The following is a 57671-nucleotide window of genomic DNA, read 5'->3' on the forward strand; positions in this document are numbered from 1 at the left end:
CAAGACACTGTTTCAATCCCGTTGCCGGGATTCAGCTATAGGAAAGCACGAGTCAGTCTACAACGCGGCGTGCGAGCTCGCTGTTTCAATCCCGTTGCCGGGATTCAGCTATAGGAAAGTCTCCTTGCGCCAGTTTTTGCTTGACAGTGCTGCCGTTTCAATCCCGTTGCCGGGATTCAGCTATAGGAAAGGATAGTAAAAAGCCAGTGCCCTAACATCTCTTAGCTGTTTCAATCCCGTTGCCGGGATTCAGCTATAGGAAAGTTGTAACAGGGGCGCAAGGATAAACAGAACTTTGCGGGTTTCAATCCCGTTGCCGGGATTCAGCTATAGGAAAGTGCTAGTCGGGTAAACATGCCTAAACTGTTACGGGTTTCAATCCCGTTGCCGGGATTCAGCTATAGGAAAGCTGGACTCGCCGACTCCATCCGACGCAACATTTGCAAGTTTCAATCCCGTTGCCGGGATTCAGCTATAGGAAAGCCACAGCTTTTTTGTCTCCCCAGGGCATGTTCATGTTTCAATCCCGTTGCCGGGATTCAGCTATAGGAAAGCCTGTTCCCCGGGGAGCTAGAACCTCAGGAAGGGCTGGTTTCAATCCCGTTGCCGGGATTCAGCTATAGGAAAGAGAAGTTATTGTTTCCAGAATTTTGTGGGCTGGCTAGAGGTTTCAATCCCGTTGCCGGGATTCAGCTATAGGAAAGACCTACAGAAGCCCGTGGGAGGTGGCTCTCAAAGGTTTCAATCCCGTTGCCGGGATTCAGCTATAGGAAAGCCTTTGGTCAGGGCCATCTCAACATTTTCAATAATAGTTTCAATCCCGTTGCCGGGATTCAGCTATAGGAAAGTCTGCGTGATGCCGGCGTTCAGATACAGACTAGCTAGTTTCAATCCCGTTGCCGGGATTCAGCTATAGGAAAGGATTCAATGATGGTTCGCTAACTGCGCATATTTTCGTTTCAATCCCGTTGCCGGGATTCAGCTATAGGAAAGTTACCAGGAGCGCCCGAGAAAAAGCGACCGGTGGAGTGGTTTCAATCCCGTTGCCGGGATTCAGCTATAGGAAAGAGAACCCCTACCTCTTTCCCGGGCGGCACGCCAGCGTTTCAATCCCGTTGCCGGGATTCAGCTATAGGAAAGCGGATCTTCCTCTGCCGGTGCAGCACCGGGAGCGAAATGTTTCAATCCCGTTGCCGGGATTCAGCTATAGGAAATCCCCACCGGATCAAGCCAGTCGAAGTCTTAAATCCAGGTTTCAATCCCGTTGCCGGGATTCAGCTATAGGAAAGAAAAATCTGTCTTTGTTAGTTTTAGTAGATTTTTGCTGTTTCAATCCCGTTGCCGGGATTCAGCTATAGGAAAGTCGAGTGCGGGGGGTTCGTTCCTGATCTGTTCCTGGTTTCAATCCCGTTGCCGGGATTCAGCTATAGGAAAGCCAGAGTAATCCAGCGGCGGTTCGGGAGGGGGCTCGTTTCAATCCCGTTGCCGGGATTCAGCTATAGGAAAGCCCTTTCGGGGGCCTGCGGTCGCTATCGATTCATTGTTTCAATCCCGTTGCCGGGATTCAGCTATAGGAAAGCCAGAATGCTGACGATTGAGTTGCCAATTGATTGAAGTTTCAATCCCGTTGCCGGGATTCAGCTATAGGAAAGTCGGGGGCAGTTTGGTCGTTAGCTGGAATTTTTCCCGTTTCAATCCCGTTGCCGGGATTCAGCTATAGGAAAGATACAACAATTCTCGCTTCAGAGGTTCAAGGTTTGAGCGTTTCAATCCCGTTGCCGGGATTCAGCTATAGGAAAGTCGGGAGTCCTCACTCACACCCAAACAGCATGAATAGTTTCAATCCCGTTGCCGGGATTCAGCTATAGGAAAGAATTATCGTATTTTTGTTTGAGTCGCATACAGCCCAGTTTCAATCCCGTTGCCGGGATTCAGCTATAGGAAAGTTGCATCTAGCACGTAAGTTAGGGCTCCCGATGAATGTTTCAATCCCGTTGCCGGGATTCAGCTATAGGAAAGTCCGCTCGCACGACTTAAGGCCCCCGGAGCGAAACGGGGTTTCAATCCCGTTGCCGGGATTCAGCTATAGGAAAGCGTGCCATCTGTTTTCGTCTCCTTAAATGCGTGTGCGGTTTCAATCCCGTTGCCGGGATTCAGCTATAGGAAAGTCCTACCATCCCCCGATTACTGCTCGTTCGCGACGGTTTCAATCCCGTTGCCGGGATTCAGCTATAGGAAAGTTTAAGAGTCTTAAAAGATACGGTCTTAAAAGCCAGGTTTCAATCCCGTTGCCGGGATTCAGCTATAGGAAAGTTCCATTGCTGACCGCAGGGGGGAAAATCGACGCGAGTTTCAATCCCGTTGCCGGGATTCAGCTATAGGAAAGCGGAAATTCGCCCGCTGTGTCACACGCCCTGACTTGTTTCAATCCCGTTGCCGGGATTCAGCTATAGGAAAGCGCTTGAGGCGGCTGCCACGCCAAAAGAGGTGTGTTTCAATCCCGTTGCCGGGATTCAGCTATAGGAAAGTTCGGGTAGGTGTGCGTGCCCCCTTGCGGGGAAAGCCGGGTTTCAATCCCGTTGCCGGGATTCAGCTATAGGAAAGCGCGGAAGGGCTATCAAACCCCAATACCTACCGGTTTCAATCCCGTTGCCGGGATTCAGCTATAGGAAAGCTCGGTCTGCTGCCCACAACGAGGGCAGGCCATTGTGTTTCAATCCCGTTGCCGGGATTCAGCTATAGGAAAGCTTACCTGCACCCCTGAACAGGAAAGGAACGAGCAAGTTTCAATCCCGTTGCCGGGATTCAGCTATAGGAAAGTTCCTGAACGCTTCGCTTGCGTCTGCATGGCCGGTTTCAATCCCGTTGCCGGGATTCAGCTATAGGAAAGCTGCAGGAGGCATATCTGGGGAGTGTCAACTTTTGCCTGTTTCAATCCCGTTGCCGGGATTCAGCTATAGGAAAGCCCCTTTCAGAAGGCGGCCTGCCATCCTGCCACGTTTCAATCCCGTTGCCGGGATTCAGCTATAGGAAAGCTAGAGAGGTAAGGTCTTTGACTACAGTGGTTTTCAAGTTTCAATCCCGTTGCCGGGATTCAGCTATAGGAAAGCCTGGGGAAGAGAGCCGGTGGGACGTAACCTACTACAGGTTTCAATCCCGTTGCCGGGATTCAGCTATAGGAAAGGGTTCGGGCGTGGCTGACAAAAATGACATGGCAGCGGTTTCAATCCCGTTGCCGGGATTCAGCTATAGGAAAGTCCTGGCTCAGACGGGCGATAATCCACATATTTGTTTCAATCCCGTTGCCGGGATTCAGCTATAGGAAAGTATTAAAAAATGTCCTGAGAAACTACCACCCCTACTGGTTTCAATCCCGTTGCCGGGATTCAGCTATAGGAAAGCTTGGCTGCTTCCTCAAAAACCAAAACCGGGCGAGGTTTCAATCCCGTTGCCGGGATTCAGCTATAGGAAAGTACCCAGAACTCGCGGGGCTGCGTGTCGATTCCTTGTTTCAATCCCGTTGCCGGGATTCAGCTATAGGAAAGGGCTACGCCAAAGCTCACTGGGGGCCGTTTGGGGCTGTTTCAATCCCGTTGCCGGGATTCAGCTATAGGAAAGACCGGAAGGATGGGACCGGTTGACTCATCATGTGGCCTGGTTTCAATCCCGTTGCCGGGATTCAGCTATAGGAAAGCCTCATAGTCCATGCCTGAGCCAAACACCGGCAAGTTAGCCGTTTCAATCCCGTTGCCGGGATTCAGCTATAGGAAAGAGCAAGTCAACGCCGACCTGGCAACAGCACAGATGTTTCAATCCCGTTGCCGGGATTCAGCTATAGGAAAGTTCCGAACGCCGTCGGGGGTAATTCCTAGCAATTGGGGTTTCAATCCCGTTGCCGGGATTCAGCTATAGGAAAGCCAAATCAGAACCGCCGGATAGCCCAGTAAGTCGTTGGTTTCAATCCCGTTGCCGGGATTCAGCTATAGGAAAGCCGGAGTCGGGTTTTCTTCCCCCTGTCCTCCATGTTTTGTTTCAATCCCGTTGCCGGGATTCAGCTATAGGAAAGATCCCAGCCCGCACGCTCCCAGGGGAAGAAGCCTGGTTTCAATCCCGTTGCCGGGATTCAGCTATAGGAAAGGCAGGTCTCCAACCAGATTGTTGCGTTCTCCTTGAGTTTCAATCCCGTTGCCGGGATTCAGCTATAGGAAAGCCTTAGTCCAAATCAACGATCCAAAATACAGCGGGAAAGTGTTTCAATCCCGTTGCCGGGATTCAGCTATAGGAAAGGCAAGCTACTGTTGCCAACGATGGCACAGTCACAATGTTTCAATCCCGTTGCCGGGATTCAGCTATAGGAAAGATGAAGAGGCGCTCCCGGAGATGGGGAGCTCCAAACTGTTTCAATCCCGTTGCCGGGATTCAGCTATAGGAAAGACCAGAGGAATCGCCCCTACTGCCGCACGAGGCAGGTTTCAATCCCGTTGCCGGGATTCAGCTATAGGAAAGCACTATCTCCAAATCGTTGGGCGCTCTAAGGTTGGTTTCAATCCCGTTGCCGGGATTCAGCTATAGGAAAGTTTTAGGGCGGCTTCTCTCTCTGCTGCCGCTCTGCTTGTTTCAATCCCGTTGCCGGGATTCAGCTATAGGAAAGCCCGGGATCACAAAGGGGCGCTGGGGAAGAAAAGTACGGTTTCAATCCCGTTGCCGGGATTCAGCTATAGGAAAGAAAGTGGTAAGGGCGAATCGACACCCGCAATCCTGGTTTCAATCCCGTTGCCGGGATTCAGCTATAGGAAAGCCGCCAAGGCGCACGCGACGTGGTGGGCTAATTGCTCCGTTTCAATCCCGTTGCCGGGATTCAGCTATAGGAAAGGACTCGGAAGCCTGATTCTTCCGCAAACTCGACAGTTGTTTCAATCCCGTTGCCGGGATTCAGCTATAGGAAAGGTTACTTCCCCTGCCGGCACTTCCCGGGTCAGGAGCGATGTTTCAATCCCGTTGCCGGGATTCAGCTATAGGAAAGACTGTGACAGGCACGGGATAAAGCGGCCAAATCGCTGGTTTCAATCCCGTTGCCGGGATTCAGCTATAGGAAAGCCCCGAAGGCCGCCACTTCCGGCAGGATTTTTAGGTTTCAATCCCGTTGCCGGGATTCAGCTATAGGAAAGCGCCGTTGGGCCCATGCCTCGTAAAGAGTTCCGGTTTCAATCCCGTTGCCGGGATTCAGCTATAGGAAAGAAATATCTCGCCATAGAGAGATATCTATGCACTGGGGGTTTCAATCCCGTTGCCGGGATTCAGCTATAGGAAAGTTTTGCGCTCCTGTGGGGGGAGGTCAGCAAGGCTCAGTTTCAATCCCGTTGCCGGGATTCAGCTATAGGAAAGCCAGCAGCTCGGAGACAATCGGCAACTGAGTTCCGCGTTTCAATCCCGTTGCCGGGATTCAGCTATAGGAAAGGTCCCCTCCCACTACGAGCTGCAGCAAAAGTTGAGCGTTTCAATCCCGTTGCCGGGATTCAGCTATAGGAAAGCAGGACTTTGGCCAGCTGCTGGGCTTTTTTGGAGTTGTTTCAATCCCGTTGCCGGGATTCAGCTATAGGAAAGGGCAGGACGTTTAAACGGTTTAGCGCCAAGGCTGAAAGTTTCAATCCCGTTGCCGGGATTCAGCTATAGGAAAGTGCTGAGGGCGAGCGTTTTTATGCAATAGAGTCCAGCAGTTTCAATCCCGTTGCCGGGATTCAGCTATAGGAAAGTGGCCCCAGTGACTCGCGGAGTGCCGCCAGTGTCCGGTTTCAATCCCGTTGCCGGGATTCAGCTATAGGAAAGCCTTAAGAGCTTCGGACTCAAGGCAGGCGATGCGGGTTTCAATCCCGTTGCCGGGATTCAGCTATAGGAAAGCGGGATGGCGTTGACGCGCCGGTGTCCCCAGGGGCAGTGTTTCAATCCCGTTGCCGGGATTCAGCTATAGGAAAGCTCTTGGATTGTCTTGGTTCTGAATTAATTATACAAGGTTTCAATCCCGTTGCCGGGATTCAGCTATAGGAAAGACCTGGGAGTGGCAGCGAGCTAGGGCTGCCTTAGTGTTTCAATCCCGTTGCCGGGATTCAGCTATAGGAAAGGCTTCGTCAAAAACGGACAAAACGCCTGATGGCCCGTTTCAATCCCGTTGCCGGGATTCAGCTATAGGAAAGCAGCCCTGACCGCCGAACTGGGCGTCAAGACTGTGTTTCAATCCCGTTGCCGGGATTCAGCTATAGGAAAGGGACTAGGATTTTATTGCCTAGCCATTGATGCCCGGTTTCAATCCCGTTGCCGGGATTCAGCTATAGGAAAGACTTCAGATTTTGCTCTCTGCTCTCGGTAGTTTTGCCTGTTTCAATCCCGTTGCCGGGATTCAGCTATAGGAAAGCTCTATCCTCCCAAACCGGCTCAGGGCGCTGGATCGTTTCAATCCCGTTGCCGGGATTCAGCTATAGGAAAGGACAAGGGCTCCCTGCGGATAGCAATTTCTCGCCTGGTTTCAATCCCGTTGCCGGGATTCAGCTATAGGAAAGTCGCAGTCAAAAATAAAGCCGCGTCGTCCCGATGAGGTTTCAATCCCGTTGCCGGGATTCAGCTATAGGAAAGATTTCCGGCAGGCGTGCTTGAACAAGCCTGAGCGGGGTTTCAATCCCGTTGCCGGGATTCAGCTATAGGAAAGCAGGATTCCGTAACCAGAAGAAGGTCTGGACAGAAACGTTTCAATCCCGTTGCCGGGATTCAGCTATAGGAAAGGCCGGTATTTAGTTTTCATGGTTCCGAGGGTTGCTTGTTTCAATCCCGTTGCCGGGATTCAGCTATAGGAAAGAGTCAAGAAATGCCGGCAGTAAGTTGATGTCGTGCCGGGTTTCAATCCCGTTGCCGGGATTCAGCTATAGGAAAGATTGAGGAAAAGCTCAAAAAGGCAGTCCTGAAAGTTTCAATCCCGTTGCCGGGATTCAGCTATAGGAAAGGTACAAGTAACCGAGTAACGCAAATCATGCTGGGTGGTTTCAATCCCGTTGCCGGGATTCAGCTATAGGAAAGACCGCAAAACTCTTGGGTTCAGCTTCATCATGCCGGTTTCAATCCCGTTGCCGGGATTCAGCTATAGGAAAGTCCGGCGGCCAGTTCTGCTGAACAGCTAGCATGCCGGGTTTCAATCCCGTTGCCGGGATTCAGCTATAGGAAAGTCTCGCACCGCCAACCCCCAACTATTTCTAATTTAGGTTTCAATCCCGTTGCCGGGATTCAGCTATAGGAAAGCTCTAATCAAATTGATTAGACTAGAGCAAGAAAGATTGTTTCAATCCCGTTGCCGGGATTCAGCTATAGGAAAGCCGCTGGGAACCTTTGTCCGCATTCTTCCGCTTGCCAGTTTCAATCCCGTTGCCGGGATTCAGCTATAGGAAAGCCGGCAGCTTACCTGGCGCGTGCCAGTAGCTGGCGTGTTTCAATCCCGTTGCCGGGATTCAGCTATAGGAAAGCGGTTAACGTTATCCGTTGCACCAAGCCACTGCCAGTTTCAATCCCGTTGCCGGGATTCAGCTATAGGAAAGCGCAGAAATCCAACCTACGGACTTCTGCAACTCTTCGTTTCAATCCCGTTGCCGGGATTCAGCTATAGGAAAGAGCCAAAATCAGCAGCGACAGGGAAAATGGAAGCCTGGTTTCAATCCCGTTGCCGGGATTCAGCTATAGGAAAGTCTGTCCGTCACGACTGATGGACACTGCACCGGCAGGGTTTCAATCCCGTTGCCGGGATTCAGCTATAGGAAAGAAGCTTGCGGCCACAGTTCCGGCTGCTGAACAGCGGTTTCAATCCCGTTGCCGGGATTCAGCTATAGGAAAGAACCGGCACCGGCACAGCGGGAGCGGGAGGCTCTCCGACAAAGCCCTTGTTTCAATCCCGTTGCCGGGATTCAGCTATAGGAAAGCCCCTCGCACAAGGAACTGCGCGGCTTTTTTGATTGGATGTTTCAATCCCGTTGCCGGGATTCAGCTATAGGAAAGGGAAAGCTTTCCCGGATGCACCGGCTTGCTGCCGGGTTTCAATCCCGTTGCCGGGATTCAGCTATAGGAAAGGCTCCGTGGGCTTGGTGGGGAATTCCAACTCCTTTAGGGTTTCAATCCCGTTGCCGGGATTCAGCTATAGGAAAGGGTTGACAGCAAAAGCCCACGGACCCAAGGCGATAGTTTCAATCCCGTTGCCGGGATTCAGCTATAGGAAAGGGCTCCCTCAAATCCTTTTCCTCCGCCACCAGACTGTTTCAATCCCGTTGCCGGGATTCAGCTATAGGAAAGTCCCTCGCTGCCAGACGGCGCAGATGTCCTGTTTCTTGTTTCAATCCCGTTGCCGGGATTCAGCTATAGGAAAGTTCCGCCCCTGCCCGTTCCCCGCCCCTGCGGTCGCCGGGTTTCAATCCCGTTGCCGGGATTCAGCTATAGGAAAGCATATAATCCTGAGTGACTGCGGCAAGCATTTCGCCGGTTTCAATCCCGTTGCCGGGATTCAGCTATAGGAAAGTGGCTAGAGGCTCAGGGCTTTAAGGTGCCAGCTCGGCGTTTCAATCCCGTTGCCGGGATTCAGCTATAGGAAAGAAATCAGGACTGTCTCGCCTGCTGATTGCTGACGCGGTTTCAATCCCGTTGCCGGGATTCAGCTATAGGAAAGGTTCGAGCAGAGGTTGCCGGTAGGGTGACGTCAACAGTTTCAATCCCGTTGCCGGGATTCAGCTATAGGAAAGCATGAAAACATCTACGCCAACACTCAGGCCATTTAGGTTTCAATCCCGTTGCCGGGATTCAGCTATAGGAAAGTCTCATCCCCACAGGGTTGGATGCCGATAGTGTTGTGTTTCAATCCCGTTGCCGGGATTCAGCTATAGGAAAGAAAGCATTGGCACAATATCCGGCAGGGGCTGCTCATGTTTCAATCCCGTTGCCGGGATTCAGCTATAGGAAAGCCCGCCGATTGAAACCGCAGCGAGAAGGGACTTCGAGGCGAGGTTTTGACGAACCCCATCTCGTATCCCCGTTGCCAGGCTTGTATCCCCCCCGCTGCCGGCGTGGCCATAGGCCAAAACTATTCAATTTTCAAGGTTCCGGGCGTTTTGGCGAACCCCCCAGGGTTTTCGGCCCCGCTTCGGACTGCCAAATTCATCGCTTCCCCTCCATCATAATATAATCGTCTCCTCTTGTCTAGGCTTTTCCGACCCATAAGTCAAAGTTTTCCTGACCGCACCGGCATCCAGCACGTAAATCCGCAGGCTGTCCTCCACCGGCTCGATCAGTTTTTCGATTTGTTGCTGGAGCTTGACAAACTGCACAGCCGTGAGGTATAGCTCGAAAACACTGTACTGCCTCCACGTCCCATAGCCAGACAGCAGCTTGTGGAGCCGGGTGCGGCGCTTGTTCCCCGCCTGGGTGTCCGGCAAGTCGTAAATCACTAGGTAAAAAAGCTTACTCATCGCAACATCAAAGGCTTGTAAACAACCCCCTCCTGCAAGTGCCGGCTCAGCAAGCGAGCCTGCAATTCAATCGCTCGCCGGTAGGTGCAGCGATATTCAAAAGTCGGGTGCTTGAACTCATCGCTCATCTTCCGCTCAAACGCTTGCAAAAAGGTTTTCCGCCCCCCATCCGACAGCCGGTAAGCCCCCAGACTCTCCACAAAATCCTTAGGCTTAATTTCCTGGTTGTGCAGCACAGAAAGCACCAAATTATCCGCCACCAGCGGGCGAAATTCCTCCATCAAATCTAAAACCATCGCCGGCTGTCCGTGATGCACCTCATGCAGGTATCCAATATAAGGATCTAACCCCGCTACATGCACCGCCGCCGTCACCTGCACCCGCAACAGCCCATAAGCAAAACTCAGCAACGAATTGACCGGATCGGTCGGCGGGCGGCGATTGCGACCGGCAAAAAACCACTTATCCCCCAACATTTCTTGCCAGCAGGCGAAATACTCCCGCGCCGCCAAACCTTCAATCCCCCTCACCTCATCCAGCGTTCCCCGCTCGCTCACCTGTTTTTTCCGCAACTTCAGCGGATTGTCTGGCTGGCTGTGCCGGTACAGCACCCCATGCTGATTGTGAATCTTGCCGGTGACAATCGCCTTCACTAAATCCAGCCGGCGCTTTTCATCATTATAAACTGCATACTGAGCCAGCCGCAACTGACCGTTCCGGGAATAGCCTGGGAGAGCCGAACCTAAATATTTGCCAAAACTGGAAAGATAATGCACCGGCATCCCCAGTTCCAAAGCATAGCACAAAGCATCCCCCGTTACTTGCGGATTCCCCATCAAAACCACCTGCTCAACCGTCTGAGCCGGCACGCTCTGTTTTTTCCACGAGCCATCTTCCTGCTTCAGCGCCACCGTAAAAGCCTCATAACTTTTATTCAAAACCGCATCAGGCTGAGTCACATAGAGAACAGACATAATTAAACCTCACTGCGCAAATATTCTTGAACCGGCACCCGCCCTGGGGGGCGGGCTTTCCCACTCACCGGCAGAGCAGCTCAACTTCAAAAGGCAGGCAAATTCCCTGCAAACTGCAATCCCGGCACTTTTTCCGATTCGCCATCGGTGCCGGCATATCCCCAGCCGCCGCAGCGCGAGCCGCCCGGATAGCTTCTTCTGTAGCTTGGCGCAGCTGCGGCGAGAAAACAACCTTTTGCCGCCGCCGGCTGCCATAATAGAAAATCTCCCCACCGGCAACTTCCCGCCCAGTTCGCTCCTCCAAACACAGCCCCGCCGCACAGAGCTGAAAATGGTCATTCAGATGCTTTCCCATTTTACCCTTCTTGAACTCCAGAGGAATCAGCGCCCCACCTCTCTCCTCAACCGCATCGATAACCCCGTGGACTTGCAGCCGATCGCCCCACACCCACTGGTGCCGGTGCGTCAGCGTATCGCCCTGCCGGTTTTGCCCCTCCTCATCAATATTTTCATGGAGATAGCGCCCGGCAATAATGTGTTCATTATCCGCCATCTCTCCTAACTGGTACTCCAGGTAAAAGCGCCGGGGGCAATACTCCCAGGCATTTAAATAAGACAGAGGCAGATAGTCCTGTTCGCCCATAGTTCAACCCCCTGACGAAGATTCAGCCAATAACTTCACTTGGCCCATTCCCATCGCCGTCTTGCGCCCCACACCCGAAAAGAAAGCGAAATGAGCCAGAACCGCAGCAACTTTTGCTTGCTCAGCATCCGGGAACCGGTAGCGCACCCACCCCTGAGCGCCAATTTCCGCTCCCCCCTTCATCTTCAGCGCGTGGGTTTGCAGCTCAAAAGCCGAAACTAACCCATTCCACTCAACAGCAGGAAAGAGCAGCTCTTCTGGAGCGAAAGCATTCCAGCGCCGGCGCAACCCATCGAACACCAATTCCGTCAGAGGAAAAGGCTGCACCCCTTGCTTCTGCTTAAAACTCGTCGGCGACAGAAAAGAAAGCGTCACGTCATTACTGAGAGCCGGTGCGTTCGCCAGCGCGTAATAATCAGAAGAACCGGCCCAAGGGTGCGTCCCAGGCATTGCATAAACAGAGCGAATCGCAAAAGGAAACTTCCCCAAAGAAATAGGAGACGCGCCCCAGTGTTCCAAACCGCTCAGCAGCGGCGAAATCAGCCGCCCATCCAAAACCCCAATGCGGAAAAAAAACTCATCACCCGCTTGGGTTCCCTTCGGGCGGCGCTCCCCCACTAAACCTGATATACTTAAAGGAGACTCCTGGCTGTCGTGAACCGCCTCCGCCAGTTCCGGGTTGCCCCGCTGCAGCCAGTTGAGCACCAGAGCGTGCAGCGCCCGCCCCAAAGTAGACGGCGGCATTCCTTGATTAGCCGCCCCTAGCTCAACAACCAGTGACTGCAAACTATATCTAGGATACTGTAGGGACATAGCCGGCTCCATAATACAACCCTCGCGGCAAACAAATCCGGTTTGGCAATTGCCAGAAGTCGCCAATCAGTTGAGCTTGGCTGACCAGACTCACAGGCGGCATAACAATCCGATTATACAGTACCAACCGGCATGAACTCGGCAAGTCTAGCGGATTCAGGGGATGGGCGCAAGTATATTCCCCCGATTTCTCTTCAACCTGCAAAATCCGCGCCGCCTCAACATGAGTTTTTGCCGCCCATTTCCCCAACCGAATCCAGCGGGGAATTTTTACCCCCTCCCCAGCAACGATATAGGTTTCGTACTGACTGCCAACCGCCAGTTCTTTAGCCCGCCCAAAATTAATGGGGTAGTTGCGCAGCGCCCCTTTGTCTCCAAACTTCTTGGATTTGCCGTAATAGGGAACCTGAGCCGCTTTAAACGTATTCACTTGATAAGACCAGCAGAGGGGCACTGCTGGAAACACATAGATCCCAGCCTGATTCAGGTGCAGCAGATTTTGCTCGCAACCGGCATCTAAATATCCCGGTGTTTGCGCCGCTTGTCCCTGCAGCCGGTAGGGTTGCGGGATGTATTGAACATTGAACAGAGCATAACTGAGCGCCCAGTTGTGCAAGTATTTCTCAGTTTCATAGAGAACCCCCATCTCCCGCGTAGCGTAAAATACATTGTCGTGCAAGGTTAAAGTGCATTTGTAGACAGGCATAATTCATCTCCTGAAGTTATTATCCCTTCCTGGGAGGCAGAGCCTCCCCCTATGGATTCTGAACGAGGCAGAGCCTCTGGATCTGCATTCCCTGGCAGAGCCAGGGAACGAGAATTCCAGAATAGGAGTGGCTATGAGTTCGACTTCGGGTTACCGGTGGCTTTCTTACCCCCACGGGCATTCCCTTTGGCTTTCTTATCCCCACCGGCATTCGCCCCGAAATCGCCGGCATATTTCTGGGTTTGCTCGTAGAGAGCGCCAATCGTTTCCCGCAAACGCGCCTCATCCTGGTAAATCGCCCTCACCTCAGCCAGCAACTCCGCCAGCTGCAGCCCGAAGATCGCTTGGCTTTTGCGCACCGGCTCCTCACTGAGCAAACTTTCCGCCACCTGGCTCGCCAGAACCCGAATCTCACTCAGAGGCTTAGTCATATCCCCCTCCATCGCATCATAAACCGCCTGCGTAAACTTGAGATTGCTGAAAATTTCACCATCGCAAAAGACAATGCCCAGGATGTGGGTTTCCATCGTGCCGGTGCGGGTTTCTTGCGCCCCGTAGCGCCGCGCCCGCAGCAAGTTACCCGTCACATAGAGGAACCCCTCACAGGTTGGATCGCGCAGAGTTTCAACCGCCGGAAACGTCACTTCAGGCAAAACGTGGTCTTGCTCGTTAATCGAAGTGCGCATTTTGCCTGCTTCGCTCATCGTTCCCCCCTCAAACGGAGCGTTGAAAGTAAAGCTGCGGTGAGAGCTGTCATAGGCGCTAATCGAAAAGGCCGAATCCGAGTAAACCTTGGAACGCTCAGAGCCGCTGTCGCCAATAGCGAACCCGTAGATAATACAGTCCGGGCATTTTTTACAGGAACCCTCGCCGTTATACTCACAGCCCTTTTCTTTATCCTCTTTATCAGCACTGGTTAAACCCAAAGAGCGCAATAGCTCTCGCCCCGCCAAGCGTTCAGGCGTTGTCTGCTTGCGCTTGAACATGACGAGCCGGTTAATCCGCTTGCGATCCCGCACACCGGCTTGAGTAGGCACCGTGTTCAGCACCCCGTCTGTCTGGAATACCGGGAAGGACTGGCTGTGGCGCACCATGATAAAGTGAACATACTTGCCAGACGCCAAGCGGGGGAAGGCAGTATGAAATTCCGACTTCAAGCTTTCAAGAACGCTCATTTTGATTCTCCATCAGATTCTCAGTGTTTAACTCCTTTCTCAGGGGTGAGGAACCGGCTTTCTTCCAGAAACCCGGTTCCTGCGCTCTCACAGCCTTAAGGGACTTCCTCGCTCGCAGACTCATCCTGGGATGGCGGTGGGGAGGATTTGTCTTGCAAATCCAGCCGGCGGTAGGCAAATTCAGCGGCAGCTTTAATGCGGTTGCGGTTTTCTTGGAGGAAAGCGCGGTCGCCCTTATACAGCCCCAAGAATAAGTCCCTCACGCAGGTGGTGGTAAATGTCTCAATCGCCGCTAATTCCTGCGCTTTACGAGCGGGATAATCCAAACCGACAGATTTGTCCATCACAAGTGGCCGGTAGATGTACATATTGCGGCGCTCCACAGCTTTCTGAATGCTGCCGGCACCTTGCAAAATTAAATCCTCAGCCGATAGCTCATTCGGTTGCGGGCTGAGAATCGTCTCCAGAACAATTGAAAGCGGCAGCAAAATCGCGTGGCTCGACTCACTCCCCCGCACCCGGTAAAACCGGCGGTACTCATCAACCAGTTTCTCATACAAACTCATACAGGACTCTCCTTTTGCCAAATTGGCCAAAATTTCGGCATACTTCCAAAAATGCCGCACTTTTTCTGATTTGGGGCGCTCGCACTTGCTGCGGCGCAACCCCTCCTGAGCCAAAGTAAAAACATTCAGCACATCGGTGGCCACCTCCCTAACCGTCCCACTAAAAGCCTTCCAGCGAGCGTCATTATCCTTGCTGCGAGTGTCTAAATGCAAACAGTAAGTGACAAGCAAACGCTCTAAAGCAGCCGGCAACTCCTGCAACCTCAGGGATGCCGGCAAATCCAGCAGATTCCAGAAGCCGGCAGGTCCATCTAGAATCACTGACTCAAAGAATTCCTTATCGCTCGTGTAGAGCGTTTCAAAACTGCCGGTGGCAACTACTTTCACGCCCAGGAGCATTGGTAGCGCCAGTGCCAGGAATGCCGGTTCCACCCAAGCTTCAGCAGCAGTTTTCCCTTGAGTCGTGGTGTGGCATACAGCCATGAACGGCAAATCCTCACCCGAATACCTCTCTGGAAACCGCACCGCTTGCACTTCCCCATCCTCGCGCCAGGGTAAATTTTGCAGCCCGCCCCACTTCATGCCGGCATCTAGCCAGCAGTCCCGCACTTTCCAGAGGCTGACGTCTTTCAGCTCACTCACCAGCAACCTCAGAGCAGCCGCCGTCTGGGGCGAATACACATAGGCGGGGAAGATATAGAGAAAAACCGGCTGCTGATCCTCAAATTTGCCTGCCGGTGCCGCCCACAGCGCCTGCCGCAGCAGCATCTCCAGCGACCAAATTTTCGAGATTCCCCGCTTAATCGTACCGCCACCGAGCGCATTTTTATTGCTGTACTGCTGCTGTTTGAACAGGACCACAGCTTCCAGCTGTTCTTCTGCCGGAAATTCCCCAGAACTCAAAGAGCAAATCCACTGATTTCTGGCTTTCGCCGCCGTGTATGCGGCTAGCTCCCCGGAAAACGACGGCGCACGGTTTTCCCAACCGGCTACTTCCAGATATTGCTCCAGATAGCTGAAGAAAACCTCGCGAGTAAGGCTATCTCGCACCGGCAGCAACGCATTCTCCTCAGCCCAGCTAGCCAGCCGGTCGGCCAAATCAGCCAGTTGGGCTGACACATCCTCATCACTCCAGCTGGGATGACCGGCAATGTAACGCGCCGCCGCATGATACCAGCCGTAGTTGACACCGCCCGACTCAATTTGTGTGTCCTCAGGCGAGATTTGGCTGCTGATTCCCAAAGCTTCTAAAACCCAGGGCGCATACTTCTCGCACCCCTGAAAAAATTCCCTCTGTACGAGGATAAGAAATTCCGCAACGCGGTCAGCCCAAATGTACGCAACCCCGGCAAGTTTCTCTCTCTCCTCATCCCCGATCGTTAACTTTTCCAGCCGCTTCGGCGTCGCGGGATCTTTGACATTCCCCACACGCGACTTTATCACATCTGGGAGCTGGCGAATCAAATCAGCTGGGCTGAACAGTTCCTGAGTCAGAGGTGCCACCTTCAGCCCCTTGCCATCCCGTTTAAAACCAATATCCCCACCCAGCATTTTACTGCCGAGCAGACTGCTAATTTGCTCCCAAACAAACTCCTGCAATTCGGTTAAGTCCAGCGTATGGCATGTTTCCGTCGCGAGATAGACAGCACCTTGTGCAAAATAAAGGATAGGCTGCCAATCCAGCGGGCCGGCAAATCGCACCACAGCGTTGTGAATGCCATTTGTCAGCAAGCCGCGACAGTCGCGCAGCCGGTGATAGACGAGTTTTTTGCGAATGCCCAGAAATCGCAGGTGCTCTCGCAGCCGGTCGCCCGCTGTTTCCGTCCCCACATCCGCCGGATCGCGCAGGTGTACCGCCACATCCCCAAAAGCCAGCAGCCGGCGCAGGGGTATATCTAGCCGGCGGTGATCGGCAGTAAATTTAGGCCAGTTGGCGGGCGGGAGATTCGTACCCACCTTGAATTGAGTGTTTTGAGCTAAGTACCCAATCTCAGGCAGGTATTGCTGCCAAGCCGGCCAAAATGCGCCAAACTCCAGTTTTTCTCCTAACTCTTGGCACAGCTCAAGAATGGCTGGGATTTCCCAAGCGCGGGGCGCTCCCTCTCCCTGTCCGTGGGAATATTTATTGTAATCATGCAACGTAAACCCCAGACAGAGGAGATACTTTTCCACATCGGACAGCGGCTTAGTTAAATAAGAAGTCAAATTCCAAGCCGTCAGCAGCCCATTCAGGACGTGAGCCAGCAAACTTTGGTCGGCATTACGCGCCCACCGCTGCGCCTTCTCGGCGGCGTTGGGGTCGCCAAGCCGGGACAAAAGTTTGTAGTTTTCGGCTTCGGAACCCCCCAAAGCGTGAATGAAAGCAAACTCCCGCTCCATTGCCGGCAGGACGGTCTCGATATAAGCTCGCAAAATCGGGTCATCCCCTTTCAGGGTTTCAATGAGTAGAGTTTGTAAGAGAGTTTTCATGGCCCTTAAAAAATTAAGGATTTAGGTTGGCTCTGGCAGAACTTTTTCAGCTTCCACTTCATCGCCTCCAGCAGCAGCGCATCTTGGTTGAAAGCGCAGGCATAGGCTTTGCCCGCTCCGTCTGTCAGCCGGTACAGCCCAAACAGAGGGTTGAGATGGAGCGTGCGGCTCACATCCCAGTGGCGGTTGAGCCGGTCGCGACTCACCGGCACCAAAAATGCCAGCAGTTTCTTCTGTCGCAAGCAAGTTTTCACCTCAGCCTGCGGATGTCCTGCGATGCTGAGGCGGCTGATGAGAGACAGCTGGCAAGGCTCCAATTCATTACTATTGAGGTTGCAGTGCAGGCTGAGTTCAAACCGCCGGTCCACCCATTCCCGCAACTGCAAGTAGACGTGGGTGTGCCGCTCAGGAAAAGCTTCTTCCGCATGTCCAGCAGCAGTGGCTTCACTCAAAAACCTCTCGCGCTCGATAATTTCAACTCTGGCATAAGGCAGCAGTCGCAGCAAGTCATAAAGATAGAAGCGGTTTCCCTCCCAAACAGCCGCCTGCAGGCTGGAGTCGCCGCGAAACCTCAGGAGTTGATCGTGGATAGCATTTCTAGTGGCCACCGGCTCTCTGGTATCCTTGCCCAAAGCAAACCAGCGTTTCTGGGCTGACTCTAATTTTTTGCCGTAAACTTTTTGCAGGTCACTCGCCATGCGCTCGCGCACTGGCTGCATCACCGCCGCATTGCCCTCGCTCATCTGCCAGAACATTCCCTGCGCCTGCAAAGCGCCCCAGCAGTTAAAATATTCCTGAAAGTTTTGAGGGGGTTCAAAGGCATGAACAATCGCTTCTTGCAGCTGGTTGCGGTCGCAAACCTGCTCCGGCTCTAACTTTTCCCGCAACCGAGAGCCAATCCAAGGAGTGCGAGCCGGCAGCAGGATAAAAGCTCTGTAAGCAGAAAACCCAGGATGCCGGCCCAGCCGGCCCAAACGCTGCACGACGGTTGCTGAATCGCTCCCCTCAAAAATCAGCAAGTGAATCCGGAAATCCACCCCCACATCCACGGCTGAAGTACCGACAACTAACACCGGCTGCGGGGCATTTTTGAGCGCGGCTTGGGTGAGAGCGCGTTCCTGCCGGTCAATTCGCCCGCTGACTTCTCTAACCATTACCTCTGGCAGCAAAGTTTGCAGTTCGCGAACCGCCCGACCGGCTAGCGCCACAGAATTGAGAATGATTAACCCCCTGCCTTGAGTTTCGGCAAAAAGAATCTCTCGAATTTCATGCGCCTGGGACGTTAGCCAAGATAGAGAGTCTGTATCCTTTAACTCGACAAACTCCAATTCCACCGGCTGCAAGATGGGGCGAAAGCCAGGTGCCGGCGCACTCGCATAAACCCCTCTCACCTCTGCAACTTGGTAATCCGCCTGCCGCAATTGCTCGATAAAGTCTGGCTTGGGAGTGGCGGAAGTAAAGAGAAACCGCTTCGGCTGCTGTTGGGTGCGGCGGATCAGGGTCAAGCTGTTAAGAGCCGCCGCTTCCTGATGGGGGCCAAAGATATGAAATTCATCAAAAACCCACAAATCTGGCCAGCCGGCAAGCATAACTGGGAGCAAGTCACTGCCGTAAGCCGGATCTCGGTACTTAAAATGGCAAATGAGGTGAAAAATATCTGGATTCGTCAGGATAACCGGCTTAGTTTGGATAGCCAAGAGCAACTCCTGAAACTTATTGCTTTTGGCAGCGCTCACCCGCCGGCTCAGCTCAGCGCCAAACAGGCAGTCAACTCGCTCTTTTGCCTCTAAATTAAATAGTGAGTGGTAGCGATGCTGCTGTTGGGTCTGGTCTTCCACCAATTCAATTGTCGGATACAGCCCCATGATGCGGAAGTCAGGGTTGAGCAGCGCCGGCAAAGAACTGGCCAGAGATTTCCCGTCCCCCGTGGCGGAACTGTTAAATACGATATCCGCACTGCCGTGGCTAATCTGAGCGCAAGTCTCAGCCTGGTGCGAGGAGAGCGGACATCTGTGGGCTGGGTCCTGCTTGAGCTGAGGAGCCTTCTCGTCTGCGAGGCAGCTCACCGTTAGCGTAGCGGCTCCGTAGGAGCTGCAGCCCAGCGGACAGTGGCCAGGGCCAGGGTTGAGCTGCGAGTAGAGGGGGAGCAGGGAAATTTTCATGGGCGAGCCGGATGGATACTGAAATAGTGTCCGTAAACTGTTGCTACAGTCGATTGTGGCAGGCAAAATAGAAATTGACAACAAACTTGCACTATAAAGTGTCCGTACAAAAATGAGTCGCAAAGGCCAGTCAATCACCCTGTCGATTTCTGAGCGGGACAAAGCCCAGCTGGAAGCGATCGCTCTTGAGCTGGGCATGACGTGGGGCGAGCGCCCGAATATCTCCAAGCTGGTGGAAGCTATTGCTAGGGGGAAGCTGTCAGTCGCCCCCAACCACGACTGGTCGCAACCCCGCATTGAAGCCTTAAACCGGGCACTCAAAGCCTTAGTGGATACTGGTCAGGTGGACAGAGCCACAGAGATCGCTCAGCTTTTAATAGAGCGCAGCGAACTCTCGATACCTTTTAGAGCGGAAGTCGAGCGCTTCCTGGGCTCACCGCCGCCGGCTTGGGCGGTGGAAATCAACCGCCGGATTCGCCAGCAGCAGCCTTTTCGGCTCTCGTATCGCGATGCTGCCGACCGCGAGTGGAACTATACTGTGCTGCACGCCAAGATTGCTTTTAGAGAGAAGCGACACTACCTGGAGTGCCGGTGTGAAGAATCTCGCAGCAATCAGGAAGTGCCGGAGTTGGCTCACAACTGGAGCTTGCGACTGGACAGAATTACAGAAGCCGCTGTGGTTTCTGCAGACAAAGCTTGGCTTCCTGACCTAGACCGACTCGAAGTTGTCCTGCACCTGAAAGGCGGACTGGCTTTTAGTTACGAACGCAAGCCTGAGGATCTGGAGGTGAGCTGGCTGGACAGCGACCCTCCAGTAAAGCAAGTCAGGCGAATGGAATCGAATATATTCTGGTTGCTGCGAGAAGTGTTACCCTATGCAGAAAACTGTGAGATCGTCTCACCGGCAAGCGTGCGCGAGCGCTTCAAGCAACAAATCCAGGCACTTTACAGCCAGTATTTTTCGAGCTAAAATTAAACCAAGGGCGTTCAAAAATTTGCCGGGGTTAAATTCGGACAGCGGGATTGAAACGCCCCCATGAGGATGAGCGATATTCAAATGCCGGTGCTGGCAGACAAATTCCCTCCCAATACCCAAAAATACAGGAGAGCCAAAACCCTCTCAAACCAGTCCAGAGCGGAGCGCCACCACAGCCGCCTGAACCCGGTCGTCCACCGACAATTTATTCATAATGTTGCGGACGTGAGTTTTGACCGTGTTGGCACTCAGGTAAAGTCTGGCAGCAATTTCCGGATTGCTGTAGCCTTCTACCATCAGTTTCAGCACTTCTAACTCCCGCTGCGACAGGTGGGCGAAATTGCCGGCGGGTGCCGGCGGTTTGAGCCGGTCGATAACTTTGCGGGCGATTAGCGGATCGAGGTAGGCTGCTCCCTCAGCAACAGCCGCGATCGCCACCAGCAGCCGGTCTACATTGGCTCCCTTGATGCAGTACGCGTCCGCACCGCTAGAAAGCGCCGCAATAATTTCCGTGTCCGCCGTGTGGGATGTCAGCATCACCACCCGGACATTGGGAAGCGCCTTTTTGATTTCCGCTGTCGCCGCAATCCCATCCAGACGCGGCAAACCAATATCCATCACCACCACATCCGGCTTCAGATCCAGCGCCGCTCGCACTCCCAAGTAACCATCTTCAGCTTGTCCCACGATGGCTAGCTGGGGGTGAGCCGCTAGCGACTGCTCCAACCCCAGCTGCATCACCGGATCGTCTTCCACAATCAAAACTCGCAGGGGTGGAGAATTTGGGGGTAAATTTAGGGGGAATACAGTTTCGGGAGCCATAGGAAGAATCAACAATTAGGGGGTATTAAAGAAACTGGCTTTGGGAGCATCCCATTACTCCCCCTCACCCCCTACCCCTCTCCCACTTTGGGGTGAGGGGAGAATTATTGATTTTTCCCCCCCCTCTCCCATGAAGGGAGAGGGGGGTTAGGGGGGTGAGGGGGAAAATTATATCTCTTGTTGAAGCGCGATTTATCGCGTCTCTACAATTCCAGCGCTACCCAACATCATACCACGCCCTCCAGCCGGCGCTCCAGCCTGCTAGGATCGGAATTGCCAGCTGTCAGAGAAACCGTCCAGACAGTTTTTCTTCATACTTGACGTTGAGTTAGGAACCCTCACCTATGAGAGCTTTCATCAAAGACGAAATTCTCTTCATCCACCGGCAGGACGTGCCCCAGTACAAAAAAGGCGGTGGCACTGTCCGCAATAATTACTTTTGGGCGCTGCGCTCCATCGCGTGCAAATCTAGTTTAAATCAAGACTGGGAATACGATTATGAGGTCTGGATAGCGCTGTGCAGGATGCTTTTATTTTTCACATCCTCTGGCTATCTCCCCCTGAGCGAGACGCAACTTGAGTTTTCGCCGGATGCAGAAATCCCACAAGTCCTCCGACCCATCTCAACGTGGGGCGATTAAGCCGGCTGACTCACATCTTGGCCATAAACCTGGTTTCTTTAAGAAACCAGGTTCCTTGATATTCCGTTGATTTTTGTCCGCTTTCCCCTCGTTCCCAGGCTCTGCCTGGGAACGCCGCTTTGGAGGCTCTGCCTCCTTAGGTAGCAACTTTGGTTATTTAGAAAAAAGAAGCCGGTTCCTAAACAATTTCAAATTCCAAATCCAGCTGGGCACGAAAATTGTAGGTTTCGTGGTCAGTGATATTCGTGTCCGATAGCTCCAGGTTATAGAAATCAACAAAGTCGTGGTCGAAATAGGGACCGGCATGCCAAGTGCCAACTTCCAACTTGATAAAGCAATTGCCCGGAATCCGAAAAGCCGAGATTTCCTCCAGCACCGGCACCGGCGATTCGGACGGTGGGGCGACCGCAATAAACCACTCCTTCCCTTCCAGAGATCCCAAACACTGCGTACACTTGACGTGGCGAGTAATATGGCGAAATCTTCGGCCTCTGTCGGTGAGGCGCATAATGTAAAATCGGGGAATCCCGTTGCTGAGATCCAGCTGGGCGTCCTCGGAATCGTAGCGCTTGCCGTCTTGACTGGGATAGATGACCTGACCGTACCGCTGGAAGCCTTCTGGCGCTATCGGCTGGGCCAGCAGCTGTCTGACCGCTTGGGCTGAGGGCATAAAGTATCTCAAAGTACAGTTTTATGTGACAAAATTATTTTATAGCATTTCTCATATTAGTGAGCTACTGAGAAACCCGGTTTCTTTAAGAAACCGGGTTTCAAAGGGCTACTTCATCCAACTGAGAACCGCTATAGTAAATAAGAGGGCTTCCCCACTTGGGGACTGTTTCCAACCCCGGTGATGTTCTAGGAGTTCGCATGGCGGGAAAATACAGTCGGCGTCAATTTCTCTGGTACAGTTCAGCAGCCGTTGGCTCCAGCCTGCTGCTGAAAGCTTGCGGCAGCAGTCCCGCACCCACACAAACCACGTCCACCGGCACCCCCAATTTTAAAGCCGCAATCGTCATACCGGGAAGCATTACCGACCAAGCCTGGAACCAGACGGGATTCGAGGGCATAACCCAAGTCAAAAAACAGCTGGGCGCGGAAATTGCCTATGTAGAAAAGGTAGCGCAACCCGATCAAGTCGAGGCGCTCTCGGACTTCGCCCGCCGGGGGTACAGCCTGGTTTTCGCTCACGGGGGACAATTTGATGCGGCTGTCGGGCAGGTCGCCGCGCAGTTTCCCAACACTTTTTTTGTCGTCGTTAATGGTGCCGCCACCGGCAAGAATATTGCCTCCCTCCGCATCAATAACATGCACCTGAGCTACCTTTGCGGTATAATAGGCGCTTCCCTCACAAAATCCAACCACATGGCTTATCTCGGCGGCCAATCTTTTGAAGCGACTCAGCAAGAGTTGCGCGGCTTTGAATTGGGAGCCAATTCCGTCAAACCCGATATCAAAATCAGCTCCACCTATACGGGAGACTGGAATGATGTCGCCAAGGCAAAAGAAGCCGCAGTGGCTCTGATTTCCTCCGGTGCGGATGTGGTTTACCAGTGGCTGGATATTGCCTCGGCGGCGGTGCTGCAAACGGCGGCAGAAAAGGGAGCCTACGCCTTTGGCAACACCACAGACCAGCTGGATGCCGCTCCCAAGGCGGTTTTAACCAGTGCCGTCAAGCGGATTGACTTAGCCATCGCTTATCTGGCAGAATTGGCTTCAAAGGGTCAGCTAAAAGGGGAAAAATACATCATCGGTCTGGAAAAACCGGAGATCGTGAGTTTGGGACGCTTTGGCGCAATGGTGCCGGAAGCAGTACAGAAAAAGGCACTCGATGCGAAACAGGCGATCCTTTCCAACAAGATTGTCTTTGAACCGTGCAAAGATGCCGGCAAAGATACTTGGTGCGTTAAGAAGGTTTAAAACTTCCTCGTTTCCTCGTTCCCAGGTTTGTAGTTGGGCTTTAGCCCAACCGCCGTGGCGGGGCTCGGCACATAATTTTCATGAGTTTTCTCGTTTCCAGTAACTCGTAGGGTGCGTTCCCTAAGAGGGAACGCACCCTACCCCTACCCTATTTAAAAATCCAAAATCCAAAATCCAAAATCCAAAGATGTCATACCTGCGCCTAGAAGGAATTACCAAACGCTTTGGCCGCTTTGTCGCCAACGACAGCATCAACCTGAGTGTCGCCACCGGCTCGATTCACGCCCTCCTGGGAGAAAACGGAGCCGGCAAGACCACTTTAATGAACATCCTTTCTGGCCTTTACCAACCGGATGCCGGCCAAATTTACCTGAAAGACGTGCCGGTGCAGATCCCTTCCCCCAAAGCAGCCATTGAACTCGGTATCGGCATGATTCACCAGCACTTCATGCTGGTTCCGCAACTGACTGTTACCGAAAATATCATCCTGGGAACCGGCTCAAGCTGGCGTCTGAACCTGCCAGCGAAACAGCAGGAAATCGCTGCTCTCTCCCAATCTTATGGCTTAGAAGTTGACCCCAGCGCCAGGGTGGGGGATTTGCCGGTGGGAGCGCAGCAGCGAGTCGAAATTCTCAAGCTTCTTTACCGCAAAGCCAAGCTGCTGATTCTTGATGAGCCTACAGCAGTGCTGGCACCTAAGGAAGTCGATTCCTTCTTCCAGATACTGCGCCGGCTAGCAGCCAATCAACACACAATAATCTTCATCAGCCACAAGCTAGAAGAAGTGATGAGCCTCTGCGACACGGTGACAGTGCTGCGGCGGGGTCAGGTCGTCGCCACGACAGCAACTCAACACACAAATTCGCAAAAATTAGCGCAATTAATGGTAGGGCGTGAGGTATCCTTGCAGCTGAATAAACCTCCGCTAAAAGATGGGGCATTGGTGCTGGAAGTTCAGGAATTAACGGTCAGAGATGACCGGCATCTCGCAGCCGTTCGGGATGTGTCGTTTCAATTGCGTGCCGGTGAGATATTAGGAATTGCCGGTGTAGATGGCAGCGGTCAGCGAGAATTGGCGGATGCGATCGCCGGCTTGCGCCCAGTCACAGCCGGCAAAATTCACCTGTGCGGCGAGGATGTCACCCATTTTTCCCCCCAGCATTTGAAGCAGCTGAAAGTGGGTTACATTCCAGAAGACCGGCAAAAAATGGGTCTGGTGCTGGGCTTCAGTATCGCCAAAAACCTGATTCTCAAAGCTTTCAGGCGCTTGCCATTCTGCCGGCACTTTTTCTTGCAAGAGCGAGCCATTCTTGACCGCGCCACTCAGGCTATGCAACAATATGACATTCGGGCGTCTCACCCACAGGTGAGGGTGAGCCAGATGTCGGGCGGAAATCAGCAAAAAGTGGTGCTGGCGCGGGAACTCGACGGCGAGCCGGTGCTGGTTGTCGCAATGCAGCCAACGCGGGGTTTAGATGTCGGGGCGACTGAATCGGTGCAGCAGCGGTTGCTGGCGGAACGGGAGCGCGGGGCGGCTATTCTGTATATTTCTGTGGAGTTGGAGGAGGTGATGGCGGTGAGTGACCGCATTGCTGTAATGTATAAGGGGAAGTTTGTGGATATTTTGGAGGCGGAGGGTGCTACTGTGGGGGAAGTGGGGTTGTTGATGGGGGGTGGGAAGAGAAACCCGGTTTCTTAAAGACACCGGGTTTCTTGAGCCAAGACGCCATAGACGCGCTACCGGCTTCTTGAAGAGTAGAACGCCAAGGGAAGAGTGAAAAGAGACGGAAAAGCAGGAAGGTTTGTGCCATTTTTATCGCCGGTGGTTGCGGTTGCGGCTGCGCTGCTGGTTGGGGCGGGATTGATTGTGCTGGCTGGGGCGAATCCGGTGACGGCTTATGTCGCCCTGTTTCAAGAATCGCTGGCGACTTATTTCGGATTTGGCAATACGCTGACTAAGATGGCTCCGCTGCTTTTAGCTGCGCTGGGGGTGCTGGTTGCTCTGCGAGCGAACCAGCTCAATATCGGCGGCGAAGGGCAGATTTATATGGGCGGTTTGGGGAGTGCGCTGGTGGGACTTTACCTGCAGGGTTTGCCGGCATTTCTTCATGTGCCGCTAGCGCTGCTGGGCGGGTTTGTTCTGGGATCGATATGGGGGTTAATTCCAGGATATCTCAAAGCGGTGCGAGGTGTCAATGAGGTGATTTCTACTCTGCTGATGAATTACATCGCCATCAATTTTGTGGGGTATCTCGTGGATGGGCCACTCATGGAAAAAGGAGCGCCCAGCCCTTACACGCCGCTGATTTCTGACTCGGCAAAGCTGCCGGTGATTCTGCCGAACAGTCTCGCTCACGCCGGCATTTTAATTGCCCTAGTGGCGGCGGCGCTCGTGTGGGCGATACTGCAGCTCACACCTCTGGGCTATCAAATCGCAGCCGTGGGGCTCAATCCCGTTGCGGCGCGATATGCTGGCATTTCTGTGGGGCGCACTATTATGTTAGTGATGGCGCTGGCGGGCGGGTTGGCTGGGCTGGCGGGTGCCGGTGAGGTGATGGGTTTAAAATACAGGCTGTTCGACAAGTTCTCTGGCGGTTACGGCTTTGATGCGCTGGGGATTGCTTTTCTCAGTCGCGGCAATATTGCCGGTGCTGTCCTCACTTCCCTCTTCTTTGGTGCCCTGCGCAGCGGCGCGAATGTCATGCAGCGCAGTGCCGGCGTGCCGGTGACTGTCGTCTATGCCATTCAGGGGCTGACAGTCCTCTTCATTGCTATTAGTCTAGCACTCGAAGCTCGCAACAATAAAGGGCTTTAGCCCAAAGTTTCTCTCGTTCCCAGGCTCTGCCTGGGAATGCCTCCCAGGAGGCTCTGCCTCCTTTCTCTCGCTCTCTTGTGACTCGTATGAGGAATGAGGAACGAGAGGCAGAGCCTCTCCCGATGCGTTCCCAGGCTGGAGCCTGGGAACGAGATAATTTAGAAGCTAAGAGCTAAATTATAAAATGGATATCACCTTTTTCACCGATTATCTTGCAGCCAGCCTGCGCCTGTCAGTACCAATCGCTTTCGCCGCCTTAGGCGGGCTTTTCTCAGAACGAGCCGGCGTCCTCAATATTGGGCTGGAAGGAATGATTCTAGCCGGCGCTTTTGCCAGCGCCGCTGCAGCATTTTACACCGGCAGTGTCTGGGTGGGCATTCTTGCCGCCCTCACTGCGGGAGGAACAGTTGGATTGCTCCACGCCTATCTCTGCGTCACCCTGCGAGTTGACCAATTAGTCTCAGGATTGGCTCTCAATCTGGCATCCGCCGGCTTAACTTCCTTCTTAGCCAGACTCGTATTTAGCAGTGGCAGCACCCAGCAACTGCCTGCCATTCCGACAGCCGGCATTCCCGCACTCAAAGATATCCCTATTATCGGTGTCCTACTCTTCAATCAAGACCCCCTAGTTTACTTTCTCTTTCTGCTCGTTCCCCTCAGCACCTACATTCTATTTCGCACCGGCATCGGTTTGTCTCTCAGAGCCGTTGGCGAGTACCCCCGCGCAGCTGACACCGCTGGAGTGCCAGTCGCCGCTGTGCGCTATCTCAGCGTCACCCTCAGCGGCTGTCTTTCCGGTTTGGGAGGCGCATATTTAGCCTTAGCTCACGTTAGATTCTTCACAGAAGAGATGAGCGCCGGCAAAGGCTTCATCGCACTCGCCGCCCTAATTTTTGGCCGGTGGCACCCTGCCGGTGCCGCCCTTGCCAGCTTGCTATTCGGAGCCACAGAAGCCCTGCAGCTGCGCATTCAAGCCTTCAATCTCAACATCCCCTATCAATTATTAGTCATGCTGCCCTATTGCGTCGCGCTCCTCGCCCTCGTCGGATTAGCCGGCAAATCCACCCCCCCAGCCGCCCTTGGCATTGCTTATATTAAAGAAAGCCGCGACAATTGAGCGCGGAATATCGAGAGACAGCGCGTCTATGACGGTTCATTATTAAGGTCAATCTACTCTTTTTGCAACACCGGCACATCCAAAATCCGGGCATCCAAAATCCAAAATCGTATCACTCCTCCAGTTTAAACGCCGGCAATTGCCGGCCATCAATATCCACAAAACCATACTCTCGCGCTAGATCGCCCACCGCCAGCACCCTTCCCGACTTTTGCATCACATTCGTATCGGCGGCGAGAGCGGAGATCGCCCGCCCGACATACTCCGGAGACTCCGTAATGCTGAAGTCAAAATCTTGCCCCTCATACGCCGCCAGCACCCTTTCGGTGCGCATTAAACCGGGAGCGAGCGCTAGGGCGGCGATGCCGTGATCGCGGAGATCTCGCGCCATCCCATACGCCATGCGGCTGACTGCATTCTTCGCCAGATCGTAGAACAAATTGCCGAGATATTTGTCCCGATCCCACGCCGTTGTGCAGACGATTAGCCCCTGCCGGTGAGGCAGCATCAGCGGGACGGCGTAGCGGCTGGCCACCAGATGCGCCCGCACGCCGGCGGTGAACATCCCCTCCCAGCGCTGCATCGATTGCTCCCAAAACGGGTCGGCAAACGCTGTGCCATCCTCAAACCGATCTCCATCGTAGCGTTCGTACCCGCCCCAGGCATTGTTGACCAGAATGTCCAGGCGACCGCACTCCGCTTTCACGCGCTCAAACAGGGCTGCCACCTCTGCATCCACCGTGTGGTCACAGCGCACCGGGATGCCGGCACCCCCCCGCGCCGTGACGCCCTCCGCCGTCTCGTCGATAGTTTCTGGCCGGCCCTCTGTGGTTGGCCCACCCCTGACACTGCGTCCCGTGACGTAAACCGTTGCGCCCGCTTCACCCAGCACCAGGGCGATACCGCGCCCCCCGCCGCGACTCGCGCCGGTGACAACAGCGACTTTGCCTTTTAAACTTTGCATTAATTGCATTAAATTTTGCACCAAAATCCAAAATCCTTGCATCCAAAATCCGGGCATCCAAAATCCAAAATAGCTCTCACTTTGTCCCGTAGAGCCGGTCGCCGGCATCGCCAAGTCCGGGAATAATGTAACCGTGTTCATCCAGACGCTCGTCAATCGCCGCCGTGTACACCGGCACATCCGGGTGCTGCTCGTGAAAATGCTCAATTCCCTCTGGCGCAGCCAGCAAACAGACAAACTTAATTGAGCGGGGGTTTGTCTCCTTGATCCGCTGAACCGCCGCCACCGCAGAGTTGCCGGTGGCCATCATCGGATCGACCACCAACACATCCCGATCCTCGATATCCTGGGGCACCTTAAAATAATACTCAATCACCACCAAAGTGTTGGGGTCGCGGTACAGCCCAATATGCCCCACTCGCGCCGAAGGAATCAGCTCCAGCATCCCGTCCAAAATCCCCTGTCCCGCCCGCATAATTGAGATAATTACCAGCTTCTTTTCCGCCGCGATCGCGGGAGCACTCATCTCTGCCATTGGGGTTTGAATCGTCTCATACTTGACCGGCAAGTCTCGCGTCACCTCATAAGCCAGCAGCATGCCAATTTCTTTCAAAAGCGTGCGGAATTTCGCCGTGCTGGTGTCCGCTTTCCGCATCAGCGTCAGCTTGTGCAGGATTAAAGGATGGCTAATTACAGTTAGGAAGGCTGTCATTTACAAATTCCTTAATTAATTAACTAGATTTCTCGTTAAATCTGTGTCCCGTAGTCTCCCGGCGGTTGTAGCCGCCAAAGGCGGCTTCCCGCAGGGGAACCGCAGCTATACAGACGAAACCCGCCTGCGCGGGTTTTAAAAGTCCCGCTCTTATCTTAAGTCCGCGTAGGCGGACTTCGTTTGTATAGCCGCGAATTCCATTCGCCGGGGAGTTCGTTCCCAGACACAAACCCCTCTAAAATACCGTCCCATCGCTCTCAATCTGAATGGGGGGTGCGCCCCCAGCCCTTAACTCACCGGCAATTTTCCGACCGGCACTCCAAGTTCCCCCTTGCAATATCTTAACCAGGGGCAGTGCCTCTGGGCTCGCGCCCAGCTGTTTGCGAATTGCCTCAGCAAGCCGGTCTAGCAAACTCACCGTCAGCGCCCTCCACTCCACAATTATCTCAGATCCGGGCAAGTGACGCGCTTGCAAAACTGCCGGTTCTTTCACTTCCAGCAATCCTAAATCCAGGCAAAGCCCGCCGTTGCGATATTCCGGCAAACCCGTCAGCTCATCCAGCCCAGTGATTTCCAACCCCAGCTCCTCAAGGGGCTCCAAAAGCGAGTAAGTCAGCCACTGGGAAAGTTTGTGAAACGGGACATACTCAGCGCCGGGGCTCTCCCCTCGCAACGCGGGATGAGGCCACACATCACCCAGATTAACACCGGCAATGGCAAATCTTCCCGGCCATATTTCGCCCAGCCCCTCCAAAACAGCCTTTAACACAGCCTTAGCTTCCAGTTTGCCCTCACGCGCTTTCCCCAAAAGATAATTTACCAAATTGCCCGGGCGCGGGCTATCCTCTCCAAATATTTCCGGATGGGTTTGCAACGCTTGTCCCAGTCGCTGCAGCAATTCCAGCCTGCCGGCAGCACCCACCAAAGGATTTGACTGACTCACTTGAAATCCCTGCGCCAGGGCTGGCTCAGTTAACCCCTGAAGTCCGCCGGCATCCGCTCGCACCGGCATCTCACTATTGCTGGAAAAAGTGCCATTGCAAAACATCCGGAAACTCGCCACAGCCAGCCCTTCCGATCGCCGGTAAACTAGCCCTGTTTCCTGTTCGCAATACTGCCAGTCAGCGCCGGCACCGGCATCCAGAAGCACGCTAACCATTGCCAAATCAAACTTAACTTGCGCCCGCTCAACCGCACTCAGACCTGCTAGCGCCCCATCCAGCCCAGCTGTGCGCGGCACATCCCCAACCTCGAAATGCCGCCAGCGCGAATGGAAGGGAATATTCAAATCCGGATACTGCCCGTAAATCACTTGAATAACCCAACCCGCCACGTCTTCCAGCCGGCTCAAACGAGGGCGAAAATAGCGGAGTTTCCCCTCACATGCTAGAGTAAAGATTCGCTCGCAGCGCTCTCGAATAGCTGCCGGCGAGCGCAAATAAGCGATAGCCTCGTAATTTTCTCTCATTCAGTAATTGTGAGCCCCCTCCCTCTTTTCTTTCCTTGGCGCTCCTTCACGGCGGCGGTTTCTAACACCCCTCAATTCTAACCGCTATAGAAACCTGATTTTCTTTAACAAACCAGGTTTCTCCAGCACCTACTTATTCTAAACCGCGCCCCTGAATTTCGGCAAGCGCCACGCGGTCGGGCACCTCCCCTTCAGTGTAGTAACCAGCCGCCTTCTTGGCAGCGATTTCCACCTGAGCGTCAGGCGGAATCAACCCCTCTGGAATCGCGACTCGCTGAACCACCTCAATTCCCGACTGCACGATAGCGCTATACTTCATATCGCTCATCGAAACCAGCCGGTCAATCTTGGAAATCCCCAGCCAGTGCAGGACATCCGGCATCAGTTCTTGAAACCGCATATCCTGCACCCCTGCCACGCATTCCGTGCGGGTAAAATAGGACTCCGCCCGATCGCCGCCTTCCTGGCGCTTCCGCGCATTATACACCAAAAATTTCGTCACCTCACCCAGAGCGCGGCCTTCCTTGCGAAAATAGGCAATTACGCCCGCCCCGCCTTCCTGAGCCGTCCCCACGCAGACCTCAATCCCGTGCACCAAATAGGGCCGGCAGGTGCAAATATCGGAACCGAACACATCCGAACCGTTGCACTCGTCGTGCACCCGAACCGCCAGGGGTTTATTGGGGTCGGTAATGGCTGCAATATCCCCAATAATGTAAACTGTCAATCCCCCAATCGGAGGCAAAAATACATTCAGATCCGGGCGAGTCACCAGTTCGGGAAACATCCCCCCCGTCTGCTCAAACAGAGTGCGGCGCAGGTCGCTTTCTCCCACTCCGAAGCGCTTGGCGATTCCGGGCAAATACCAAACCGGATCAATGGCGGCTTTGGTGACAACTAAATCCCCACCCTCTTTGACAATCTTGCCGTCTACCTGCAAGCGCCCCTCTTGAATTGCCGTTTTAAGTTCCGGCATATTAATGTGAGCTTTTGTGATAGCAATTGTGGGGCGAATATCGTATCCCCCCTCGAAAAATTGCGCGTAAACTTCACCCACCAGAGCGCCAAAGGGATCGAGGGAGACAATCTTATCGGGGTCAGCCCAGCTGGGGTGGGGGCCAATTTGCTCAGCGGGAGAGGTATTGGTAAGATCGGGCCGGTGATTGGATTGCAGTTTGCCTCGGGCTACGGCGAGGGCGCGATAAACTGCATAGGAGCCGGCGTGAGTGCCAATCACATTTCGGTGAGCCGAATTCGTCACAGTAGCGATGACTGGGCCTCGGTTGAGCGGGTTTTTTTCCCCCCAGTGAATCGGAATTGGTTTCGGGCCGAATCGCGTTGGGTGCGACGTTAAAACAATATGCTTGGGCTTTGGAGTTTTAGTGTTGTCTTGCATATATAATTCCTGTAAATTAGTGGTTGATTGCGGTTTTTCAGCGTGCGGTCAGCCGGTTGGGAAGCACCCATTTTTTGCGTTCCCCCTCTCCCATGATGGGAGAGGGGGTTAGGGGGTGAGGGTGAAAATTTTTGCATGCAATGGCACGCTCCCGCCGGTTGAGTGGGAGCAAAGCAGTATTTTAGCAATAGGATTTGGATAGAGAAGTATCCCACGCTCCAGACTTGCTTGTACCTTACGAGACTGTTTCCAGCACCCCCCGAAACCATCAGGACACCCGCCCAGTGGGGCCAACCCGAGGCCGGTGGGGAAGATGGGGAGCATCCCGGTTGTGCAAAGAAGCCCATATCAATGCGACCATGATTTCAGCAGGGGGTAGGAGGAGAAGATTTTTGGCCAGCGAATCTTTGGAAACGGGATTGAAACACCCCGCTCTCTATCATCCTGCTGGCCTCCTGCGGCATCGCTTTTTCTTTTTCTTAATAAAGTGTAACAATAAATAAAACAGTCTCATCAACAAGGAGTTGCCATGAGCGAGAAAAACTATTCTTGGAAGGGCAGTCCGAATGCGGGACTGGTGCTGACCTAGCGGGTGCGAGTGCCCTACCCGTCCCGATCCTGGGCTTCGCCGGTTAGGGGTGAGAGGTCAGGGGTGAGGTGTTGGGGGTGAGGGGAAGGTGTGGGGGATCGGCCCCAACCTCCAAGCTGAAACCTCAAACCTCTCGCCCTCTCCCCATCTCCCCCTGTCGCCCTTTTCCCCCTCCCTCCGCCACCGGCGATCGGCATCACAGTGTCCAGAGCAAAAAATCACATCTGGCCAAAGCCTGCCATCACCAGGCGAGCCTCAGGAATGCCGCACAGTCAGAAGGTCGAGTTCAAGCCACCCCGATGCCAGCCAGCTTACCCTTAACAGTCGAACAAGTGATTTGCCAGATATTTACCCGCCGCCGCATCTCTCGCATGGACCAGCATCTGCTGATGACGGCCTTGCTATCCAAAGATTCAATTAGCCCCGAAGAAGAAACCCAAGTTCAAAAAGTGTTTGATTTTCTCCAAAGAGGATTCCTGAAAGTCGTCGATTAACGCTTGGCGTGTGCCCTCTATATTCAATCTATAAAAACCCTTTTTTCCAGAATTTAAGAAGATTACATAACCTGCTAGCCTGAGTTTGACAGGATTTTTCAAGAAATTAATAACGCGGGGCCATGAACCAGTATTGTTCTGTAGGAAAGCAGAATTTTATCGCTAAACCACCACAAGGAGCCCCGTTTCTTGTGACTTGAGTTTGTCTTTATAAATGAACTGTTAAATTGCGCCAAACTTTCTGCTAGCCAATGGGTTCGGTCTGCCTTACCTCACTGTAGGCGCTCTGCATGTCTCGCCGCGAGAGAGAACGCCGCCTCCGCTTCAGGTTTAGGTTTCACTCGCTGACAGGGATTTAAAAGCACGGGAACCCAGAGCCGGAATTTTTGGGTAAGGACTTGAAGAGCCTGTCATAATTATTCGGATCTTTCCAAGAATAATAAGCTCCTAACAAAATAGCTGCCCCCAGCATAATCCACCCCAAACTGTAAGATATCGCCCACAAACTTATTAAAGTTATATGGGGGAATGCGGAAAATTTATTCCGGAAATTTGCGCTCATAGATCCCCTGCTTTTAGACGATTTATGTGAACTTAATGATGCGTGCAATCCATGTTTATCATTACAGTATTTATGTTGAAATTGCATCTCTCAAAAGAGAGATATTTGATTCTTAAAATCAATTACATTAGGGAGGAAGATTGATGCCAAGAAAGCTCGACCGGCAAGCCTTAAACCCCGCTCCCCCCCTCTGCGACTGGAGCTTCGGTCAGGCCGGCGTCTCCAGTCAGCCGGCAGTCGGGGATTTCTTGCCGAAACCGGCGCTTGCGCCCAAAATACTGAAGCGCTCGATATTTCCCTGCTGTGCTGCCAGTACCGCAGTCATCCTCACGAGTGCCGCCTCGCTCATGGCTGGATAGCAAGGCAGGTAAACGAGGCGCTCAAAAATTTGGCGAGTCGTGGTGGCCGCCAGATAGGGGCCATCAGGGGCGTCGGCCACGCACATGCTGCTGCCAGAGGTGGCGTCAAAACCGGCAGCGGCGAGGGCGGCAATCAGGGTTTGCCGGCGCTCAGCCAGCACCGGCACGACCCAGTGGGAGCGGTAGGGAGCGGCAGATCCAGGCACAGTGACCCCGGGGCAGCGCTGGCGCAACAGGCGGACCAGAGTTTCGCCGCACTCAACCTGCGCCGCCATGCGGGCGGGAGTGTAGCGGCGCAGCCGGCGCGCCAGCAGGGCCAGCAGGGGAGTGCAGGGCTGCTGGCGCAGGCGGGGGAAGAGTTCGCCGCCGGCAAATTTCAATCCCGTTTCCGGGATTCAGCTGGTCAAAAATCTTCTCCTCCTACCCCCTGCTAAAATCATTATCGCATTAATATGAGCTTCTTTGCACAACCGGGATGCTCCCCATTCGCCCTGCCAGCGCCGGATCTCGCACGCGCAGCAAAGCCCCGCCCAGGGCAGTCGCCCGCTTAATGCTGCCAAAACTAAAACAGCTGACATCCGCTTCCGGGTGGCCGGTGAAGCCCGGCGCGTAAGCTTGGGCGCAGTCCTCCACCACTAGCGCACCGCAGCGGCGGGCTTTTTCCAGCACCGGCTCTATGGGAGCGCGAGTCCCAAACAGGTGCGCCACCACGACCTGCCGAGTAGAAGCAGTGATGGCTCGCTCCAGAAAAGCCGGCTCTGGTGCCAGAGTCGCCGGGTCCAGGTCCACCGGCACCGGCGTCAGCCCGTGATAGCGGACAGTGCGAACCATATCCGGGATAGTGAGAGCGCTGAGCGCCACCTCACTCCCCGCCGGCAGTTGCAGCGCTTGCAGCAGCAAGTCAAAGCCAGAACGCACCGACAGACACGCCAGAGCCACTCCCGGCGAGCTTCCCAGCCACCCGCGCTCCAGCTGTTCTTGGATAGCTTGACGCTCAGATTGCCGGCAGCTGAGGGCAGCGCCCAGGCCACAGGCCAAATCCAGCCCATCGATATCCAACCGTTTGCGTGCCCACATTGATTGAACGACTCAAAAGCCGATTGAAGATAATTTGTTAATTTTACCATAGAAGCGGCTTTCTGTCAAGTGCAGATTCTTTCTCGGTTCCGGGTGCCGGCCCCCATTTCTGGTGGGAGCGGGAAGCAGGAAGCCAGAATGAATTTGTTCATCCTTTCCCTGCCGCCGCCAACCGCCCGAGCTTCTGTTTTGTTATCTCCTGGCTCGCCCCCTCAATTAACATGAAACTTAACATAAAACTCTGCCTTTCGGTATAAGTGAGAAAACGGAGTAGCAGTTACTATAGAAGCAATTAACCTTCAAATATCTTTTGTTGGCGAGGCGCACTTATCCTCGCGGACTTGCTGTTGCAGCCAACTGGAATCAAGCACAAGTCAGCTAAAGCGATCGGGGAACCAGCGCCCTCACCATCAGGTAAAGCTGTTGGCAGTTAAAAGGGAGTGAAATATGAGCTTATTGTCCGCAGAAGAACTCAAAACACTGGTAGAACAGCCTCAGGGAGTGTGCGTCTCAATTTATATGCCGGCCTACCGAATAGGGGCAGAAGTTCAGCAGAACCCCATCCGGTACAAAAATTTGCTGCGAGAGGCGGAAGAGCGATTGGTCGAGACGGGGATGAGCCAGCGGGAGGCCCGAGAATTTTTGCAGCCGGCTGCTGAAAAACTCGATGACACATTTTTCTGGGAGCGCCAGAGCGACGGACTGGCAATATTCCTGGCTGACGGCGCATTCCATTCCTACCGGCTGCCGCTAAATTTTGAAGAATTCGTTGCGGTCAGCAACCATTTCCATCTCAAACCGCTGCTGCCCCTCCTCACCAGCGATGGCCGGTTTTATATTCTGGCTTTGAGCCAAAAGCAAGTCAGGCTGCTGGAATGCACGCGCTACAGCGTCAGGGAAGTAGAATTGGAAAATTTGCCACAGAGTATGGAGGAAGCCCTCCTGTATGACGATAGGAGCAAAGACCCGCAGTACCGAATGGGAACCTCCAAAGGGGGAACAGCCAATGCTTTTCAGCAGCCCGGCACGTTTCACGGACAGGGAAGCCCTGACAGCGACGATATCAAGCGGGATATCCTGCAATATTTTCACATCATTAATAAGGCAGTTTACGGCGAATGTCTGCGGCAAGAAAAAGCCCCTCTTGTGCTAGCCAGTGTCGAGTACCTGCTGCCGATTTACCGGGAGGCAAATACTTACCAGCATTTAGTCAGTGAGGGGATTGCGGGAAACGCTGAAATCCTGAAGCCAGAAGAATTGCACGCCCAAGCGTGGCCGATTGTGGGGCCCCTGTTTATGGAGGCGCAGCAAAAAGCCATTGAGCGCTACAAGGAACTTGCCGGCACGGGCCGAACTTCCACCAACGTTGAAGAGGCAATACCGGCAGCTCATTACGGGCGAATCGACGAACTGTTTGTTGGCGTTGGCGCTCACAAGTGGGGCGTCTTCAATCCCGAAGATAGCACCCTTCAGCTCCACCCCGATCCAGAAGCCGGTGACGAGGATTTATTGGATACCGCAGCGATTGAAACCATCTTGCACGGCGGCACAGTTTATGCGGTCGATCCAGACAAAGTGCCCGATGAAGCACCCCTAGCAGCGGTGTTCCGCTATTGATACTTTTGATGGCGAACTGCCCCACCGGCCCGCCACACCGCTACAATATCCCCTGGGTGGATGTTGCATGCTATACCAACCGGCGGAGAGTTCATTCTGAGGGAAGAAACCCGGTTTCTGGTTCCAGGCTTGACCTTGAGGTCAGCTTGCCGCACCGGCGGCTTGTTTCCCTGACTCCTCAACTAATTTTTTCAGGCGCATGTATGCCTGCTCTGAGGTCAGGGGTGGGCATTCATTTTCGTTGGGGATGTAGAATTGCCGGCTGTCGGAAAAGTACCGGACGACCAAACTGGGAATCAGCCCTAAATTTACAGCTTCTTTTCCTAGTTTTTCTGCGGTTTCCCCCAGGCTTGTCTGATCGTGAAACTTATACTCTGTCACGGATTTATATCCTTATAAAGCGAAATTTGTAACCGGGCGGTATTGAGCGAAGCTATAGCGGATCTCAGTTGAATGAGCTACGGTCCAGAAACCCGGTTTCTTTAAGAAACCGGGTTTTTCAGTACCTTTTTTGACAGCCCCCGTGAGGGAGCGCCAAGGAAAGAGAAGAAGAGGGTTTGTTAGGGTTGCCTGTGATTAAAGACTGGAAGGGAAGGTCTGCGGCACTCCGTCTGTCTGCGACTCACCGGCAGTCTCGACCGGCTCGACCGCCCGCGCAACGTCGAAGTAAACCACGGCATCAAATTGGTGCGATAGGGATGCGTAAAAGTAGTTGCTAACGAGTTCCATCTCTGGATCGTAGACGGCACCAATCGCCCGCTCCATCCGGCGCGGGCGCAAACCGGCGGCGATGGGATCGTCGTGTAAGGGCAGCAAAAAGCTGGGGATTCCCGTCTCGTGGAACAGCGCCTCGTAACTGTCTGGGAGTGCCGGCGGGACGCGCACGCGCCCGGCTGGCCCGCCCCAGCCGGCAGCTGCGGTGACGGTGCCGGTGTTGGCAGTCAAGCCAACGAGCACAGCGTCGCCCTTGTATCGCTGGCGCACCAGCTCTCCGACGTTGAACTCGTCCAAGTCTCCCATCTCTGTCGCTCGCGCGTCGCCGAGGTGGGAGTTGTGCGCCCAAACGGCGATTTTTGCGGCTCTCCCCTGCCGGTCGAGGTGGGCCACCAGGACGTCGAGGGTTTCCGCCATGTGGTGCTCCCGCAGGTTCCACGAAGAAGCGCGACCGCCAAACATGGATCGGTAGTATTGCTCAGCGTTCTTTACCAGCCGGGCGTTTTGTTCGGCGTAGAAGAACTCGTCCTCCGCCAGCCGGCTGTCCCGCTGCTTGTACTCGCCGGCACGGCGCTGCAGCTCAACCAGCTGTTTGACCAGTTCTTTCTGGCAGGATTCGGAGAAGTTGAAACCAAAGGCGTCTTTGCACAATGGGTTTTTCTCGGAGACGTGCCCCAAGCAGGAGTAGCGCTGTCGCGCCCGCTTAGCGGAGGTTGGGTCAACTCTGTCGAGATAGTTGAGGACTTCTTGAATTGAGGCCGACAGGCTGTAGAGATCCAAACCGTAAAAGCCGGCAGCCGGTGCGCCAGCCGGCAGTGCGTCATTATATTCCCGCAGCCAGCCAATAAAGTCCAGCACATCGACATTGCGCCACATCCACGCTCCTGAGCGCTCGAAGCCATCGAGGGCTTCTATGCTTGTTTCCCCGGCACCCCGCACAAAGCGGTTCACCCGATAGGCGTCGGGCCAGTCCGCCTCCACCGCCACTGCCGCGAAGCCTTTCTCTTGGATCAGCCGCTTGGTGATTTCGGCTCGGGCGTGATAGAATTCGTGCGTGCCGTGGGAGGCCGCGCCCAGCAGCACAAAGCGGGCGTCACCGATCAGTTCCATCAGTGAGTCCCAGTCAGACGCCGCACCCGTCAGTCGCAGGGCGGCAGACCTCACGGCATCAGTCAGGCCGGCACCAGTCGCGCTTAGCATATTTCTCCCTTTCTGTCAAGATAAAAGACAGAGGAAAAAGGAAAAAGAGAAATTTCTCTCTTTCGCCTTTTACCCCCTGTAGCCATTCCGACTAATTGCTTCTAATTCATGGCATCTCAATCGGTTGCGTAACGAGGCAGAGCCTCTAGAGGGGCGTTCCCAACCGCTTTACAAACTAGAGGGATTCAAGCGAAATTGATATGACCTGCCGGCGTTTTTCCCGCCCGAAATCAGGTAACGGCAGCGCCAGTTGTCGGCTTTGCCGGCTTAACCGTTCGCGCTCCCAAGCGGGCGTGGTAGAGTTCCGCCACCCGCTGTTCGCAGCGAGCCAGATCCAGTTCGATTTGGTTGAATAGCTCCACAGAGACTGGATCGGTTAACTGGTTGTGCAGGTTGTAAATGTCAACAACGCCGGTCCCGATATCGCCGAGCGTGCGGCGCAGCAAATCGATTTCGTCGCTTCCGTGCAGCGCGGTTTTCAACTTGGCTAAAGGCTCAGCCGTGTTCGCCGCTAGGGAGGGTTTTTCTCCGAGGGCATTTAGCCGCGCTTCCAGCATCTCGATGTGATGCTGTTTGCTCTCCAGCATCTCGTGAAGCAGCGCCAGGTATTCGCGATCGGATGTCTTCTCGGCGTACTGCTCGAACGCTTGGCGGGAATAGCGCTCGCCGGCAAGCGCCGTGTTGAGCGCCTTCACGATATCCCCTTTGGTGGAGCCGCCCCAAGCGTCAGCGAGTTTCCACCATTCCGCCGCCGGATCGTTCTCCGCCGGCAGCGCCGCTTCCTTCCCCCCGTAACCGAGCCGGTTGAGAATCGCCGTCGTGAAAATCGCCAGATCTCCTGGCTGTCGCGAGGTGATCAGGTTGCCGTCAACCACAAGCGCCTGGTTGATGTAGTGCGCGCCGGCGTTTTCTATATCCTTGCGGATAGAGATAAAGCCGGTGGCGTTTTTGCCCGCCAGCAAGTCGGCTTCAATCAAAAGCTGCGGTCCGTGGCAAACTGCAGCCACCAGCAGCCCCTCGCGGGCAGCCTGTTGGACGAACTTCACGGTATTGGGGTTTTTGCGCATCTTGTCGGGAGCCACGCCGCCGGGGACAATCACCGCATCGAAATCCAGCGCTCGCGCTTCCGTTGTTGTGGCGTCTGGTTTAATGGAAACTTTTCCCCGCTTGCCTCTGTAGGTTTCATTCATGCGAGAGCCGAGCACCCTCACCTCGAACCCCGCTTGCTGCATCGCCTTGTAGGGGATTTGAAATTCTGAATCCTCGAAACCGCTTTCTACGAGTATGGCGACTCGTTTAGCTTTTTCTCGATTGTTTGATCCCACGACTTTTCCTCCTATTCGTCGCATCCTTCACACACGCACGCCTGCCGGCACAACAAGGAAAAAGCAAAAAGGAGGGCTTAAGCTTTTGCCTTTTTCCTGTTTACTTTTTCCTTTTTGGGTCGAGTGACGCGCTGACCCCGCACTCACCGGTTACTGGCTCATCCGTTGCGAGAGCAGCTGTTTCGCCCGATCCGCACACTGGCGGCTCTGATCCATAGCGTCTTGGAAGAAATCGGCCAGTTCGCTATCCCCAGCCTGCTGCGCGTCTTCGACATACTTCTGGTACGTCTCAGCGCCCTCTAGCGCGTGATAGAGCACGCTCACCAAGTCGTATTGCTCATTGCTGGTTCCAGTGTTTTGTGTCGTCATCTTCTTCTTTTCCTCTCGTGTTACCACTTAACAGCACAAGTTGCTCAGCGCTGTCAAATCTTTTTTTAGCGTAGGACGTTTGCCGCTCATTTCTCTTCACCCTAAAGTCATAGATTTGTTTCCTTCTAAAGGGATATATCGGTTTCGCCGCTTTGTGACTAAACTAAAAGAGAGGCATAAAGTAGAAGTGTTATGGTAGAGTCAGCCCATAAAGAAACTAGAGATACAGGCAGTCCGCCCAAAAGCGAGGCACCGCCGCAGGAAAACACGCCGGCTGAAACAGGCATCCCAAAAGTGCCGGGGCGCAATGTCGGCAGTCGCCGGATGATCCAGGAGTTGGAAAAATACACATCGACTAGCCCCCGGCTCACCGGCGGAGATGTCGATGCGGCGTGGGAACAGGCGGATTCGGTGGGAGAGGAAGCGGTTGGCGGAACGGTTGCCACTCCCGATCAGAGCGTTGTCGATCAGCTGGGAGCTGCTGTCGGTTTGGAAATGGACGACAGCGAATTTCTGCACACCACAGAAATTCTGGAAACACGGGATGATAAGAGATGGGAGTTAGACCCCATGTCTTCTGAAGATTACCATAACCGCCGGGATTGAGAGAAAATTTTATATTTTTAAATTGCCCGCCTCGTGGGGATGGGAACGGCGCGAGGGAACAGCAAAGGGGCAGGCGGTTTGGGAGTTCACCAAAACGAGGGAGAAGGGTAAAAGTCATTTTACCTTTCTCACTTTTTATTTCCCCGCGCCAGCTCGCCGGTGGGAATTGTATCAAGCCTGTATTTTGTGTTTTGCATTTTGGATTGAAATACAGACAGCAAGTAGGCTCCCTCAAGCAACCTGAATATAGCAGTTTCAGTCAGATAAAGTATTGCCAAAAACCCGGGTTATTTAAGAAGCCGGGTTTCTCAATCTCTCAGAACTCACTCAGATTAAAGCCGCTATAATAGCTGTCTAAACTTGCTATTTTGCGTTTCTTGATTCGATGAAAAATCGCCGCAGATCAGCGGGTTATTAAGACGTAGGACAGGCGTCTCGCCTGTCCCTCCCCCTACTACGAATTGAGTATATTGCGCTTTAATTCCTGTCTATTATAGCAGCAGTCATATTGGTTCTAACAATAGAAGCTTCGGGAGCGGGAGGGCAAGGGAGGCCAGAATTTACGTTTCCTAAATGCTTACTGCTATATAATAGACGTAGGTACGGCGTCCGCCGAGCCTGAAGGTCTAATGTTCTAACCTAAATGCATACTGCTATAATATGAATTATCTAGGGTTGGTATAATTAAAAATATGGAGTAAAAATTGGTAAATTGAGTTAAGCAATACGCACTCGATCTAGTTTACCATTTTAGGAGAATAAGCCATGAAGAGTGAAACCTCCAGTCAATCTACCGCACAAAAAAAGAAACAGAACGATAGAGACACTCCAGCCAGCGGTAGATCCAGCAGAGGATCTTGTTTATGGGGGTGGCTACACCGGCAACCCAGAAGAGATTGTCCAAAACCCTGCTGTCTCACCCCGAATGTACAGCACCGAAAGAGAGCTGAGAGGGGATTTGAGAGACGAGGAGCGATAAGCTGTTAGGCTAATAATGCGGCTTGTTGGAAACAGGATGCAGAGCCTCCAGAGGGGCGTTCCCAGGCGGAGCCTGGGAACGAGGGATAAACCGCTATATAACCTGACCTAACAATTTTACAGCCGGTAGAGAGTGCGAGCGTTCTCTCGCAAAACAGCACCGGCAATTTCCTCGGCTTCTCCCACAGTCAAATCGGAATCCTCGATGGCTTCTCGCAAAACTTGCGCTAAGATTTCTCGCCCCCATTTGGCAGCCAAATAGTACAGTTCTGGAATAAAATGTGCGTCTGAGGAGTACATTAGCTTGGTTGCCGGTGCTAGTTCCAGCAGCATGCGCACCGCTTCCCGCATTCCAGAAACGCTTAGGAAGGGTACGGCTAAGCCAAAATCCAGATAAACTTGCGGACAGACAGATGCCAGATAGCTCGCTTCCCGACAGTATGGGTAGGAGGCGTGCAGCAAAACAATCGGTGCGTTTTGATATTTGGGATCCTCCAGCAGGGGGCGCAAATAAAGGGGATTTGCTTTAATTAAATCTAGGTCGCGATCTCCAAATCCTGTATGGAACTGCACCGGCATCCCGTGTTTGGCTGCAATCTCTAAGGCTTGCCCTAGGAGAAAGTCTATCAGGGGTTTGTCGGCTAGGCGCATCGGCTTTTCTTGTAGGGGCGCAAGATTTCGTCGCGTCTCTACCAGGGCATAAAAGCGGGAGGCAGCAACTTCCGGCGATACAAACTGTATATCTAAACCCGTGCGGTACGCTGCGATACTCTTGAAACCGGCAACACCGGCTGGCGGCGGATCAATCTCAGCGCGGAATCGCTCTAAGAATGTCTCAAAGGAGTCTGTCTGGCTCAGGAGGGTTTGCGCCAGCATTTCCAGCCGGAGGAGCCTGCGCACCGGCACGAACCTCTGGTGCCATTCTAGCGGTAAAATATCATCGGGAAGAAAGCCGTCATCCAGCAGAATCGTCTCGATTTTGCCGGCACTGAAGCACAGCTCGGTGAGTCGCTCTAGCCCCAAGCTGGCTCTTTGCGCCAGGATCGACTCTTCTGCCGGCTCGCAATCGAGCAGCGCCGCAATTTCCCGCAAGCTGCGCCGGTAGCAAAGCGTGTGCCGAGCGCCGGTGCTGGCATATTCGGCGTCATGCGCTTCCGTGAAGCAAGCGGGATAGGGGTAGCTCGCCGCCACTGCCGGTTTGAGCAGGTTGTGGGCGTGCTGGTCAATTACAGGAATCTGCCAAATATCCATCAGTAGCGCTCCAGCAGGAGTTTCACCTCCTCTTCGAGCTCCATATCCTTCATCGCTTCCCACTCCGCTTTGCGCACAGCCAGATAAGCTCGCGCCAGTTCTGAGCCCAGGGCGCTCAGCAGCGTTTCGTTGCGGCTGAGCTGCCCGATCGCGTCACCCAAAAAAGCCGGTAGCCGGTCGATTCTGCCAGTGCTGCGCTCCGCTTCTGACAGGTATCCGGGGTCAACCGCCACCGGCTCGCCGGGATCGAGATTGCGGCGCACGCCATCCAGCCCAGCTGCGATGACTGCGCCCAACGCCAAGTAAGGATTGGCGGAGGCGTCAGACGTCTTGAGCTCAAAGTGAGTCGGGCTGGGAGGGGCGGGGTTGCTGGGTATCCTGACAGCCGCCTCGCGGTTGTCGGGACCCCACGCGCGGAAAGCGCCGCTCCAGAAGTGCGGGCGGATGCGCCGGTAGGAGTTTGAGGTGGGTGTGGTGAGCGCCATCAGGGCGGGTAAGTGGTGGAGAATGCCGGCAATGAAAGCGCGAGCGGTTTGCGACAGCCCCCCAGCACCGGCAGCATCGGGGAGGATATTTTGCCGGTCCCGCCACAGGCTCAGGTGCAGGTGACAGCCGCTGCCGGCTTTATCTGCAAATATTTTAGGCAAAAAAGAGGCTCTCAATCCGTGTTTGATAGCGACAGCGCGAACGGTTTCCCGGAAGGCAATTTGCCGGTCGGCGGCTTGCAAAGCTTCTGAGTAGCGAATGGAAATTTCGTGCTGTCCGGGACCGGATTCGGGATAGTACCGCTCCACCGGCATTTTCTGAGCGATGAGGTCGTCGGCAATTTCGTCGATAACCGCTCGGTTGAGATCCATCCCCAGGGTGGAGGCAAACACTGTCTCGTCAGCCGGCACGATTCCCTCTGGAGTTCGGCGCAGCAGGTAGAACTCATTTTCAAAGGCAGCCATCACCTCAAGTCCCTCGTTTTTCGCCTCCGCAACCATCCGTTTCAGGAAGCCGCGCGGACAGAGCGACCAAGTTTCTCCATCTTTGATTATATCTCCTATTACGCGGACGTGACCGGGCGCGTAGGGCAAAACGCTGAGGCTAGACCAATCGGGCACCAGCCAGACTTCGCCCACCGGCCCAAGGCCAGTTTCGGGAACCACGGCGTCGTACATTACCGGAATTGCCTGCTGCGCCGCCGAAATGCCGATACCTGTCTCGATGTGCTCCGAGAGCACGCCAATGTAAAACGCCTTAGCCCGAATCACATTGGCGTTATCGCACCAGAGCACGCGGATGAACCGAACACTCGCACTTTTAAGAGATTCTAGTAAGTCGTTTTCCATGAAACCCTCCTGTAATTTTTCAATTTTAGGGGAAACCCCTTGCAATTGGCAGGATTTGTGTTAAAGTAATAATAATGGAGAAGGTGTCGGCATATAAGGTCAGCTTTTGTGGCCCACCGGCACTCGACTGCGCCAGCCGGCAGTCAAACGTCAGGGGTTTATCTTTTTGTGCCGGTGGGGAAGGAGATGCCGGTTTGTGTGCCGGGGCGGGTTTGTTGAGGATATCTGCCGGCGGTTATTACGCCCATTAATTCGCGAACATAATCTTGGAGACGGCTGTCTTTGTTGCTAAGATCCAGGCGATTGGAAATCGCCTGGAACCTAGGCAACCTAGCAAGCATGTCTAATCCCTTACGGAGAGCGCAAACAGCATCATCCAATTTCAAGCACCGGCAATCGGATTGCACGCGCCGGCAATCGCATTGTATGCACCGGTGGGGCTAAAGCCCAACTACAAACCTTGGGGCTAAAGCCCAACTACAAACCTTGGGGCTAAAGCCCAACTACAAACCTTGGGGCTAAAGCCCAACTACAAACCTTGGGGCTAAAGCCCAACTACAAACCTTGGGGCTAAAGCCCAACTACAAACAACGCACCGGCACCCTGTACGCCTCGCCTCATGCGGGGAGGGGGTTGGGGATGGGGTTCCCCTGAGTCATGCGACACCTATATAATAAGGAGTAGCCGGCATCACCGGCATCGGTTAAGTGCCGGTGAAAATAAACAGGGGACTCCCCTAGCGTCTGTGGGGCATTAGCCCAATAGGGAAGGACATTAGTCCTCTCGCGACTGAATGCGCCAGGGGGATGCCGGTTGGGGGGAGTGCCGGTGAGAGAGCACATTATATATATAGAGTAGTGGGGGCTGGGGCGAAGCGAATTGGGTGCCGGTGAACCGTAAGTGGGATAATTTCGGGGTGAGGGATGGAAGGACAGGGGAACCAAGACTATTATCAGCTAATATACGAACTGCTGGCTAGCCCCAAGGAGCGAGCGGGGGAGATATTGAGCACCCGCCCAGAATTGCTAGACGCCCAGTTTGTGAAGCTGATGCGACTCTCGGCTGTTATACTGGAGCGCAGGGGTGAGAGGGAAATGGCAAAGTGGTTAAAAAATCTGGCAACCATACTGGCTGCAATCATGCGCGGCGTGTCGCCGGTGGCGCAAACCAAAAAAGCGGAAGCCGACAAGTTGCTCCAGCAAGGGATTGACCAGTATTATGCTAGCAAGTATCGAGAGGCATGTCCGTCTTGGGGGCAAGCACTGACACTCTACCGGGAAATAGGCAACCGGCGTGGGGAAGCCGCATCCCTGGGGAATCTGGGAAATGCTTACCACTCCCTGGGGCGGTACACTGAGGTGATAGAGTATCAGCAGCAGTCGTTAGAGATTGCGCGGGAAATTGGCGACAGGCGTGGGGAAGCCACATCCCTGGGGAATCTGGGAAATGCTTACCGCAGATTGCAACAAATTCCCGAAGCGATTCAGAAGTATCAAGACGCCCTAGAAATTTTCACCCCCACCGGCTTTCCCGTAGAATGCGTCATAATTGGGCGAAATCTCGGCGACACCCACTTCCAGGCGCAAGAGTGGGAACAAGCCATCTCTGCTTACGAAAAAGCCCTGGAAGCAGTTGAGCAAAGGTGCGCGTGGGCGACTTCGCCCACCGGCAAGCAAAAACTGCGAGAAGAGGCTGTCGGTGTTTACCAGAACATGATACAAGCCTGCATCAACACCGGCAATCTCCGCAAAGCCCTAGAAACCGTTGAGCGCAGCAAATCCCGCAACTTAGTGGAACTCCTGGAAAATCAAGAACTCTACCCCAAAGGCGCATCCAAAAAAGACAAGCAGAAATTGAAACAGCTGCGCAACAGCATCTCCGCCAAACAGCAGCTGTTAGAAGCAACCGGCGGGGAGGGAGGGAACAGTCGGGGACAAGTTGCCGGTACATCTGGCAATCCCAACTTCGAGTATATCGAAAAACAGCGCCAGGAGTTGGAAAAGGACCGGCGCAAACTCGACGAACTCCTCAACCGGATTAAGGAATACGATCCCGAATTCACCCTCACCCAGCGAGTCGAACCCATCACCTTTGAGGACATCTGGCGGCTGGTTGACGCCGGCACTGCTATCTTAGACTGGCACATCGGCACTTCTAGCTTTCAGGCATTCACCCTCACCCGCGATCGTCGCGATCCTATCTATGTCGAGGAATTCACCCAGCAAGAGTTGCAAGACTTAGAAACCTGGAAGGATGAATATCTGGGCGACTACAACCCGCCTCAAGAGGAAGCGTCGAAGCAGCCAGAGCGATTAATGCTTGGTGCAGAGAGCAAAACCATGCCCCTCTTCGAGACGCCTTGGACATCGCAGCAACGCGCAAAGACGTAGAAGATATAAAGCCAACCGATCCCGAACAGGAAAGAACTATAAAAGAAAACGTCCTTCTCGTCAAAGACACCCTGAAAAACGCCATAAATCCTGCAACCCCTGCAAGTGGGCAACCGTAAAAGCGGGGGAAACCCCGCCCCCAGAGCAAAAACCGACATCAAGGAAAAAGAGTCAAATGGCTGAGGAAATATACGCCCCCAATATCCATCTATTCGCCTGTCACGCCCAAAAAGTATTTACCGCCTTTACCGCCGACGCCAAACCAATCGACCTAGCGAAAGATTTGCTCTGGGAGAAATACCGCGCCCTCGCGCAAAAATTGCAGATACAGCCGCAGGATATCCCCATCAAACCCGGCGACTTCCTCGCCACCCGCGCGGATTTGCTAGCCACAAAAGGTAAAGTTTTGCAACCCTTCGCGGGAAAAATTGACCCCAACACCAACCAACCCCTAGCCATTAAAGGATTCGCCTATCCCGTTTGGCTCTACGACAGCTATCTCCTGGCGCTCAACATCCGCCGCCCGCAAGAGAAAGGCAACGACGCGGTAGAAATTACCCGCCTCAAAGATTTTAACCCAGATGGGTGCTTCCTGCCAAGTTTCATCGGCAGCAATTTGGGACAGCACCTGCTGCTCACGGCATTTTTGAGCCAAGAACAGCAGGAGAAATATAGCAAAAACCTGCAACAGCTCGCCGACGAGTGCTATCGCAGTTTCACCGGCATCCCATCAGATCCCCTCCCCTTCAAGCAAACCGCACAGCTATTTGGCAGTCCTATCTTTGAGTATAGCATCCCCGGAGAGCCAGGGGAGTGCGAGGTGACAGTCTGGTTCTTCCTCACCGAGATCGCCAGTGAAAAATTCGTCGATAACTATCGGGAGTTTGCCGACCTGTTCTTCTACCGGCGTAAAGTGCTATACTCTTATTATAGCGGCAAAGCCGACTATGAAACCGCCCGGAAGAAGTGCCAAGACATAGAGCGAGAAATTGCCAACCTGCAACAAATTCCCGCTCAGCCGGCATTGGGCTCAGCCGAGCTCACCGATCTGAAACAGAAGCTGAAAACCTTGCTGCAAATCGCCTTAGAGTATTCCCAACTCTTGCGCAACCTGGAATATGCCCGCACGACGGTTGAGATTAACGGCGACAATTATGAAGAAAAGTTAAAGATCCTTGCCGGTGAGCTGAGAAAGCAGTATGATATAGGTGGGGGAGAATTGGAATATTTAGAACGGTTCAGCCAGCTGGACTGCCGGAAATTCCAGGAGCAACTGCAAGCGTACTTAAACTATTTGGGACACGGTTCAGATTTGCTAGACAAAGCGATTTCTACCATTCGAGGACTCGTAGAGATTGACGAAGCGGAGCGCGATCGCCAGTTAGAAAAAACGATCCAATCCCTAGGGGTTGGCATCGGTGCCGGTGTGGGGGTTGCGGGAATTATAGCCAGCAGCTATCAATTAATAGAGCAGAAACCCTGGCAATGGCCACCCTCTTTTTCCCTGCCGGTTCATCCCTTTGTCGCTGCCGTCGGATGGAGTGTCGTTGCTGGGGCTGCTGTTAGTGTTTTAGGTTGGTTAATCACTAAGTATATCCTCAACAGTAAAACAGGCAAAAAATAATCCTTACAGCACTGATTAAGTAGGGTGCGTTCCGCAAAGCGGAACGCTACTGCTACCGCATTTTTCAATCCAAAATCCAAAATCCAAAATCCAAAATCCGTATTGCCGCAATGATAGTATTAAGTGAAGCGGGATGAGTTGAGCCAGCTCTCGCCGGCGGAAGAAAAGGACATCTTAAGTTTAGCACTTCTCGCCTCCGAGCGCCTGGGCGTGCCCTATGCAGCCATCGATATCGGGCAATTAGACAGTGGGGAGTGGGTGGTGATAGAAGTAGGAGATGCCCAATTTGCGGGCGTCAGCCAAATTCCCGTCCTGGAATTGTGGAATCAGCTAATACAAATAAAATAACCCAAAGAAAGCGGAACGCTACGGCTGCCGCTTTCCGCCCGCCGGCTTTCCCCGGCAGCGGCAATTTGCCTTTTTACCGGCTCAATTCCGGCGAGGTGCCGGTGAATAGCGCTCACTTTCGCTAAGATCGATTAGATTTCCAGCACAAAAGCGCTCCATCAATGGCCAAAAAGCAGAGTCTAAACTCACTAGCAGGCATGGCAAGACGGGTTGGACAGTTCAACGTCGTCCGCAAGGGAACTTGGCGGTTCCACTGGCACGACTTGTACCATTCGCTGCTCACCATGTCCTGGCCAGCGTTCCTGGGCCTAATGTGGGTGCTGTACGCAGTTTCCAACGCTCTGTTTGCCCTCGCCTACCTGGCGGGAGGGAATTGCATCCAAAACGCCCGCCCGGGTTCGTTTCAAGACGCCTTCTTCTTCAGCGTCCAGACGATGGCTACCATCGGGTACGGGGGGATGTCTCCCGCCACGGATTATGCAAATTGGGTGGTAACGGTGGAAGCGATGGTGGGTTTGCTGGGGGTGGCGATGGTTACAGGGCTGGCCTTCGCCCGGTTTTCCCGCCCCACAGCGAGAGTGCTTTTCAGCCGCGTGGCGGCGATCAGACCGTATCATGGCGTGCCTACCTTGATGTTCCGCGCAGCTAACTTGCGCTATAACCAGATTCTGGAAGCGCAGATGTCGGTGACGCTGGTGCGCAACGAAATCAGCCCTGAGGGGGAATTCATGCGCCGGTTCTACGATCTCAACCTGGTGCGCAGCCGGACGCCAATTTTTGCCCTCAGCTGGACAGTGATGCACGCCATTGACGAGACGAGCCCCCTCCACGGAGCCACGCCCGAGTTGCTGGCTGAGCAAGAAATCGAAATCGTAGTGACGATGACCGGCCTCGACGAAAGCGTTTCGCAGACTGTCCACGCCCGTCACTCCTTTATCGCCTCCGAAATCCTGTGGAATATGCGGTTTGTCGATGTCTTGTCGAGGAGAGGTGACGGGCCAATGAGCATCGACTACTCCCGCTTCCACGACGTTGTGCCGGTGCAGCCGGTGCGTTAAACCCTCACAAACCCAAGAAACCCGGTTTCTTGTGAGCTTCTCTCTCATTTATAGCGGCTCTCAATTGGATGAAATATAGCCCAGAAACCCGGTTTCTTTAAGAAACCGGGTTTTTCAGTACCTCACTAATATGAGAGCAGCTAGATCCCTCATCCAAATAGCGAAACCCAGCAGGCACGCTGGAATGCAGCGATTTTATAGGGGAGCTGTATTGCCGGTAACAGACAATCTTAACATGAGTTTGTGTCTCTGGGAGGATAAGCCGGCTTCGCAGTAGCAGTAAGTTAAAAGAGTGACTGTGAAGTACGCGCCAAACTTTCAGGAGAGCAGGAATGGCTAAAGTGAATCCAGTGCGGGTGCAGAAAGACTTGAAAGGAGTTGACTATCCAGCCAGCAAGCAAGACTTGCTTGAACACGCCAAGCAGCACGGTGCCGACGAGAACGTTCGCTCCACCCTAGAGCAGCTGCCAGACCAAGAGTATCAAACCCCAGCTGAGGTGAGCAAAGCCATCGGCGAGATCGAATAGTCAGTCAGCCTCTGGCTCGCCCTTGCCACTCCAAATATCATCCTTTCGAGGGATGACTCAGAATTTTTATAGCAGTAGCCAGTTAGGGCACGGACGTAGGACAGGCGTCTCGCCTGTCCCTGTCCCTACTAGAAAGTGAGATGCCCTGTAGCTCTGAAAATCGCTAAATAAAAGAAGGAGAATCCGCTGTAATGGCTAGGTAGAGGGAGACAGCGCACCGGCTGAAGTAAAGCAACAGGGGCGAGAGAACTCGCGCCGAAATAGAGATATAGCGTTTCTCATATTAGTGAGGTACTGAGAAACCCGGTTTCTTAAAGAAACCGGGTTTCTGGGCCGCAGTTCATCCAACTGAGAACCGCTATAGGTGCGGGAGAGCCGGTGGCAGCAATCTGAAAAAGCCCCTGTCAGTTATATTGTGAGTTTCTGCTTTTTGTCAACCCAAACGAAAGTTATGCACTTAGTAAGTCCTGCTTTTTTCATAGGGGGCACCATTCCTTATCAATACACCTGCGATGGCGACGAGATTTCCCCACCACTCAGCTGGGAAGAGCCACCGGAAGGGACGGCTACCTTCGCCTTAATTGTCGAAGACTCCGACGCGCCACAAGGGTCGTTTACCCACTGGCTCGTCTACGATATGCCGCCCAATCTCCGCCACCTGCCAGAGGGAGTGCCTAACCTGCCAAAGTTGCCACATGGAGGAGTGCAGGGGAAAAATGATTACGGTCATTTCGGTTATGGCAGTGCTTGTCCGCCGGACGGCACCCACCGGTACTTCTTCAAACTCTACGCCTTGGATCAAATCTTGGGTTTGGAAGCCGGTGCCAGCAAAGCGCAGGTTGAGGTGGCAATGGAAGGGCATATTTTAGATGCCGCACAGCTGATGGGGCGCTACGCGAAGCAGGGCTAGCCTTTTTCCATTCACTTGGGTTGCCCTCTCATCTGAAGGAAAAATCGCGTGCGCGCCGGCATTGGGTGACGGGTTTGCGAATGGCGCAACAGCTGCAGAACGCTCCCACATCCAAAGCTGTTCGCTCTCTCCCACCGGCAGCTCTCATCGGGAGCTCTCACCGGCAATCTGCAACCCGTTGAGCGGAGTGGCAAATTTTTAAAAGGAGGGCACAAACAATGCCTGTAGCGACTGAGACTGAGCTAACCGGTGCGCTGCGCCAAGTGGCGAGCCCACTGACAGGTGCCGCCTCTGACTGGGAGCCACCGCTATGGGTGATGCCGGTGAGTTGAAGCTGGGCCAGCTGGTGCGCGAAAGGTACGGTCGCGATGCCGTTTCGATCGGCTTTACCGGCTGCACCGGCACTGTCACCGCCGCCTCAGACTGGGGCGGTCCCGCCGGGCGCAAGCCGGTCCGCCCACCACTCCCCGGCAGTTACGAAGCCCTGTTTCACGACACCGGCCTGTCGCGCTTCCCGCTCACCCTGCGCCACACCGGCAGCCAAGACAGCGACCTGCGAGCTCGGGTCATAGAAGGGTTGCGCGAACCCCCCCTGGAGCGGGCGATCGGCGTTATCTATTTCCCCCGCAGCGAGCGAATCAGCCACTATTTCTCTGCGCGGCTGCCCGACCAGTTCGACGCCATCATCCACTTTGATGAAACGCGAGCGGTAGAGCCACTGGACCGCACAGAACACTGGGAAAAAGGCGAAGTGCCCGAAACTTTTCCCTTCAGTTTATAGGGGCGCAATTGACTATTTTAACACACTAATTAGAGGTTAAACCATGCACACGGAGCGAGACAAAAGCCGCGAAAGCAGTTTAGACGAAGACAGCACCTTGGGACGACCGGCAGAAAAGAATCCCGACGATTTTCCCGAAGCGGGAGAAAAAGGGATTGAGGCTGTGTCAGCGGGCACCGGCACCCTGCCGGCGAAAGAGATGAACCCCGACGACTTCCCCGAAGCAGAGCAGGAGAATTAGTAAAAAAATTTTCGGCTTTCTCAACGGTGGCGAGAGCGAGAATTATGATATTTAAAGACCGGACCAAAGCGGCCTGGAGCTGCGAAACTGCGCACCTTGCTTACTGCTATATAGACGTAGGGGGGCGTCCGCCGAGCCTGAAGGTCTAATGTTCTAACCTAAGTGCATACTGCTATATCTGTCCGCCGCAGCCCGTTCCCACGCACGGCAACTTATCTAATATCCGGTTGAAAGCATATATACAAAACCGGTCTCAAGGCGCGTTTTGCAAATCTCATTTAATCGGAAACCCTCTCATTTACGGCAATTTGCTGCCGAAAAGCGGCCACCGGCACCCGAAAGTGGGCCACGAACAGCCGATTGGCCCCACAGAAGGGGGTGCCGGCGGGTCAAATTATCTAATCTCCGGTTGAAAGCATATATACAAAACCTGTCTGAAGGCGTGTTTTACAAATCTCATTTAATCGGATATAGCAGCAGTCATATTGGTGAGAACAATAGAAGCTTGGGAAGCTCTGGAGCAAGGGAGGCCGGAATGTAGGTTTCCTAAATGCTTACTGCTATATAGACGTAGGGGGGCGTCCCGCCGAGCCTGAAGGTCTAATGTTATAACCTAAGTGCATACTGCTACAGTATTGGGGCTGCTCAGGGGCGGCGTTCCCGTCGCCTTTGAAGTCGCCCGCACGCTCAATGCTCCCTCAGAGGTTTTTCTGGTGCGCTTTTTTGGGCGTGCCCGATCATGAGGAGCTGGCAATGGGAGCGATCGCCTCTGGCGGCGTGCGGGTGCTCAATGAAGACGTGGTGCGCTCGTTTCAGATTTCCCTAGCCGCCATTGAGCGAGTGGCGGAAAAAGAACAGCAGGAACTAGAGCGGCGGGAGCGCCTAAGAACGCCACAGCCGCCCCGCGCCCGACTTGCGCGGACGCACCGTGATTTTGGTGGGTGACGGTTTAGCCACCGGCGCGACGATGCGTGCGGCGGTTATGGCGTTGCGCCAGCAGCAACCCCCCCGTATCGTGATGGGTGTGCCCATCTCGGCACCCGACACCTGCCGCGAATTCCAAACCGAGGCAGACGAAATTGTCTGCGCTGAAACGCCGCGCCCCTTTATTCGTGTTGGTTTGTGGCGCTACAATTTCGAGCAAACGACGGATGAAGAGGTTCGCAACTTGCTCAAACAGGCTGCAAACAGGTATCAGCCATCAGCCACCGCCACTTAGCAGGGGGCCATGTCCCACACCTGGGCGCTTCCTGGGCGCTTGTCAGGTTTCAGTCCCGCTGTTTGGGCGAGCCGGTATCAAAGGGGTTGTGGCGCGATATCAAGTCTGGTATCGTTATTGCAGAGTTGAAAATGGAACTTGCCCACTGGCGATAGAGCGCCAATGGATCGGTTCCGGCGCTACCGGACATGATATGAGGTGTACTTGCGGTGATTTCCTTCTTGCTAAAAGACTTTCTCTCCCTGTTTGCCGTCATCGATCCGATAGGCTTGGCCCCCCTATTCATAACTATAGCTGGGCACCATTCTTTAGAAGAACAAACCCGTATTGCTGGCCGTTCAGTTTTGGTTGCGGCCAGTATTATGCTAGGATTTATTTTGGGAGGTAACTTCCTGCTGCGCTACTTAAATATTAGCATAGAAGCTTTCCAAGTGGCGGGGGGAGTGTTGCTATTCAAGCTGGCGCTAGATATGGTATTCAATGAACCGGGGCAGCCAACAGAAGCAGAAGAAAAAGAAGCTGAAAATCAGGAGGATGTGAGTGTATTTCCGCTGGCGATTCCTCTGATTGCAGGGCCAGGTACGCTAGCTAGCATTATCATATTGGAAAATGAGGCGTCGGACTATTCTTTCGGTATAGTGATGATTCTAGCAGGCGCGATCGTTGTGCTGTTGATTGCCTACGCGCTAATGTGTCTGTCTGGACGCTTAGCTCAACTTTTAGGCCAGACGGGAATCAATGTGGTGACGCGGATACTGGGGGTGCTACTTTCAGCTATGGCCGTGCAATATATTGCCAATGGAGCCGTAGTTCTACTAAAGAACACCCCTAGTGGGCTGTAGGGAGCGCTATTAATGTTCTGGAAAAGAGTTATTTGGGCGGCGCTGGCGCACTCCGCGCTGCGCTGCTCAATTACATCTTTAAATCCAGGCAGTTCTAAAGATATTTCCTCAGAAAAAATCAAACTTCAAAATTAATTACGTTAATAGCCTGACATAAAAAGGAACTGAACCCCTGTGGGATAAAGCCAACCTACTTCGCAGTTGCTCCGCAGACAAAACAAACACTGCCGGCAGGCCGTTATATTTAAAGCGGGGCGCTGGTAGATTGCAGCCTTTCTCAGGCAAACACGCCCCTACTTTCCAAATCCCCAAATCCCCAAATCCCGGCCCCTTTCCGAAAAATTTACTGTGGGATTTTTTTGAAAAATTATACCGCAATTCAGGAAACAAGTGCTTCTTTCTACAGGCTGAAAAGAACACAGGCGCAAATCTGTCTAATTTCAGCCCAGCGATAGGTGAAAAGAAACTCTCCGGGCAGCACAGTTGAGAAAAACCCCTGTGCCAAATCCTCACCGGCGGGAGAATTCCCCCTGCCTTGAAAGCGGCGATCTGCAAGCGGAGCCGCACACCAGGCTGAACAATATTGCTTGTCCCAGCTAGCATTAACGAACACAAAAGGACACATCAATATGACACGGCACCATTTACCAAACGAGAATGTTACAGCCCGGGCGCAGCGCGCAGCCTCCCAGGCGGCGGCTCACCCGTGTGCCGAACGACTGGCGCGATTTGGCTATGCGGCAAAGGGGGCAGTTTACGCCATAGTTGGCTTGCTGGCGGCGCAGGCGGCATTTGGCGCAGGCGGGAGGACAACGGACGCGCGGGGTGCCCTGGAAACTATCGTGACGCAGCCATTTGGGAAGTTTTTGCTCAGTTTGGTTGCGATTGGCTTGATTGGATTCGCACTCTGGCGTTTCGTTCAGGCATTTATGGGGTCAAGTTTGCCTATCACGCATCCCACGAACAGAGCCTACGATCAGTGGCGCACCAATATCTTCGGGAGTGATGTGCTGGCGGAACTCTCAACTCCCGAGCAGTTCGACTCGGCGGCGGAGTTTGTCAAGCCGGAGGATCTGGACGGTTTGTGCGGATCTCTGCAGATCCCCACCGGCACATCGAGTGGCTGCACAAGGATATAGAGCTCGGATTCAGTGAGATTATTTTGCACAGTGTCAACCGAGAGCAGCAGCATTTCATCGACGTTTTCGGTGAGAAAGTCCTACCGTTACTGGCAGAAAAATGAGCGAACCCCCACAAATAGACCGGCAGCGAGAGCATCAAGCGAACGAGCGCACCTTTCTGGCTTGGCTGCGCACCTCCATTGCCCTGATTGGGTTTGGATTTGCTATCGCTCGTTTCGGTCTCTTCCTGCGCCAGTTGCAATCCGCTCTCACCGGCGAAAACGTCAGGAGCCAACCTTTCGTCAACTCCCAAACCCTAGGCGTGGGTTTGGTCATTCTTGGCGTTCTCCTGATTGGCTTATCTGCGTGGCGCTACAACCGGGTTTTCTGGCAAATTGAGCGGGGAAGCTACCGGCCCAATCGCTTGACAGTCTGGATAACCGCTGCGTCGGTCGCCATCTTGGGCCTCCTCAGCATTCCCTTTGTCCTCTGGCAGCGACCGCCGGCTCCCAGCACGCCCCCTCCTCCCAGAAGCGGCAGACACTCTCGGCTGCAAAATCGCAATTTGTTTTTCAGTGGTGTCAGATTAGGAAATGCCAAGTCTGGCCCGATATTCCCGACGGAGGTAATATTTCACGCCCTCACGGATCGACTTAATTCGAGCCGGCTCAATCAAACAGCAAAGGGCCAATATTTTATTTCCGATTTTCTATCAGAAAAGCGATTTAAACTTTCTAAACAGGCCAGGAGAAGGCGAGGTAAAGTAGAAAGAGGGCAGTAACGTCTTCTCACAGATGTGTGCCGGCGGCGCAATCAACTCCTCACCGCGCTTAAGATGACTATTTTCGCGGAATTCGCCGGTCTGTAAACTTTTGGAAATTTTGGAAATCTGATGAATCTTTTCAAAAAACTCAAATTGACCTTCCGTTACATCAAGCTGGAGCGCTTTATCGGTTCGCTGGTCTATTCGCTCCAGAGAGACCGGCTGGAGCGCCAGTTTCCCAACCTTGAAACTGCTAAGCCTTTTAAAACGCCCGGAAAACTGCTGCAGGTGGAGCGAACGGCTAGAGGCGGGCACTTCTACTTCCAGGAAGCGGAACTGGAAGTCAGCTTTTTGCAACGATATACCGACTTGACCGGTCGCCCGCCGCTGCCTCCCCGCTGGGCGTTTGGCTATCACCAGTCTCGCTGGGGTTACGAAACCGAAGACGCAGTGAGGAAAACGGCTGAGGGATTCCAGACGCACGACCTGCCCTTGAGCGCGATTCACCTGGACATCGACTGCAAAGATCAATTCCGCTCCTTCACCATCGACCCGGATCTCTTTCCCAAGCTAGCCGAGTTCAACCAGGAACTGGCAGCTAAAGGAGTGCGGCTGATTGCCATTGTCAACCCGGGAGTGAGAGCCGATCGCAAAAACACACTGTTTCAAGAGGGCAAAGCGCAAGAAGTGTTTTGCAAACTCCCGAATGGAGAAATTGCCCTCGCCCCTGTATGGCCCGGTATGTGCGCCTTTGCTGATTTTACCCACCCGCTAGCCCGCCACTGGTGGAGCCGGCAGTACGAATATCTCCTCGATTTGGGTGTGGCGGGATTCTGGCACGACATGAACGAACCAGGAGTGTTTACCCTGTGGGGAGACGCCACGCTACCCCGACCCACCCGGCATTTTCTCGAAGGCAGGGGCGGCAATCACGTGGAGGCGCACAATGTTTACGGGTTGCTTCAGGCTCAAGCGGGCTACGAAGCGCTGCGCGAGTGCCAGCCAGACCGGCGGCCTTTTATTGTCTCGCGTGCCGGTTGGGCGGGGCTGCAGCGCTACGCCTGGACTTGGACGGGAGATGTGGAAACCAGCTGGGAAGCGCTGCGCCAGACGGTGCCGACTGTGCTGGGGATGGGCCTTTCCGGGATTCCTCACACCGGCCCGGATATCGGGGGTTTCAAAGGAAATCCTTCGGAGGAGCTGTACCTGCGCTGGTTCCAGATGGCGTGCTTTCTCACCTTCTGCCGCACCCACTCCGCCAACAATGTCAAGCCGCGCACGCCCTGGAGTTACGGCGAGCCGGCCCTCAGTATTGTGCGGGAATTCTTGCGGCTGCGCTACCGGCTGATTCCCTATTTTTACACGCTGGCTTGGGAAGCGGCGCAGACGGGGCACTCCCCAATTCGCCCGCTTTTCTGGCACGACAGCGGTGACGAGCGACTTTGGGGGGTAGAGGATGCCTTTTTCCTGGGCTCGGCGCTGCTCGTCTGCCCGGTGATGCGCGAATTTGCCCGCTCGCGCCCGGTTATTTTGCCGAAAGGGCGC

49 protein-coding genes and 1 CRISPR repeat array (1 of these 50 cut by a window edge) are annotated in these 57671 nt (G+C 53.9%); of the genes, 26 read left to right on the forward strand and 23 right to left on the reverse strand.

Annotated elements, in window-relative coordinates:
- Positions 1–9 precede the first annotated feature (9 nt).
- A CRISPR array of direct repeats spans positions 10–8984; the repeat unit is 37 nt; unit sequence GTTTCAATCCCGTTGCCGGGATTCAGCTATAGGAAAG.
- 210 nt (positions 8985–9194) lie between these two features.
- From cas2 to cas3, 8 genes are all read right to left on the reverse strand, one after another.
- Positions 9195–9488, reverse strand: coding sequence for a CRISPR-associated endonuclease Cas2 (cas2, locus tag OSC10802_RS0129900; RefSeq protein WP_017720458.1), 294 nt, complete (start codon positions 9486–9488; stop codon positions 9195–9197).
- Positions 9485–10462, reverse strand: a complete 978-nt coding sequence (cas1d, locus tag OSC10802_RS0129905; RefSeq protein ID WP_017720459.1) for a type I-D CRISPR-associated endonuclease Cas1d — start codon at positions 10460–10462, stop codon at positions 9485–9487. Before cas1d ends, cas2 begins: the two co-directional genes overlap by 4 nt.
- Positions 10463–10526: 64 nt before the next feature.
- Positions 10527–11105, reverse strand: a complete 579-nt coding sequence (gene cas4, locus OSC10802_RS0129910; protein WP_017720460.1) for a CRISPR-associated protein Cas4 — start codon at positions 11103–11105, stop codon at positions 10527–10529.
- A 3-nt stretch (positions 11106–11108) separates the two neighbouring features.
- Positions 11109–11930: a CRISPR system precrRNA processing endoribonuclease RAMP protein Cas6 gene (cas6, locus tag OSC10802_RS0129915; RefSeq protein ID WP_026098936.1), complete on the reverse strand. Its 822-nt coding sequence runs from the start codon at positions 11928–11930 to the stop codon at positions 11109–11111.
- The gene (cas5d, locus tag OSC10802_RS0129920) at positions 11899–12624 is read right to left on the reverse strand and encodes a type I-D CRISPR-associated protein Cas5/Csc1 (protein ID WP_017720462.1); all 726 of its coding nucleotides are present in this window, start codon (positions 12622–12624) and stop codon (positions 11899–11901) included. The genes cas6 and cas5d overlap by 32 nt, the downstream gene beginning before the upstream one ends.
- A gap of 131 nt (positions 12625–12755) precedes the next feature.
- On the reverse strand, positions 12756–13799 hold the full coding sequence (gene cas7d, locus OSC10802_RS0129925) for a type I-D CRISPR-associated protein Cas7/Csc2 (protein WP_017720463.1): 1044 nt from the start codon (positions 13797–13799) through the stop codon (positions 12756–12758).
- Positions 13800–13894: 95 nt separating this feature from the next.
- Entirely contained in the window at positions 13895–16834 is a 2940-nt protein-coding gene (gene cas10d / locus OSC10802_RS0129930; RefSeq protein WP_017720464.1) for a type I-D CRISPR-associated protein Cas10d/Csc3, read from the reverse strand.
- A gap of 5 nt (positions 16835–16839) precedes the next feature.
- Positions 16840–18996, reverse strand: coding sequence for a type I-D CRISPR-associated helicase Cas3' (gene cas3, locus OSC10802_RS0129935; RefSeq protein ID WP_017720465.1), 2157 nt, complete (start codon positions 18994–18996; stop codon positions 16840–16842).
- Between the two features lie 112 nt (positions 18997–19108).
- Between cas3 and OSC10802_RS0129940 the strand changes: the two genes are divergently transcribed.
- Positions 19109–19966 (forward strand): WYL domain-containing protein, encoded by an 858-nt coding sequence (locus OSC10802_RS0129940; RefSeq protein WP_017720466.1) that lies wholly within the window; start codon positions 19109–19111, stop codon positions 19964–19966.
- A 150-nt stretch (positions 19967–20116) separates the two neighbouring features.
- Here OSC10802_RS0129940 and OSC10802_RS0129945 read toward each other — a convergent pair whose 3' ends face one another.
- Positions 20117–20743: a response regulator transcription factor gene (locus OSC10802_RS0129945; RefSeq protein ID WP_198525311.1), complete on the reverse strand. Its 627-nt coding sequence runs from the start codon at positions 20741–20743 to the stop codon at positions 20117–20119.
- 395 nt (positions 20744–21138) lie between these two features.
- Here OSC10802_RS0129945 and OSC10802_RS0129950 point away from each other — a divergent pair, with 395 nt between their 5' ends.
- Entirely contained in the window at positions 21139–21435 is a 297-nt protein-coding gene (locus OSC10802_RS0129950) for a hypothetical protein (protein WP_017720468.1), read from the forward strand.
- A gap of 178 nt (positions 21436–21613) precedes the next feature.
- Here OSC10802_RS0129950 and OSC10802_RS0129955 read toward each other — a convergent pair whose 3' ends face one another.
- Positions 21614–22105: an ureidoglycolate lyase gene (locus OSC10802_RS0129955; RefSeq protein ID WP_017720469.1), complete on the reverse strand. Its 492-nt coding sequence runs from the start codon at positions 22103–22105 to the stop codon at positions 21614–21616.
- 200 nt (positions 22106–22305) lie between these two features.
- Here OSC10802_RS0129955 and OSC10802_RS0129960 point away from each other — a divergent pair, with 200 nt between their 5' ends.
- From OSC10802_RS0129960 to OSC10802_RS0129975, 4 genes are all read left to right on the forward strand, one after another.
- Positions 22306–23355, forward strand: coding sequence for a BMP family protein (locus OSC10802_RS0129960; RefSeq protein WP_017720470.1), 1050 nt, complete (start codon positions 22306–22308; stop codon positions 23353–23355).
- Between the two features lie 187 nt (positions 23356–23542).
- Positions 23543–25054: an ABC transporter ATP-binding protein gene (locus OSC10802_RS0129965; RefSeq protein WP_017720471.1), complete on the forward strand. Its 1512-nt coding sequence runs from the start codon at positions 23543–23545 to the stop codon at positions 25052–25054.
- A gap of 75 nt (positions 25055–25129) precedes the next feature.
- On the forward strand, positions 25130–26170 hold the full coding sequence (locus OSC10802_RS0129970; RefSeq protein WP_044170230.1) for an ABC transporter permease: 1041 nt from the start codon (positions 25130–25132) through the stop codon (positions 26168–26170).
- Between the two features lie 184 nt (positions 26171–26354).
- Positions 26355–27287: an ABC transporter permease gene (locus tag OSC10802_RS0129975; RefSeq protein WP_017720473.1), complete on the forward strand. Its 933-nt coding sequence runs from the start codon at positions 26355–26357 to the stop codon at positions 27285–27287.
- Between the two features lie 112 nt (positions 27288–27399).
- On the opposite strand, the gene OSC10802_RS0129980 is transcribed toward OSC10802_RS0129975, so the two are convergent.
- From OSC10802_RS0129980 to OSC10802_RS0129995, 4 genes are all read right to left on the reverse strand, one after another.
- Complete coding sequence (locus tag OSC10802_RS0129980; RefSeq protein WP_232731787.1) at positions 27400–28392, reverse strand: SDR family NAD(P)-dependent oxidoreductase; 993 nt, start codon at positions 28390–28392, stop codon at positions 27400–27402.
- Complete coding sequence (gene upp / locus OSC10802_RS0129985; RefSeq protein WP_017720475.1) at positions 28328–28963, reverse strand: uracil phosphoribosyltransferase; 636 nt, start codon at positions 28961–28963, stop codon at positions 28328–28330. The genes OSC10802_RS0129980 and upp overlap by 65 nt, the downstream gene beginning before the upstream one ends.
- 235 nt (positions 28964–29198) lie before the next feature.
- Positions 29199–30431: a URC4/urg3 family protein gene (locus OSC10802_RS0129990; RefSeq protein ID WP_017720476.1), complete on the reverse strand. Its 1233-nt coding sequence runs from the start codon at positions 30429–30431 to the stop codon at positions 29199–29201.
- Between the two features lie 133 nt (positions 30432–30564).
- Complete coding sequence (locus OSC10802_RS0129995) at positions 30565–31827, reverse strand: GTP cyclohydrolase II (RefSeq protein ID WP_017720477.1); 1263 nt, start codon at positions 31825–31827, stop codon at positions 30565–30567.
- 888 nt (positions 31828–32715) lie between these two features.
- On the opposite strand from OSC10802_RS0129995, the gene OSC10802_RS0130000 reads away from it, so the two are divergent.
- Positions 32716–32910, forward strand: coding sequence for a hypothetical protein (locus tag OSC10802_RS0130000; protein WP_017720478.1), 195 nt, complete (start codon positions 32716–32718; stop codon positions 32908–32910).
- 788 nt (positions 32911–33698) lie between these two features.
- Here the strand turns inward: OSC10802_RS0130000 and OSC10802_RS0130010 are convergent.
- Together OSC10802_RS0130010 and OSC10802_RS42455 are read right to left on the reverse strand one after the other, a co-directional pair.
- Positions 33699–34211, reverse strand: a complete 513-nt coding sequence (locus tag OSC10802_RS0130010) for a hypothetical protein (protein ID WP_017720480.1) — start codon at positions 34209–34211, stop codon at positions 33699–33701.
- Between the two features lie 67 nt (positions 34212–34278).
- On the reverse strand, positions 34279–34908 hold the full coding sequence (locus tag OSC10802_RS42455; protein WP_017720481.1) for a DegT/DnrJ/EryC1/StrS family aminotransferase: 630 nt from the start codon (positions 34906–34908) through the stop codon (positions 34279–34281).
- A 447-nt stretch (positions 34909–35355) separates the two neighbouring features.
- On the opposite strand from OSC10802_RS42455, the gene OSC10802_RS0130020 reads away from it, so the two are divergent.
- Positions 35356–36525, forward strand: coding sequence for a baeRF7 domain-containing protein (locus OSC10802_RS0130020; protein ID WP_017720482.1), 1170 nt, complete (start codon positions 35356–35358; stop codon positions 36523–36525).
- A 141-nt stretch (positions 36526–36666) separates the two neighbouring features.
- Here the strand turns inward: OSC10802_RS0130020 and OSC10802_RS0130025 are convergent, their stop codons facing one another.
- From OSC10802_RS0130025 to OSC10802_RS0130040, 4 genes are all read right to left on the reverse strand, one after another.
- The gene (locus OSC10802_RS0130025) at positions 36667–36906 is read right to left on the reverse strand and encodes a hypothetical protein (RefSeq protein ID WP_017720483.1); all 240 of its coding nucleotides are present in this window, start codon (positions 36904–36906) and stop codon (positions 36667–36669) included.
- Between the two features lie 195 nt (positions 36907–37101).
- Positions 37102–38439 (reverse strand): erythromycin esterase family protein, encoded by a 1338-nt coding sequence (locus OSC10802_RS0130030; protein WP_017720484.1) that lies wholly within the window; start codon positions 38437–38439, stop codon positions 37102–37104.
- Between the two features lie 230 nt (positions 38440–38669).
- The gene (locus OSC10802_RS0130035; protein WP_017720485.1) at positions 38670–39764 is read right to left on the reverse strand and encodes a DJ-1/PfpI/YhbO family deglycase/protease; all 1095 of its coding nucleotides are present in this window, start codon (positions 39762–39764) and stop codon (positions 38670–38672) included.
- 150 nt (positions 39765–39914) lie between these two features.
- A complete protein-coding gene (locus tag OSC10802_RS0130040) occupies positions 39915–40133 on the reverse strand; it encodes a hypothetical protein (RefSeq protein WP_026098939.1) in 219 nt (72 codons plus the stop codon).
- Between the two features lie 192 nt (positions 40134–40325).
- On the opposite strand from OSC10802_RS0130040, the gene OSC10802_RS0130045 reads away from it, so the two are divergent.
- Together OSC10802_RS0130045 and OSC10802_RS0130055 are read left to right on the forward strand one after the other, a co-directional pair.
- The gene (locus tag OSC10802_RS0130045; protein ID WP_017720487.1) at positions 40326–40739 is read left to right on the forward strand and encodes a DUF6335 family protein; all 414 of its coding nucleotides are present in this window, start codon (positions 40326–40328) and stop codon (positions 40737–40739) included.
- A 772-nt stretch (positions 40740–41511) separates the two neighbouring features.
- On the forward strand, positions 41512–41718 hold the full coding sequence (locus tag OSC10802_RS0130055) for a hypothetical protein (RefSeq protein WP_026098940.1): 207 nt from the start codon (positions 41512–41514) through the stop codon (positions 41716–41718).
- Between the two features lie 116 nt (positions 41719–41834).
- On the opposite strand, the gene OSC10802_RS0130060 is transcribed toward OSC10802_RS0130055, so the two are convergent.
- Entirely contained in the window at positions 41835–42968 is a 1134-nt protein-coding gene (locus OSC10802_RS0130060) for an amidohydrolase family protein (protein WP_017720489.1), read from the reverse strand.
- On the reverse strand, positions 42968–44302 hold the full coding sequence (locus OSC10802_RS0130065; protein WP_017720490.1) for a glutamine synthetase family protein: 1335 nt from the start codon (positions 44300–44302) through the stop codon (positions 42968–42970). Before OSC10802_RS0130065 ends, OSC10802_RS0130060 begins: the two co-directional genes overlap by 1 nt.
- 83 nt (positions 44303–44385) lie before the next feature.
- On the opposite strand from OSC10802_RS0130065, the gene OSC10802_RS51545 reads away from it, so the two are divergent.
- Positions 44386–44553, forward strand: coding sequence for a hypothetical protein (locus tag OSC10802_RS51545; protein WP_155968580.1), 168 nt, complete (start codon positions 44386–44388; stop codon positions 44551–44553).
- A 366-nt stretch (positions 44554–44919) separates the two neighbouring features.
- Here the strand turns inward: OSC10802_RS51545 and OSC10802_RS51550 are convergent, their stop codons facing one another.
- Positions 44920–45246, reverse strand: coding sequence for a hypothetical protein (locus OSC10802_RS51550; RefSeq protein WP_155968582.1), 327 nt, complete (start codon positions 45244–45246; stop codon positions 44920–44922).
- Between OSC10802_RS51550 and OSC10802_RS42460 the strand changes: the two genes are divergently transcribed.
- The 15 genes from OSC10802_RS42460 to OSC10802_RS42475 all read left to right on the forward strand — a co-directional run.
- A complete protein-coding gene (locus tag OSC10802_RS42460) occupies positions 45226–46692 on the forward strand; it encodes a tetratricopeptide repeat protein (protein WP_017720491.1) in 1467 nt (488 codons plus the stop codon). The genes OSC10802_RS51550 and OSC10802_RS42460 overlap by 21 nt on opposite strands.
- Positions 46693–46867: 175 nt before the next feature.
- On the forward strand, positions 46868–48316 hold the full coding sequence (locus OSC10802_RS0130075) for a hypothetical protein (RefSeq protein ID WP_017720492.1): 1449 nt from the start codon (positions 46868–46870) through the stop codon (positions 48314–48316).
- Positions 48317–48439: 123 nt separating this feature from the next.
- Entirely contained in the window at positions 48440–48664 is a 225-nt protein-coding gene (locus OSC10802_RS0130080; protein WP_017720493.1) for an ATP-grasp domain-containing protein, read from the forward strand.
- Between the two features lie 161 nt (positions 48665–48825).
- Positions 48826–49722, forward strand: a complete 897-nt coding sequence (locus OSC10802_RS0130085; RefSeq protein WP_017720494.1) for an ion channel — start codon at positions 48826–48828, stop codon at positions 49720–49722.
- 332 nt (positions 49723–50054) lie between these two features.
- Positions 50055–50249 carry a DUF2795 domain-containing protein gene (locus OSC10802_RS0130090; protein WP_017720495.1) on the forward strand — a complete coding sequence of 65 codons (195 nt, stop codon included), beginning with the start codon at positions 50055–50057 and terminating at the stop codon, positions 50247–50249.
- Positions 50250–50700: 451 nt separating this feature from the next.
- Entirely contained in the window at positions 50701–51159 is a 459-nt protein-coding gene (locus OSC10802_RS0130095; RefSeq protein ID WP_026098941.1) for a YbhB/YbcL family Raf kinase inhibitor-like protein, read from the forward strand.
- Positions 51160–51469: 310 nt separating this feature from the next.
- Positions 51470–51940 carry an erythromycin esterase family protein gene (locus tag OSC10802_RS0130100; RefSeq protein ID WP_017720497.1) on the forward strand — a complete coding sequence of 157 codons (471 nt, stop codon included), beginning with the start codon at positions 51470–51472 and terminating at the stop codon, positions 51938–51940.
- A 43-nt stretch (positions 51941–51983) separates the two neighbouring features.
- Positions 51984–52181 carry a hypothetical protein gene (locus OSC10802_RS0130105; protein ID WP_017720498.1) on the forward strand — a complete coding sequence of 66 codons (198 nt, stop codon included), beginning with the start codon at positions 51984–51986 and terminating at the stop codon, positions 52179–52181.
- 617 nt (positions 52182–52798) lie between these two features.
- Positions 52799–52924: a hypothetical protein gene (locus OSC10802_RS55930; RefSeq protein WP_255349182.1), complete on the forward strand. Its 126-nt coding sequence runs from the start codon at positions 52799–52801 to the stop codon at positions 52922–52924.
- Between the two features lie 10 nt (positions 52925–52934).
- Positions 52935–53126 (forward strand): hypothetical protein, encoded by a 192-nt coding sequence (locus OSC10802_RS55035; RefSeq protein WP_232731788.1) that lies wholly within the window; start codon positions 52935–52937, stop codon positions 53124–53126.
- Positions 53110–53400, forward strand: coding sequence for a hypothetical protein (locus tag OSC10802_RS55040; protein WP_232731789.1), 291 nt, complete (start codon positions 53110–53112; stop codon positions 53398–53400). Before OSC10802_RS55035 ends, OSC10802_RS55040 begins: the two co-directional genes overlap by 17 nt.
- A gap of 209 nt (positions 53401–53609) precedes the next feature.
- A complete protein-coding gene (locus OSC10802_RS0130115; protein WP_017720499.1) occupies positions 53610–54242 on the forward strand; it encodes a MarC family protein in 633 nt (210 codons plus the stop codon).
- A gap of 629 nt (positions 54243–54871) precedes the next feature.
- Positions 54872–55381, forward strand: coding sequence for a DUF1206 domain-containing protein (locus tag OSC10802_RS56815; protein WP_026098943.1), 510 nt, complete (start codon positions 54872–54874; stop codon positions 55379–55381).
- Positions 55382–55481: 100 nt separating this feature from the next.
- Complete coding sequence (locus OSC10802_RS48130) at positions 55482–56144, forward strand: YidH family protein (protein WP_017720502.1); 663 nt, start codon at positions 55482–55484, stop codon at positions 56142–56144.
- Between the two features lie 111 nt (positions 56145–56255).
- Positions 56256–57671, forward strand: the 5' portion of a protein-coding gene (locus OSC10802_RS42475) for a glycoside hydrolase family 31 protein (protein ID WP_052334344.1). The gene runs 297 nt beyond the window's last position; 1416 of the gene's 1713 nt are visible here — the first part of the coding sequence; its start codon is at positions 56256–56258; its stop codon lies beyond the right edge, outside the window.

Source organism: Kamptonema formosum PCC 10802, from assembly GCF_000332335.1.
Taxonomy (GTDB): Bacteria; Cyanobacteriota; Cyanobacteriia; order Cyanobacteriales; family Oscillatoriaceae; genus Oscillatoria.

Excerpts from the sequence above, each read along its gene's own strand:
- OSC10802_RS42455 (WP_017720481.1), bottom strand. The coding sequence starts at position 34,908 with ATGTGGGCACGCAAACGGTTGGATATCGATGGGCTGGATTTGGCCTGT.
- OSC10802_RS0130105 (WP_017720498.1), top strand. The coding sequence starts at position 51,984 with ATGCACACGGAGCGAGACAAAAGCCGCGAAAGCAGTTTAGACGAAGAC.
- OSC10802_RS0129995 (WP_017720477.1), bottom strand. The coding sequence starts at position 31,827 with ATGCAAGACAACACTAAAACTCCAAAGCCCAAGCATATTGTTTTAACG.
- cas1d (WP_017720459.1), bottom strand. The coding sequence starts at position 10,462 with ATGTCTGTTCTCTATGTGACTCAGCCTGATGCGGTTTTGAATAAAAGT.
- OSC10802_RS48130 (WP_017720502.1), top strand. The coding sequence starts at position 55,482 with ATGAGCGAACCCCCACAAATAGACCGGCAGCGAGAGCATCAAGCGAAC.
- OSC10802_RS0130075 (WP_017720492.1), top strand. The coding sequence starts at position 46,868 with ATGGCTGAGGAAATATACGCCCCCAATATCCATCTATTCGCCTGTCAC.
- OSC10802_RS0130060 (WP_017720489.1), bottom strand. The coding sequence starts at position 42,968 with ATGGATATTTGGCAGATTCCTGTAATTGACCAGCACGCCCACAACCTG.
- OSC10802_RS0130065 (WP_017720490.1), bottom strand. The coding sequence starts at position 44,302 with ATGGAAAACGACTTACTAGAATCTCTTAAAAGTGCGAGTGTTCGGTTC.
- OSC10802_RS0130095 (WP_026098941.1), top strand. The coding sequence starts at position 50,701 with ATGCACTTAGTAAGTCCTGCTTTTTTCATAGGGGGCACCATTCCTTAT.
- OSC10802_RS0130020 (WP_017720482.1), top strand. The coding sequence starts at position 35,356 with ATGAGCTTATTGTCCGCAGAAGAACTCAAAACACTGGTAGAACAGCCT.
- OSC10802_RS0130030 (WP_017720484.1), bottom strand. The coding sequence starts at position 38,439 with ATGCTAAGCGCGACTGGTGCCGGCCTGACTGATGCCGTGAGGTCTGCC.
- cas4 (WP_017720460.1), bottom strand. The coding sequence starts at position 11,105 with ATGGGCGAACAGGACTATCTGCCTCTGTCTTATTTAAATGCCTGGGAG.
- OSC10802_RS0130090 (WP_017720495.1), top strand. The coding sequence starts at position 50,055 with ATGGCTAAAGTGAATCCAGTGCGGGTGCAGAAAGACTTGAAAGGAGTT.
- cas10d (WP_017720464.1), bottom strand. The coding sequence starts at position 16,834 with ATGAAAACTCTCTTACAAACTCTACTCATTGAAACCCTGAAAGGGGAT.
- OSC10802_RS0129965 (WP_017720471.1), top strand. The coding sequence starts at position 23,543 with ATGTCATACCTGCGCCTAGAAGGAATTACCAAACGCTTTGGCCGCTTT.
- OSC10802_RS0130040 (WP_026098939.1), bottom strand. The coding sequence starts at position 40,133 with ATGACGACACAAAACACTGGAACCAGCAATGAGCAATACGACTTGGTG.
- cas5d (WP_017720462.1), bottom strand. The coding sequence starts at position 12,624 with ATGCCTGTCTACAAATGCACTTTAACCTTGCACGACAATGTATTTTAC.
- OSC10802_RS0129950 (WP_017720468.1), top strand. The coding sequence starts at position 21,139 with ATGAGAGCTTTCATCAAAGACGAAATTCTCTTCATCCACCGGCAGGAC.
- OSC10802_RS0130085 (WP_017720494.1), top strand. The coding sequence starts at position 48,826 with ATGGCCAAAAAGCAGAGTCTAAACTCACTAGCAGGCATGGCAAGACGG.
- OSC10802_RS0129960 (WP_017720470.1), top strand. The coding sequence starts at position 22,306 with ATGGCGGGAAAATACAGTCGGCGTCAATTTCTCTGGTACAGTTCAGCA.
- OSC10802_RS56815 (WP_026098943.1), top strand. The coding sequence starts at position 54,872 with ATGACACGGCACCATTTACCAAACGAGAATGTTACAGCCCGGGCGCAG.
- OSC10802_RS42460 (WP_017720491.1), top strand. The coding sequence starts at position 45,226 with ATGGAAGGACAGGGGAACCAAGACTATTATCAGCTAATATACGAACTG.
- OSC10802_RS0129940 (WP_017720466.1), top strand. The coding sequence starts at position 19,109 with ATGAGTCGCAAAGGCCAGTCAATCACCCTGTCGATTTCTGAGCGGGAC.
- OSC10802_RS0129980 (WP_232731787.1), bottom strand. The coding sequence starts at position 28,392 with ATGAACACGGTTACATTATTCCCGGACTTGGCGATGCCGGCGACCGGC.
- cas7d (WP_017720463.1), bottom strand. The coding sequence starts at position 13,799 with ATGAGCGTTCTTGAAAGCTTGAAGTCGGAATTTCATACTGCCTTCCCC.
- OSC10802_RS0130000 (WP_017720478.1), top strand. The coding sequence starts at position 32,716 with ATGCCAGCCAGCTTACCCTTAACAGTCGAACAAGTGATTTGCCAGATA.
- OSC10802_RS0130100 (WP_017720497.1), top strand. The coding sequence starts at position 51,470 with ATGGGTGATGCCGGTGAGTTGAAGCTGGGCCAGCTGGTGCGCGAAAGG.
- OSC10802_RS55035 (WP_232731788.1), top strand. The coding sequence starts at position 52,935 with ATGGGAGCGATCGCCTCTGGCGGCGTGCGGGTGCTCAATGAAGACGTG.
- upp (WP_017720475.1), bottom strand. The coding sequence starts at position 28,963 with ATGACAGCCTTCCTAACTGTAATTAGCCATCCTTTAATCCTGCACAAG.
- cas2 (WP_017720458.1), bottom strand. The coding sequence starts at position 9,488 with ATGAGTAAGCTTTTTTACCTAGTGATTTACGACTTGCCGGACACCCAG.
- cas3 (WP_017720465.1), bottom strand. The coding sequence starts at position 18,996 with ATGAAAATTTCCCTGCTCCCCCTCTACTCGCAGCTCAACCCTGGCCCT.
- OSC10802_RS0129990 (WP_017720476.1), bottom strand. The coding sequence starts at position 30,431 with ATGAGAGAAAATTACGAGGCTATCGCTTATTTGCGCTCGCCGGCAGCT.
- OSC10802_RS0130045 (WP_017720487.1), top strand. The coding sequence starts at position 40,326 with ATGGTAGAGTCAGCCCATAAAGAAACTAGAGATACAGGCAGTCCGCCC.
- OSC10802_RS0129975 (WP_017720473.1), top strand. The coding sequence starts at position 26,355 with ATGGATATCACCTTTTTCACCGATTATCTTGCAGCCAGCCTGCGCCTG.
- cas6 (WP_026098936.1), bottom strand. The coding sequence starts at position 11,930 with ATGGAGCCGGCTATGTCCCTACAGTATCCTAGATATAGTTTGCAGTCA.
- OSC10802_RS0129955 (WP_017720469.1), bottom strand. The coding sequence starts at position 22,105 with ATGCCCTCAGCCCAAGCGGTCAGACAGCTGCTGGCCCAGCCGATAGCG.